A 55,014-nucleotide genomic window follows, 5' to 3' on the forward strand; every position below is an offset into this window, starting at 1 on the left:
CGCTCGCTCCCCCGTCTTCGGGTCGACGGACACCATCAGATCACCGGCTCGAATCCGCCGACCCAGCCCTGCGTCATCGCGACGAGCTGCTCCCACAGCCCGGTGACGAGCAGCACGCCGACGACGACCAGCATGACGCCGCCCACCCGCGTGATCAGCTGCGAGTGCCGGCGTACCGCCTTGAACGTCCGCAGCGCCCTGCTGTACACCAGCCCGGCCGCCACGAACGGCAGGCCGAGGCCGAGCGCGTACGCGAAGGCGAGCAGCGCGCCGCGACCGGCGCTGCCCTCGTTCAGGCCGAGGGTGAGCACGACCGCGAGGGTGGGGCCGATGCAGGGGGTCCAGCCCAGGCCGAACACCAGGCCGAGCAGGGGCGCCCCGGCCAGCCCGGCGGCCGGGAGCCGGTGGATGCGGAAGTCGCGCTGCAGGCCCGGAATAACCCCCATGAAGGCGAGGCCGAGCACGATCGTGAGGGCGCCCAGCACCCGCGTGATGATCCCGGCGTTGCCGAACAGGGCCGCGCCGAGTCCGCCGAAGAGCGCTCCCCCGGCCACGAACACGGAGGCGAAGCCGAGGACGAACAGCACGATGCCCGCGACCATCCGCCCCCGCCTGGGGTCGGCGCTCATGCCGGTCACGTACGACAGGTAGCCGGGGACCAGCGGCAGCACGCACGGCGACAGGAACGACACCAGCCCGGCCGCGACCGCGATCGGCAGCGCGAGCGCCAGCGAGCCACCGGCGACGGTGCCCACGAGGTCGGCGCTCATGACGGCCCCGGCCGTCGCCCGGAGGCGTCAGCGCTCATCGCCGACCTTGGTCACCGCGTCGAGGAGGTCGTTGTACTTGACCGCGCCGAGGGCCCTGGCGGCGATCCGGCCCTGACGGTCGATGATCAGGGTGGAGGGGATCGCCGCGGGCGGGACCGTGCCCTGGAAGGAGAGCGCGACCTTGCCCGGCTGGTCGAAGATGCTCGGGTAACCCGGCTGGTGGCTGCGTTCGAAGGCGAGCGCGTCGGCCTTGCGGTCCTTGAAGTCGACGCCGAGGAACTCCACGCCATCCGCCTTCGTCTTGGCGGAGATGTCCTTGAGCACCGGCGCCTCGGCCCGGCAGGGCGCGCACCAGGAGGCCCAGAAGTTGACCACCACGATCTTGCCCTTGTGCGCCGCGAGGGTCGCGGTGCCCCCGTCGAGGGTCTCCCCCTCGACGGGCGGGGCGACCTTGCGGTCCGCGACCTGGAACAGGGTGATCTTGCCGTCACCCGCCACGAAGCGGGTGTCGCCGGTCTGCGGCTGCGATCCCTGGTTTCCGGCGCATCCGGCCACGGCGATCAGCAGCGCGGCGGCGGCGAAGGATTGTGCGCGCATGGGTGACGGAGGCTCCCTGTACTACAACCGGTAGAGCAATTACTGTACCGGCGGGGTCAGGCGCCCGGCACAGTGGGGCGTTTGACGAGCGCCGCCGCGGGCTCGCTGTATCCGACGCTGATCAGACGGTTTCCCTCGAAGGAGAAACTCGTGAGGCTGGCGAGGCCGCACTGCCTGCGGCGCGGGTCGTGCGGCAGGCGCCTGCCCTCGGCCGCGAGCCTGATGGTCCAGATCGGGAGCTGGTGGCTGACCATGATCGCCTCATGGCCGCGCGCCGCGTCGCGGGCGGCGTCGATCGCGGCCCTCATCCGGCTGACCAGGTGGGTGTAGCGCTCCCCCCAGGAGGGGCGGACCGGGTTCCACAGGTAGCGGTAGAAGCGCGGGTTGCGGAAGAGCGTGTCGCCCCTGCCGAGGGAGAGTCCCTCGAAGATGTTCTCGGCCTCGATGAGGCGCTCGTCGACCGTGACGTCCAGGTGGAAGATCTCGGCGAACGGGGCCGCCGTCTCCTGGGCGCGCTCCAGCGGCGAGGAGAACAGCGCGGTGACGTCCCGTCCGGCGACCGCCTTCGCCACCGTCTCGGCCATCTGGCGGCCGTTGTCGGAGAGGTGGTAGTCGGGAAGCCTGCCGTACAGGACGTTAGCGGGATTGTGCACCTCACCGTGGCGCAGGAGGTGAACGACGGTGGTCTCAGCCATGGTGTCGCCAGCCTACCGACAGGTATGGGTTGGTGGCCGGGCAGGTGGGCCACTCGGGGCGGGTGGGGCGGGATGGAGCAGGATAGGGTCACCGCGTGAGCCCCCTCGCGCTCGCCCTCGTCCTCGCCTCCGCCGTCGCCCACGCCTGCTGGAACCTGATGAGCAAGCAGGCGGCCGAGGCCGACGGCGTCGTCTTCGTCTGGATGGTGGCCGCGGCGTCCACGCTGGTCTGGACCCCGGTCGCGGCGGGCTACCTCCTCCTCGGCGGCGCCGGCCCCTCCTGGGCCGACCTCGGGGTGATCGCCGCGAGCACCACGCTGCACCTGGGCTACTTCATGCTGCTCCAGCGCGGCTACCGGCACGGCGACCTGTCGATGGTCTACCCGATCGCCCGCGGTACCGGGCCGCTGCTGGCCAGCCTGGTCGCCGTGCTGTTCCTGGGCGAGCGGCCGGGCCCGGTCGGTGTCGCGGGGATCCTGCTGGTCGGGACGGGCGTCCTCCTGCTCGGCGCGGCGCGCCGGCCCAGCCGCCGGGACCTGGGCGGGATCGGGTTCGGGCTGGCCACCGGGCTGTTCATCGCGGCGTACACCGTCTGGGACAAGCAGGTCGTGAGCGCCTTCGCGGTCGCGCCGATCCTGCTCAACTACGGCGGCGACCTCGGCCGCACCCTGGTCCTCACCTCGCCGGTGCTCGGCGCCCGCCGCAGGGGCCTGATCCTGCCCGTCTGGCACGAGCACCGGGCGCGGGTGCTGGGCGCGGCGGTGCTGATGCCGCTCTCCTACCTCCTCGCGCTGACCGCGTTCACGTTCTCGCCGATCAGCGTGGTGGCCCCGGTACGGGAGGTCAGCGTGCTCGTGGCGGTGGTGCTCGGCGGCAGGCTGCTGGCCGAGGGCGACCTGACCCGGCGGCTGCTGGCCGCCTGCGTCATCGTCGGCGGCGTGGTGACGATCGCCCTCGGCTGAGCGGAGACGCCGTTATCCGGAGACGACGGGCCCGCTCGGGGAAACCGGGGAAACCGGGGAAACCGCCGCCGGAGCCGTCACCGGCCCGGCGGGCTCGGACACCGGGCCGCGGAAGTCGGCGGAGACGGCCTTCAGCGCCTCGACCGCGGCGCGGATGGCCGGGCGGCGGGCGGCGTCGTTCCGCCAGAGCGCGTAGATCCTGCGCGTCGGGCGCGACCGGATCGGGACGACCCGTGCCCCCGGCGGGACGAAGTCGCGGCCCAGCCGGGGGATGATGGCGCATCCCTGCTCCGCCGCGACGAGGGCCATCTGGGTCGGGTACTCGTCCGCCATGCAGGTGATCTCCGGCTCCAGCTCGGCCGAGCGCAGCGTGTAGACCAGCCAGTCGTGGCAGATCGTGCCGGGTGAGGAGCTGATCCACCCCTCCCCGGACAGTTCGGCGAGCCCGATCTCGGGACGATCCGCCAGCGGGTGGGACGCGGGCAGGATCACGTCGGCGATGTCGTCGAAGAGCGTGGCCCGGGACAGCCCCTCGGGGATCGCCATCGGGCGGTTCATCCAGTCCTGGATCACCGCGAGGTCGAGCTCTCCCCTGGCCACCTCGCGGACCTGCCGCTCCGGCTCGCGCTCCATGAGCTGGAGGCGCAGGTCGGGGTGGCGGGTGCGCAGCAGGGCGAGCGCGGCGGGCATCAGGCCCCGGGCCGCGGTGGGGAAGGCGCCGATGCCCAGCCGCCCCACGACCGCGCCGCGCAGCGCCTCGAAGTCGGCCTCCGCCGTCTCGACCAGCGCGAGGATGCGCTCGGCGTGGTCGGCGAGCAGCCCGGCCGCGTCGGTCAGCCGCACCCCGCGCCCGTTGCGCTCCAGCAGGACCGCGCCCGTCTCCCGCTCCAGCTTGGCCAGCTGCTGGGAGACCGCGGAGGGGGTCACCATGAGCGCCTCGGCCGCGGCGCCCACGGAGCCGTAGACGGAGACCGCGTGCAGGGCCTTGAGCCGGTTGAGATCCAACATGTAAGCAATCCTAAACGCGACCGGCAAGAAAGTCTCACTTGTGCTGAAATATCGCCTAAAACGACGATTGCAGAATGCGGACCCGGCACCTCCTCCTCGCCATCGGCCTCACCGCCCTCTGGGGCTTCAACTTCGTGGTCATGGAAGTGGGGCTCCGGTCCTTTCCGCCCCTGTTCTACGTGGCGCTGCGCTTCCTGCTGGCCGCCTTCCCCGCCGTACTGCTCGTCGGCGGCCCCGGGGTGCCCTGGCGGAAGGTGCTCGTGGCCGGGGCCACGCTCGGCATCGGCCAGTACGCCCTGCTGCTGACGGGCATGCGGGCGGGCATGCCCGCGGGCCTGACCTCGCTCGTCGTCCAGGTCCAGGCGATCTTCACCGCCGTCCTGGCGGTCGTCCTGCTGGGGGAGCGGCTCACCCGGCGGCGGATCACCGGCATGGCGGTCGCGTTCGCCGGTCTGGCACTGATCGCCGCCGACCTCGGCACCGGCGGCCCCATCGGCGCGTTCCTGCTCGTCGTCGGCGCGGCGTTCTTCTGGAGCGCGGGCAACATCGCGGTCAGGAACGCCGCGCCACCCGACTCGTTCCGCTTCATGGTCTGGATCTGCGGGGTCGCGGCCATCCCCATGACGGCCCTGGCCCTGCTGGTCGAGGGGGTTCCCCACCTGGAGTTCTCGGTGGAGGGCGGCCTTTCCGTGCTCTACGTGTCGATGATCGCCACCCTCGGCGGCTTCGGCGTCTGGGGCTTCCTGCTCAAGCGCTACGACGCCTCGGTGGTCGCCCCGTCGGCCCTGCTCGTCCCGGTCTTCGGCATGACCTCGGCCGCCCTGTTCACCGGCGAGTCGCTCTCCCCCGTCAAACTCACCGCCGCCGCCCTGATCATCTCCGGCGTCCTCTACGCCGGCACCCGCGCCCGTCCTTTTTCTTCTTCGGCGTCTACTCCTTCGGTCCTCTCCGAAACGGGAGAGAATGAAAGGAAGGCGACGGAGATGATGTGAATGAACACACCGAGTGACGGAGACGATGTTACGGTGACCGACGTGAGCGCCGCACTCGACTACTGGCCCTCCCCACCCCCATGGGGATGGACCGCCGACGACCTCGACAATCTCCCGGCGGAGGGACCGAACGGCGAGCCCGACTTCTTCAAGCACGTCGAACTCATCGATGGAGCTCTCGTCTTCATGTCCCCCCAGAAACGCTTCCACCAGCGCATGATCCGTCGTCTCACCGAGGCGCTGGACAGTCAGGCCCCGGAACATCTGTCAGCGGTTGACCAGATGGACGTCAAGCTCGGCCACCGGATGCGTCCCTGCCCCGACGTCGTGGTCGTCGACGCGAAGGCCGCCGACGACGACGAGCGGACGTTCTACACCCCGAACGAGGTGCACCTCGCCGTCGAGGTGGTCTCTCCCGAGTCCGAGGATCGCGACCGCAAGACCAAGCCGTCCCGCTACGCCGAGGCGGGCATCACGCACTTCTGGCGGGTGGAGAACAACGGCGGCTCCCCCGTGGTCTATGTCTACGAACTCGACCCCGCCACCCACGCGTACGCTCTCACCGGCATCCACCACGACCGATTGACCGTCCCGGTGCCCTTCCCGATCACCGTCGATCTCGGCGACCTCCCCAGATAGGTGCCCGGATCAGTCCCGGCCGTCGAACCCGCCGCCCGGTTCCCCCCGAACAGGCCCCCGCTACACGGAAGCCTGAGCGGCGGCCTTGGCGGCGGCGGGAAGGGCCTCGGCGATGCGGAAGAGGGCCTCGTCGTCGTGGGCGGAGGACAGGAACCACGCCTCGTACGCCGACGGCGGCAGGTAGATCCCCTGGTCGAGCATCGCGTGGAAGAACGCCCGGTAGGCGGCGGTGTCCTGCTTCTGGGCGGTGGCGAAGTCGGTGACCCGCTCGTCGGTGAAGAAGATGGAGAACAGGCTCCCGGCGCGCTGCAGGCGGTGCGGCACCCCGGCCGCGGCCAGGGCGTCGGCGGCGGCGCGGCCGATGACCAGCGCCGCGGCGTCGACCCGGTCGTAGACCCCCTCGTCGCAGGCGCGCAGGGTGGCCAGACCGGCCGCGCAGGCCAGCGGGTTTCCCGACAGGGTGCCCGCCTGGTAGACCGGCCCCTCCGGCGCGAGGTGGGCCATCACGTCCGCGCGCCCGCCGAACGCGGCGGCGGGCAGGCCGCCGCCCATGACCTTGCCGAAGGTCATGAGGTCGGCGTCGACCGGGTCGAGCCCGTACCAGCCGGACTCCGACACCCGGAAACCGGTGAGCACCTCGTCGACGACGAGCAGCGCGCCGTGCGCGGTGCACAGCTCGCGCAGCGTGGCGTTGAACCCCTCGAGCGGCGGGACGACACCCATGTTGGCCGGGCACGCCTCGGTGATCACACACGCGATGTCGGAGCCGAACGTCCGGAAAGCCTCCGTGACCGCCTCGACCGAGTTGTACGGCAGCACCACGGTGTCGGCGGCGGAGGCGCCGGTCACCCCGGGGGTGTCGGGCAGGCCGAAGGTCACCACGCCGGAACCGGCCGAGGCGAGGAGGGCGTCGACGTGGCCGTGGTAGCAGCCCGCGAACTTCACGATCTTGGACCGGCCGGTGAAGCCCCGGGCCAGCCGCACGGCGGACATGGTGGCCTCGGTACCGGAGCTGACCAGGCGAACCTTCTCCACCGGCCCGACCCGGGCGACGATCTCCTCGGCGAGCTCGACCTCGCCGGGTGTCGCCGTACCGAACGAGGTGCCGTCGCGCAGCGCCTCCCGCAAGGCCTCGATCACGGCGGGGTGCCGGTGGCCGAGGATCATCGGCCCCCACGAGCAGACCAGGTCGACGTAACGGTTGCCGTCGACGTCGGTGATGTAGGGGCCCTGCCCCGAGGTCATGAAGCGCGGCGTCCCGCCGACGGCGCCGAAGGCTCGGACCGGGGAGTTGACGCCCCCCGGGACGATCTCGCGTGCGCGGGCGAACAGGGCCTCGGAGTTCTCAGTACGGCTCACGCCCCCAGCGTAGCCACCGGAGGGCGGACCTCCGCCGCCGCAGGCATTCCCGTCGTACGGCCCGGAGAGCCTCAGAACGGCTCGGGGACGACGACGGGGACGACGGCGGCTACTCGCACGTGTCGGCGAGCCAGTCGAGGACGCGGAGCGGGTCGGGCAGCGGGCGTCCGTCGGGCGGGCGCAGCCACGAGCCGGACCCGCCGGTCGGCAGGAGCGAGGGCGGGGCGAGGACGTAGCTGTCGCGGCAGTGCCAGCGCAGGCCGGGCATCTCCTCGATGGTGGACGGGCCGAAGTCGAGGGCGCAGGTCCACCACTCGTCCTCGTCGTCGGAGGCGTTCCTGGTGGCCACATAGAACAGGGCCCGGTCACCGTTGACGGCGACCGGGCCCGAGGTTGCTCCGGCGGAGTCCATGTTCGCGAGGGTGGTGCGCCCCGCGGCGAGCGGTACGTCGAAGACGTCGAACACCCGCCCCGTGGGGAGGATCACGTTCGCCTCCGGCTCGTACCGCCACCAGGTGGTGAGCAGGGCCGGGTCGGTGGTGGCCTGCATCTGCCAGGCCCGCGAGAGCGGGTGGGCCCCCGGGTCGGGACAGCCGACGCGGTCGCAGGAGCAGGAGCGCGAACCGCCTTTCAGCGGCCTCGCGCCGGGACAGCTCGCCCAGCCCAGGGCGGCGTACTCCAGCACAGAGTTGATCATCTGCTTCGGATGGCCATGCCGTCTACTTCGACGAACCATCGGTACCCCGACCATCGTGTCCTCCGTCGTCCGCGCACCCCGCGTGCCACCCGGATGCGATCGACCTGTCCACACTCTGGTCAGTGGGAACGCCAAATACCCAGGGTTTACGCCACCTGGGACACATCCGCACCGGTTATCGCACTCTAACGCACACGCTTCTCCATCAAGCGACGAACCTCCAGTTCTCGGCACGTGCCGCCGGTCTCATCTCAGCTTCGCGGCCACCTCGGTGGCCCAGTAGGTGAGGATCATGTCGGCCCCGGCCCTGCGGATCGCGACCAGCGACTCCATGATCACCCGGTCCCTGTCGACCCAGCCGTTCGCCGCCGCGGCCTCGACCATGGCGTACTCACCGCTGACCTGGTACGCCGCCACCGGCACGTCCACGGTGTCGCGCACCTGGCGCAGGATGTCGAGGTAGGCCAGCGCGGGCTTGACCATCACGATGTCGGCGCCCTCGTCGAGGTCCAGCCGCACCTCGCGCAGCGCCTCGCCGACCTGCCCCGCCGCGTCCTGCTGGTAGGCGCTGCGGTCGCCGAACCGCGGAGCGCACTCGGCCGCCTCGCGGAACGGGCCGTAGAACGCCGAGGCGTACTTGACCGAGTACGCCATGATCGGAATCTGCTCGAAGCCGTCGCCGTCCAGGGCCGCCCTGATCGCCGCGACCTGGCCGTCCATCATGCCGCTCGGCGCGATGACCTGGGAACCGGCCCGCGCCTGGGCCACCGCCGAGGCCGCGTAGCGCTCCAGGGTGGCGTCGTTGTCGACCTCCCCGTCCGGGGTGAGGATGCCGCAGTGCCCGTGGTCGGTGAACTCGTCCAGACAGGTGTCGGTCATCACGACCAGCGCGTCGCCCACGTCGGCGACCAGGTCGGCGACGGCGCGCTGGACGATCCCCTCCGGGTCGTCGGCCGCCGACCCTCGGCCGTCCTTCACCTCGGGGATGCCGAACAGGATCAGCCCGCCGATCCCCGCCTCGGCGGCCTCGTGGGCGGCCTTGCGCAGCGAGTCGCGGGTGTGCTGGAACACCCCGGGCATCGAGCCGATCGGATTCGGCTCGGTGATGCCCTCCTTCACGAACATCGGCAGCACGAGCTCCGCCGGGTGCAGCCGGGTCCCGGCCACCATCCGGCGCGTCGGTGCCGTACGGCGGAGCCTGCGCGGGCGGGCGACAGGGAATTGGGCCGTCATTGGTGTCTCCCCCTCTCCCCGGCCGGTAGGGGACTGCGGGCCGGAGGAGCTCGGTTGTGTGTTCCTGGCTCGCCGCTCGGCGCGACGTGGTGCCCGACCGGCGCGCACGGCGCCGACCGTGGTGCCGATCGACGCGACGCCGACCGTGGTGCCCAACCGGCGCGACGCGACGCCCGATCGTGGTGCCGACCGCGACACCGGTACCGGGATACCGACATCGGTACCGGGATACCGGCCGCGACGCCGGTCACGGCCCGCGGCGCTCGTCCGGGGCCGTCGAACGCGGCCCGCCCGCCCGTCGTGCGCGGGCGGCGGCCACTTCCAAGGTTACTTCGCGCGGCTTACTTCGCGCGGCGCCGCGCTCCCCGCCGGGTCTGCGAGGGCCTGCGGGGGGTGTCCCCCGCCACGACCGCGGCCTGCCGCTGCCTGGCACCATACTCCGCCAGCGCCGCCGCGAGGGCGGAAGCCGAGGGCTTGTCGGCCATGACGTCGACGCGGAGCCCGAACTCCTCGGCGGTCTTGGCGGTCTGCGGGCCGATCACGGCGATGACCGTGACGTTGTGCGGCTTGCCCGCGATGCCCACGAGGTTGCGGACGGTGCTCGACGAGGTGAACAGCACCGCGTCGAACCCGCCGCCCTTGATGGCCTCGCGGGTCGGGGCGGGCGGCGGCGCGGCGCGGACGGTCCGGTAGGCGGTCACGTCGTCGCACTCCCAGCCGAGCTCGGTCAGCCCGGCCACGAGCGTCTCGGTCGCGATGTCGGCGCGCGGCAGCAGCACCCGGTTGATCGGGTCGAGCATCGAGTCGTACGGGGGCCACTCGGCCAGCAGGCCCTCCGACGACTGCTCGCCGGACGGCGTCAGGTCGGGCTTGACGCCGAAACTCACCAGCGCCCGCGCGGTGCTGTCGCCCACGGCCGCGACCTTGAGCCCGGCGAACGCACGGGCGTCCAGGCCGTACTCCTCGAACTTCTCACGCACGGCCTTGACCGCGTTCGCGCTGGTGAAGGCCACCCACTCGTAGCGTCCGGTGACCAGGCCCTTGATCGCGCGGTCCATCTGCTGCGGGGTGCGCGGCGGCTCGACGGAGATCGTGGGGACCTCCTCGGGCACCGCGCCGTAGGAGCGCAGCTGCTCGACCAGGCTGGCCGACTGCTCCTTGGTCCTGGGCACGAGCACCCGCCAGCCGAACAGCGGCTTGGTCTCGAACCACGACAGCCGGTCGCGCATGCCGACGGCCTCGCCGACAACGATCAGCGCGGGCTCGGCCATCCCCGCGTGCTTGAGGTCGGGCGCGAGCCGGCCCAGCGTGGTCACCACGGTGTGCTGCTCGGTCGTGGTGCCCGCGCCGCTGACCGCCACGGGCGTCGAGTCGGGGCGGCCCGCCGCGACCAGCGCCTTGCCGATCGGGACGGCCTCGGCGACGCCGTTGTAGATCACCAGGGTGCCCGCCCCGGTGGCGTACGCCGACCAGTCGTCGATCTGGGTCGCGTCCACCACCCGGAACTCGGGCACCGAGACCGCGGCGGGGATCCCCGCGTAGGTGAGCACCGCCGTCGCAGGCGGCACGCCGGGCACGATCTCGAAGTCCACCTCCGCCTTGGCGCAGACCGCGACCTCCTCGGTGATCGAGGAGAAGAACATCGGGTCGCCCGCGCACAGCCGTACGACGCCGCTGCCGCCCTTGGCGGCCTTGACGACCTTCAGCGAGACGGCGCCGTCCTCGGCCGCCTCGACGATCTCGACGTCCTCGCGGCAGTGGCGCAACAGCGGGCCGTACGCCTCCCGGTCGAGAATGACGACGTCCGCCCTGGAGAGCAGGTCGGCGCCGCGCAGCGTGAGCAGACCCTCGTCACCGGGACCGGCGCCGACGAAGGCGACGAACCCGGACGGGCGCTCGAAGGTGGTACTTCCGGAGCTCAATGTGCTCGCTCCCCTATCAACGTGCCGGCCCCTTCCGCGATCATCTCGGCCGCGAGGTCGCGACCGAGATCCATGGGCGCGGAAGAGCTTCCGGCGGTGGACTTGCGCACCGCGCGCCCGCCGTCGACGGCGACGACGGCGGCGGTAAGGATCAGGTCGTGCCCGCTCTCGACCGAGTACGCGCCCACCGGGGCGGCGCACCCCGCCTCCAGGGCGTTGAGCACCGCGCGCTCGGCGGTGACCGCGGCGCGGGTGCGCGCGTCGTCGAGCACGCTCAGCAGCTCGACCAGGTCGGCCCGGTCGGAGCGGCACTCCACGGCCAGCGCGCCCTGCCCGGGGGCGGGCAGCATCTCCTCGACCTCGAAGATCTCGGAGATCTCGGCACCTCGGCCCAGCCGGCCGAGTCCGGCGGCGGCGAGCACGACGCCCTGCAGCTCGCCGGAGGTCACCTTGCCGATGCGGGTGTCGGCGTTGCCGCGGATGGGCACGTATTCAAGATCAGGACGAATCATCCGGAGCTGGGCGATCCGGCGCGGGGAGCCCGTGCCGATCGTCGCGCCGGGCGGCAGGTCGGCCAGCTTGGCGACGCTCACCAGGGCGTCCCTGGGGTCGTCGCGCGGCGGGATCGCCGCGATGACCACGCGCGGGTCGGGCGTGGTGGGCAGGTCCTTCAGCGAGTGCACCGCGAAGTCGATCGCGCCCTCGATCAGCTTGTCGCGCAGCGCGCTGACGAAGACCCCGGTGCCGCCGAGCTGCGTGAGGTCGGCCTTGGTCACGTCGCCGAAGGTGGTGACACCGACCAGCTCGACGGGCGTGCCGGTGAGCTCGGTGAGGCGAGCGGCGACCAGACCCGACTGTGTCGTCGCCATGACGCTCCGCCTCGTCCCCAGCCGGAGCGGAGGGGAAACGCTGCTCACAGGCCTGCCTCCTTCTTGCTCGGCTCGGTGTTCTTACCCGGCTCCGCGTCGATCGTCTCGATGCGCCTCACCGCTTCGGGCACCTTCGGGTCAAGATTGAACAGCTCGCGCAGCGCTTCCGCGTAATGATCGCCCGCCGGGGACTCCGCCAGCCGCTTGACACGCACGGTGGGCTCGTGGAGCAGTTTGTCGACCACGCGCCTGACGGTCTGGGTGACCTCGTCCCTGACGCGTCCCTCAAGGTCGGGGACCCGTGCGACGAGCCGTCCGAGCTCCGCCTCGACCACCTGGGCCGCCTTGCTCCGCAGCGCCACCACGGTCGGCGTGACGCGCGCGGCGCGCTCGGCCGACAGGTAGGCGGTGACCTCCTCGGCGACGATGTCGCGCACGGCGATGACCGCCTCCGCGCGACCGCCGTCGTCGGTGCCGGCGTCGGCCTCGCTCTGCTGCATGGACTCCAGGTCGACCAGCGTCACCCCGGGCAGCCGCCGTACGGCGGGGTCGATGTCGTGCGGCAGGGCCAGGTCCAGCAGGAACGTCTCGCGGGGGGTCACCATGTCGGCCGTGATGACCACGTCGGTGGCGCCGGTGCAGGAGATGACCAGGTCGGCCCCCGCCAGCTCGGCCGCCAGGTCGCCGAATCCGGCGGCCCTGCCGCCGACCGTCTGCGCCAGCCGCACCGCGCGGTCGTGGGTCCGGTTGACCACCACGATGTCGGTGACGCCCGCCCGCTGCAGCGTCGCGGCCGACAGGGCGCTCATCGAGCCCGCGCCGACCACCAGGGCCCGCTTCCCCTGGAGGGGGCCGAGGACGCGCTCGGCGAGGGTGAGCCCCACGCCGACGAGGGAGGCGCCCGCCCGGTCGATGCCGGTCTCGGTGTGGGAGCGCTTGCCCACCCGCAGTGACTGCTGGACGAGCTCGTTGAGCGTCGGGCCGAGTGTGCCCTCCTTCTGGGCGAGCCTGAGCGCCGCCCGCACCTGGCCGAGGATCTGTCCCTCTCCCACGACCATCGAGTCGAGGCCGGAGCCGACCGAGAACAGGTGCTCGACGGCGCGGTCCTCGTAGTGCACGTAGAGGTGGGAGGCCAGCTGCTCCATGGGAACGCCGGAGTGGGTGCTGAGCAGCCGGGAGAGCGAGGTCACCGCGGCGTGGAACCGGTCGACCTCGGCGTAGACCTCGACCCTGTTGCACGTTGAGACGATCATGGTCTCGGCGACGTGGACGTCCTGCTGGACGTCCTGGAGCAGCTTCACCAGCGACTCCCCGGAGACGGAGACCCGTTCCAGCAGGGCCACCGGTGCCGTCCGGTGGCTCAGGCCGACGACGAGAACGCTCATCGGCCCTCCCCCGCCTTCCGGTCGCTCCGGGAGACACCGTGTCCGTCGGCTCGTGCGCCGTTCCTCTTCACAGGTCCACCGCCTCGGGCCACTCCTCGGCCATCGCGGGCCCCCCAGTCATCCGATCCGCCTTGCGTTGCTCGTGGAACGCCAAAATCTGGAGTTCAATCGATAGGTCGACTTTACGGATATCCACGCCTTCTGGCACAGAAAGGACGACGGGAGCGAAGTTCAGAATGCTGGTGACCCCTGCGGCGACGACCCGGTCGGCCACCTGCTGGGCCGCCACGGCCGGTGTCGCGAGCACCACGATCGACACTCCCCGCCGTCGTATCACGGCTTCCAGCTCGTCGATGTGCTCCACATTCAATCCCGCGATGTGGTCGCCCACCACTTCGGGGTCCGCGTCGAGCAGCGCCGCGACCCTGAACCCTCGGGAGACGAACCCGCCGTAGTTGGCGAGCGCACGCCCGAGGTTACCCACTCCGACGATGGCGACGGCCCAGTCCTGGGTGAGGCCCAGCTCACGGGAGATCTGGTAGATGAGATATTCGACGTCGTAACCGACCCCGCGGGTCCCGTACGACCCCAGGTGGGAGAGATCCTTGCGAAGCTTGGCCGAGTTGACGCCCGCCGCGACGGCGAGGTCCTCCGAGCTCACGGTCGCCAGGCCACGCTCGGCCATGCCGTTCAGCGCTCGCAGATAGAGCGGCAGCCGGGCGACGGTCGCCTCGGGGATGCCGCGTTCGCGGGCTTGGGACAGACGGCGGATCACGTGCCGGAACTCCAGGGGGACAGGCGACCGGCGCGGCCCGGACGCGACGGATGACGAGGTGAAACCACTGTCATTCAGGTTAGTCCTTTTGTGAACCGATGCACAAAGTGAGTGTTCACAATCTTGGTCGCGTCCCCCTCCGGTCCGCCGTCCGCCCCCTCACCAGGCCCTGGACCTGCGCCTCCGCCGGGCTTTTCCGGCCGCCGGAACGGATCTTCGCCCCGTCGGCGAGGACCGGCGCGGCGTCGTGATTCGGCTACCGTGGCGGTCATGTCACCGCGAGACCATCGCATCACCCTGCTCGGCAAACCCGGTTGCCACCTGTGCGACGACGCGCGGGCGGTGATCGAGCGGGTCGCCACGGAACTCGGCGTCCCGTGGGAGGAACGCGACATCACGGCCTCCGAGGAGGACCAGGCCCGCTACTGGGAGATGATCCCGGTCACCCTCGTCGACGGGGTGCAGCACGACTTCTGGCGCGTCGACGAGAGCCGCCTCCGCGCCGCCCTCGACGCCTGAGGGTCTCGACGTCCAAGGGTCTCGAACGCCTGAGGGTCTCGAACGTCTGAGGGCGAGGAGCGCGCACCCTAGGCCGTTCCCGCGCGTTCCCCGCGCGTCCTCCACGGTGTTCCCGGAGACTTCCGGCGACGCTCGCGGACCATGGCGGGTAGCCGGTCGGCCGTCACCACGGGGACGTGATCGTCTCCGGCGCGCGGACGGCCACCCGCCGGGCCGCCCGCGCCGCGCTCACGACCTGAAGGCCGTCGGGAGCGGCATCACCTTCGCGGCGTTCACGGTGAGCTCGATCACGTTGGTGGCGAGCACCATCACCTGGCGCTCGGTGACGAAACGCTGCGTGTGGGGCTGGCGCTGATGGTCGGTGTAGGCGACCTCGTCACGGTAGAGCTCGTAGACGATGCGCTGGAGAGGCGCCGACTTCACCGAGTGGCAGGTGTAGACGAGCGTGTCCGGCTCGGAGCGGCGCACCGCCTCGACGGTCTCCTCGGCGAGCCGGTCGAACCTCTCGCCGGTGCCGTCGATCAGGGTGAAGACGGTGAGCAGGCCGAAGATGCTCGGTGAGGGACGGTTCGAGCCGCCCGGCAGGTCACCGGCACCGCCCGGCATTCCCGGCCCGCCCGGATACCGGCCACCGGCCGAGGGGGCGGCGCCGAACGCCTGGTCGTAGCCCGGGGAGCCCCCCCGGTCATAGCCCCGGGAGCCTCCGCGCCCCTGCCCGGAGCCCGGGGAGGGCGCACCGCCGAAGGCCTGGTCCGCGGGCATGGGCTGGAGACTGCCCGGCCTGCCGTGGCCGGGCACGCCCGGCATGCCGAACTCACCGGTGCCGGGCCCCACGGGCCTGCCGACCCCACCTGGCCCGCCGAACTCCCCGGCGCCTCCCGGCCTGCCGAACTCTCCCGCGCCTCCCGGCCGGCCGAACTCGCCGGTGCCCGGCCCCGGCTGCCTGCCGGGCCCCGGGGCGCCGTGCCTGCCGAACTCGTGAGCCGGGATGTTGTACTCGCCGGTCGCGGGGCCCGCGGTCGGCATGCCGAACTGGCCGGTGACCGGTGGTGGCGGCTGCCTGCCGGGATCACCGCCGCGCCTGCCGGGGTCACCGCCGGACGGCTGGTCGGCGGACGGCATTCCGTACTCACCCGCCATGAACATCCCCGTGGCGGGGCCGCCGAACCTGTCGTCGCCCGGGGAGGGTTGCTGCCGCATGCGCGCAGCGTAGTCGACGTCCTGCTCGCCCGCCCGGTACTCGGCCACGAGATCACCGAGGCCGGAGCGGCGGGGTGCCTCCTCGGCCAGGGCGCGGGCGGGGGGATTCTCCGGGGTCACGCGGCGGCCGGCGACCTGCACGTCGCGGGGCTGGTACTCGGGGCGGCGGAGCCTCGGGGGGTTGTTCTCCCAGTCGTCGTCCGCGTCGTCCGCGTCCTCGTCGTCCTCGTAGGGCGCGAGCGGGCGGAGCATGGCGTACCAGACCGCGGCGGCGGTGACGAAGAGCAGGAGCGCGGTGAACATCCCGGGCACCGCGAAGCTGACGGCTCCGACGAGGGCGAGCCCGGTGGGGCCGAGCACCAGGAGCGCGTGCATGTTGTCGGCGTCGTAGTCGTCACCGCCGCGCCAGCGGGCGACCGCGAGCAGCAGCCCGCCCAGCAGCACGAGCGCGACGATCACGTGGACGGCCAGGAGCAGGTAGCTCGGGGGCAGGCCCCAGTGCCGGCTGCCCAGCGGGAGGACCTTGGCGAAGTCCTTCTCCAGCAGAACCGGGTCGACCGCCAGGATCACCGTGGAGATGACGGTGAGGGCGATCCCCAGAAGCCAGGAGGAGAACCTGGCCGTGCCCTTGCGAGCCAGCAACTGAATGACCCCGACGGCGAGCCACAGGGGCGCCAGCATGGATCCGGTCAGTTGGTAAATACGGAATGTGCCCGCCCCAAACCCGATCAAGTACCCGGTGGCGATTACTCCGAGTGAGACGGAGAGAGACGCCGTCGTGATGCTCCAGGCGATCAGCCAACCCTTGGGCTCACCGCGGAGGCGACTGACGAGAGCAACGGTGGCGATGGCTGCGAGCAACGCACCGGCGAAGGCGATGACAGCGACGAGGACTTCCATGGTGTCTCCAATGCTGCCGGACATTACCCCCTAACCGGTAGCCGAACCCTAGGTTGGCTCCCGGAGCCGGTCTGAGACGACCGACCCCACACCGTATCCGGCGATTACCCCCAGTCACGACGCTTCAAAGTGGATTGTGGAATTTCCGCTTCATTTCTAGAGTGATCGAGCACGCCGTACCCCCTCCCCTCAGGGATACCGGATGCCTGAAACGTGGCCGCTCGCCGGGCACCTCCCCACGAAAGCCGGGGTAGCCCAGCCCGTCCGCAGTAGTGACCTCACCGTGCGTGAGGATGCCTCCGAAGAACTCCGGAGGCTCGTTTTGCGTGCCAAAACCGGAGACTCGGATGCTTTTGGCACGCTCTATGATCGTTACCTCACCCTGGTGTACCGCTACATCTACTTCCGGGTCGGCTCACACCCGCTGGCCGAGGATCTCACGAGCGAGACCTTTCTCCGCGCGCTCCGCCGGATCACGGACTTCACGTGGCAAGGGCGTGATTTCGGGGCCTGGCTCGTGACCATCGCGAGGAACCTGATCACCGATCACTTCAAGTCCGGCAGGTACCGCCTTGAGGTCACGACGGCCGAGGTGATCGACACACCGCTCGACGGCCCGCACATCCCGGAGAACGCCGTCGTCACCGCGATGATCAGCGACCGGGTGCTCACCGCCGTCCGCGACCTCGGCCCCGAGCAGCAGGAATGCGTGGTGCTGCGCTTCCTGCACGGCATGTCACTGGCCGAGACCGCGCTCATCATGGGCAAGAAGAGCGGCGCCATCAAGGCGCTCCAGTTCCGCGCGATCCGCGCCCTGGCCCGCGCGCTGCCCTCGGACCTCAGCTGACACCGGCTGACACCGGCCCGGTCGGCGCCGCCCCGCACATCCCGGCCCTGGCCGCCACGCCCGGGACGATGTTCCCCATGCCGATGTGGCGCAGCGCGTAACCTGCCGTGCCGAGTCGTCGTTAGGCAAGTGACACCGATGGATCATGAGCTGGGGGCGGCAGGGAGCGTTCATGGGGAAGTGGCTGCCCGGACTCTCACGGAGGTCGCAGGCGCGCATCCAAAAGCGGGTGTCACGGCTGGGAGCCCGCATGACGGCCGGCCCCCGGCCCGAGTTCAACGCCAGGCTCCGTGAGCGGCTCACCCAGTCCCCTCCCGGAGAGGACGTCCCCGAGCGCCCCCCGGCGGGACCCCGCCACTCCCGGCGACGGTCCCGTGTGGGGCTGTTCCCGCAGGTGCTCAGCGTCGCCCTGGTGACCGCGATGGTGGTATCCGGGATGTGGACCTACCGTTCCATGCCCGGGGACACCTTCTACCCGCTCAAGCGCGCCGCCGAGAGAACGTTGTTCCACCTGAGCAGCGACGCCGCCGAGCGGGCCGACCGCTCCTTCGGCTACGCCGAGACCCGCGCCCTGGAGGTGAAGGAGCTCCTGGGCTCCGGCGAGCGCGAGGACGAGCGCGAGGAGGTGATCGGGGAGACCCTCCAGGCCATGGAGGACACCACGCGCTCCGCGGTGACCTCCCTCAGGCAGATACGGCGCCGTGACTCCGCCCGCGCCAAGGAGCTCAAGCGCTTCGTCCAGAAACAGCGCACCCAGATCGCCGGGATGATCCCCAAGATGGGCGCCGAGAACCAGCGCAAGGCCCACGTCTACCTCAACTACATCGAGGGCCTCGCCTCACCCGAATAGCCGCTCCCGGACGGGACCGGCCCCGCCCTCCCGGACCACCGCGGGCGGGAACCCGGCGCCCCTCACCGCGACACCGAACCCCGGAGCCCCGGCCCTGCCGGGCTCGCGCGACGCCGTACGACCGTCGTACGACGCCAAGACGTCACATCGGGCTAACACGGACGCTACCGATCTCACCCCCCTGTCACGGTTAAGCTGAGGTGCTATGAGGCGGCTACTACGACGGCGGGACGAAGCGGGGCCGGACGGGCGGGCGACGGTCGGGGAGATCGCGGCCGGGGAGGTCGCGGCCGCGGCCGCCGTCGCGATGCCGATGGCCGAGCCCGACCCGGTGTCCGCCGCCTTCTTCGACGTCGACAACACCATGATGCGCGGCGCCTCCATCTACCACTTCGCCCGCGGCCTCGCCTCCCGGGGCCTGTTCACCAGCAGGGATCTGTTCAGGTTCGCGCTCGGCCAGATGATCTTCCGGATCCGCGGCGACGAGAACCCCGCTCACATCGAGGAGGCGAGGGAGACCGCGCTGGCGTTCGTGGCGGGCAGCAAGGTCGAGGATATCGTCCGGCTCGGTGAGGAGATCTACGACGAGGTGATGGCTGACCGCATCTGGGCGGGCACCCGCGCCATCGCGCAGGCACACCTCGACGCGGGCCAGCGGGTCTGGCTGGTCACCGCGACCCCGGTGGAGCTGGCCCGCGTGATCGCCCAGCGCCTCGGCCTGACCGGCGCGCTCGGCACCGTCGCGGAGACCGAGAGCGGCGTCTACACCGGCCGCCTGGTCGGCGACCTGCTCCACGGCCCCGCCAAGGCGGAGGCCGTCAGGGCACTGGCCCGCAGGGAGGGCCTCGACCTGTCCCGCTGTTCCGCCTACAGCGACTCCGCCAACGACCTGCCCCTGCTCTCCCTCGTCGGCCGCGCCACCGCGATCAACCCCGACGCCGAGCTGCGCGACTTCGCCCGGCAGAACAACTGGGACATCAAGGACTTCCGTACGGGACGCAAGGCGACCATGATCGGCCTGCCCATCGCGGCGGGCGCGGGGGCCATCGCGGGCGGCATCGCCGCCGCCGTCGCCCTGCGCCGCCACTACCGCTCCGGCCGCTGAGCCTCCCGGAGCCCGGGAGAGCCTCAGAAACCCCAGAAGCCCCAGAACCCTCAGAAGAAGGGCGGGAAGGCGGGGCCGCGCCTGAGCCTGAGCTCGTCGAGCCGCTGCTGGACGGCCTCCCTCACTTGGTCGGTGAGGTTGAAGACCAGCATGGGGTCGTCGGCGTCGGCGGGGTCGAGCTCGTCGGTGCGGATCGGCTCACCGAAGCCGATCATCCACTTGGACGGGAGCGGGACCAGCCCGAGGAGCCCGAACCAGGGGAACAGCGGCGTGACCGGCAGGTAGGGAAGACCGAGCGCCCTGGCCAGGAAGCGCAGATCACCGATCTTGGGGTAGATCTCCTCCGCGCCCACGATGGCGCAGGGCACGATCGGCACGCCCGCGCGGATGGCGGAGGCGACGAAGCCGCCCCGGCCGAAGCGCCGCAGCCGGTAGCGGTCGGAGAACGGCTTGCCGACCCCCTTGAAACCCTCGGGGAAGACACCGACGATCTCGCCCTTGCGGAGCAGCCGGTCGGCGTCCTCGCGGCAGGCGAGGGTGTGGCCGGTCTTGCGGGACAGGTGGCCGAGCACCGGGAGCCGGTAGACCAGGTCGGCCCCCAGGAGGCGGAGCGCGCGACGCTCGGGGTGGTCGTCGTACAGGGCCACCTGGAGCATGAGCCCGTCGAGCGGGAGGGTGCCCGAGTGGTTGGCCACGATCAGGGCTCCCGAGTCACCGGGCACGTTGCGCATGCCGACGGTCTCGGTGCGGAACCAGTGGCGGTACAGCGGGCGGATCAGCTCCAGCAGCACCCTGTCGGTGAGCTCCGCGTCGAACCCGAACTCGTCGACCTCGTACTCCCCGGTCACCCGGCGGCGCAGGAAGGCGAGCGCCTCGGCCAGCCGGTGATCGTCGTCTTCTCCGGCGTCTCCGCCGCTCACCCCGTCACCCGCCGGGACACCATGTCCACCAGGGCGGCGGGGAGGCCACCGGCCAGGTCACGCGCGCGGATGAAATCCTCGAAGGCCGCCGCGGTGGAGACCTTCGGCCTCCAGCCGAGAGCCGTGGACAGCGCGGTGGTGTCGACCACGCGTCCGTGGCACATCAGGCGGAGCTGCTCGGGGGAGAAACCGACCAGTCCCGCGCTCCGGGCGAGCTCGCCCACGAAGCGGAAGACGGGGGAGGGGACGGGCATCGGGAGCAGGCCCGCCCTGCGCGCGCACTGCGACAGCAGCAGCACGCCGTCCCCGGCCACGTTGAACGTCCCCGGGTGGTCTTCCATCGCCATCCGCCGCAACACCTCGACCGCGTCGTCCTCGTGGACGAACTGCAGCCGCGGGTCGAACCCGAACACGGTCGGCAGGACGGGCTGGGCGAAGTAGCGCGTCAGCGGTGAGTCGACGCCGGGTCCCATGAAGTTGGCGAACCTGAGCGTCGACACCGCGACATCGCGCCGCCGCCTGGCGAAGCCCCGGACATAGCCCTCCACCTCGGAGGCGTCCTTGGCGTAGCCACGGCTCGGAGGCTCTCCCGGCTCGGCGTCCTCGGTGAAGACCGCGGGATCGTGCGGGGAGGAACCGTAGACGGCGGTGGTCGAGCGTACGACGACACGGCGAACCGTCGCGGACCGCTGACAGGCACCGAGCAACTGCATGGTGCCGATGACGTTGTGCTCCTTCATGAGCGCCCGGCCGCCGCTCCTGGGAGGAGCGCTCACCAGACTCATGTGAACGACGGTGTCGATGTCGGCGGCCGCGATCACCTGGGCGATGTCGGGGCTGCGCAGGTCGACGCGGACGAACTCCGTCCGGCCGAGAGGTACGCCGCCATCACGTGGGAGTGAGGGCGGCGGCACCGGCGGCACCGTATCCACTCCGATGACCCGGTCGATGTCCGGGTCATCCGCGAGAACGCTCGCCACTCGGGCGCCGATGTGGCGCGAGACCCCGGTGACAAGCACGGTGTGGGTCATCGGCGCCTCGCAGGTCCGCGCTACTTCTTGTTACGCCGCTGGATGCGGGTCTTCTTCAGAAGCTTGCGGTGCTTCTTCTTCGCCATGCGCTTACGGCGCTTCTTGATCACAGAGCCCACGGGACCCCCAGGTAGCTGGTAGCCGAGATTGTCGAACCGGTGCGCGAGAGCACACCGGCACAACAGACTACCGGCGATCCACGGTAGATCGCCCCTGGGGGGACCCCGGGCGCATGAACTCACGACGTGGCGACCACGTCGCTACCCCGATGAGACACGGACCGGCTCTCCAACGGTCATAACCGGAAATCATGCCCCGGTCAGACCGGAAGAAGCAGGACCGTGAGCGGCCCGGCACGCCTGGCTCACCTCACGACCGGATCGTCCCTCCCGGCCGCTCGGCTCGACGCGTCGAGCTCACCCTGTCTCAACCTGCCTCGATGTAGGCATCCCTGAGATAATCGTGCACCGCCTGCTCCGGCACCCGGAAGGATCGACCGACCCGGATGGCCGGCAGCTCGCCCGAATGCACGAGTCGGTACACAGTCATCTTGGACACCCTCATGACAGTGGCCACTTCTGCCACCGTCAGGAACTTCACCTCGCTGAGAGGTCTTTCGCCTGCACCCATCGGACGCCTCTTCCGCACGTGTATCCGGGTTATCCCCACTGGTGCCATTGCTCACGCACGTGTACTGCCGTCAGCGTAAGTCGGGACCCCTGTCACGCAAACCCCCTATTTTCTCAGCCTTCGGAGTCCCACGTCAGCGAAACGCATGAAATCGCTGGCCAGCAGGTGGACCGTGCCCCTCGCATTGATCTTGGAACGGACCAACTGTCTCCCATTAGAGTCGCCCACAATCGCCAAAAAGTTGGCAAACGGTCGGCGAGGTAGGTGGAATGCAGGCGCGAAATGCCCGTATAGGGATGACCTAATTTGCGCATCCCTCGCCTCAGAGAGCTCGCACGACCCTCTCGACCAGGTGATGCGTCAGCGGTGCGTAATACCTGGGTAGCACGTTGTCATCAAGAGGGACGGTGACCGCGATCTTGCCCTCCGCCTCCCCGACGAAGAGGGCCGGGTCGTTGCTGTCGGCGAACCCGACCGTGAGGATGCCCGCCTCCCCCGCCGCCCCGGCCCAGCCGTGGTCGGCGATCACCAGATCGGGACGGTCGGCGTCCAGTTCGGCGATCATGGCGCGCATCGGGGCGGGATCGTGGGTGTGCACGAAGGCGCCCTTGTCGTCGAGCATCGCGACGTCGTCCATGTAGCGGATCTTGCGCCTGCGACCGAACCCGCTGCCCCAGTACGACCAGCCCTCGGCCGGTGACATCAGGGTCACGCCACGCTCCCTGAGCATCCGGCCCAGGGCCATGTGGATGGTGAGCAGGCCGGTGGGGTGCCCGGTGGCGATCAGGATCCTGGGACTCTCCCCCCGGAGCACACCGGCGATCGTGTCGCCCATCTTCTCGACCGCCTCGATCGTACGGTCGGGGTCGATGGTGTCCTGCCCCTCCCGGTGCCCGGGATCCGCCACGACCCCGGCGGACTTGGCCATCAGCTCCAGCACGTCCCGGTAGGACCAGGCGCCGTCCATCGTCAGCCCGAACATGTAGTGCGGATCACGGTTGGACAGCGACCGGTAGTGGTCCAGGTTGTTCTCCCGGCTGGTCGCCACGTCACCGGCGATCCGGGTACGGATCAGATGCTCACGAAGCTCGGCGCGAGTCATCGGCGACGCTTCGCGTCGCGGCTCGGGCGCTGGGACCCGGTGACTTCCCTCGTCACTCATCCGCTCGTTCCTCGCTACTTCGTTCCTCGGTCCAGTTCACCGGCGCACCCTCGCGGGCCACTTCGTTCCTCAGTCCGGTTCACCGGCGGGCCATGGGTCACGGGAGGGGATCAAGCCCGTGGGAGGGGAAGACGGCGTTCCTTGTCGCCATGATGGCCCGATCGATCGGATCTGCTGGATCATAACCAGCGGAGAAATCGCGAAATTCCGGATTTCGGCCATCAGTCAGCGTCAACGGCGCCGTCTGGTTGGTCCGTTCCTTGACGAACGTGCGCCACGCTTCGGGAGTGGCGGTCCGGGGATCGAGGGGGTGGCCCGCCACCTCCGCGATCAGGTGGGTCCACGCCCGGGGCACGACCTGCACCAGCTCGTACCCTCCGCCGCCGGTCACGATCCACCGCCCGCCCGCGGTCTCGTGGGCCAGCTCGTGCAGCGCCGCGTACGCGGCCCGCTGGCCGTCCACGCTGAGCATCAGGTTGGCCAGCGGGTCGAGGGCGTGGCTGTCGCAACCGTGCTGGGTGACCAGGACGTCGGGGGCGAACTCCCGCAGCAGCGGCGGGACCACCGCGTGGAAGGCCCTGAGCCAGCCACTGTCGCCGCATCCGGCGGGCAGGGCCACATTGACCGCGGTGCCCTCCGCGCCACGCTCCTCGGGGAACCCCGTGCCGGGAAAGAGGGTGCGGGGACTCTCGTGCAGGCTGACGGTGAGGACCCTGGGGTCGTCGTAGAACAGCGCCTGCACGCCGTCGCCGTGGTGCACGTCCACATCCACGTAGGCGACCCTGGACGCGCCCTGGGCCAGCAGCCACGCGATCGCCGCGGCCGGGTCGTTGTAGACGCAGAACCCGCTCGCCGCGGCGGCCATCGCGTGGTGCAGGCCGCCCGCGATGTTGACCGCGTGCTCGGCCTCGCCGCTCCACACCGCGCGGGCCGCGGCCAGGCTCGCACCGGTGATCAGGGCGGACGCCTCGTGGACCCCGGCGAAGGCGGGATTGTCCGTGGTGCCGAGCCCGTAGGCCACGTCGGGCCGCCCGGTGGCGGAGACCCGCTTCACGGCCTCGATGTAGTCGCGCTCGTGGACGAGCGCCAGCTCGTCATCGGTGGCGGGCACGCAGCCGCCCATCTCCACCCGATCCAGCACGCCGAGCTCCCGGGCCAGCGCCATGGTCAGCTCGACCCGCACGGGCGCGAGCGGGTGCCCCGGGCCGAAGTCGTACGAGGTGAGCGCATCGTCCCAGACAACCCGCACGGACCGGCTCATGCGCACTCCCTGTCTGGTCGCGACGCCGCGCGTCACGGCTCGATCTTCCTGCTCCCGGCTCGACGTTACCGCACGTATACGGAATGGCGTTTACGCAGCCGCCTCGGAGGACGGACCCGTTTTGTCTGAGCGAAATACTGTGGTTCATCGCTTTTAACGGGCGGGTTCGACACGCCACGCCGGACATCCGGACACTCCGGGATCACCGTGTCCTCCGGCGCGGACCTCAGGTGGCGGAGACCCGGCGCAGTCCCCTGACGGCGGGGACCAGCAGGAGTGAGGCGCACCCGGCGACCGCCACGACCGAAGACACGGCCAGCAGCTGCGGCGCGCCCACCAGCCCGGCCACCGGACCGGCGAGCACCTGGCCAACCGGGACGAACAGGGTCGATCCGGCGACCTCGTACGCGGTGACCCGGTTGAGCGCCTCCGGCGGCACCTGGGTCTGGATGCTCGTGGCCCACATGACCGACCAGAACGCCCATCCCGCGCCGCCGATCACGTGCGCGGCCATGAGGACGGCGGGCGGCGACGCCACGGCGATGGAGAGCGGCTCCAGGGCGAAGCCGAACAGGCCGATCGCACCGGCCATCAGCGGCCGTCCCGGGCGGACCCGCATGGCGACCAGGCCGCCGACGATGGTGCCCGCGCCGGAGGCGGACATGACCAGGCCGTAGGCGGTCTCGCCGAGCCGTTCGCTGATCAGCACCGAGCCCAGCGGGATCATCGGGCCGAACAGGGTGACGCCGAAGACCGCCCAGACCAGGATCACCGACCACATCCAGGTCCTGGACCGGAACTCCTGCCAGCCCCCGCGCAGGTTACGCCACATCGACTGCTCGGCGACCGGACCGGCGACCACGGGCAGGCGCAGGAGGAGCAGGCACACCGCGCTGATGGCGAATCCCACCGCGTCGATCGCGAAGACGACGCCGACCCCGGAGAAGCCGACGATGGCACCGGCGACGCCGGGACCGGCCAGCAGCATGATCGACTCGGAGACGCGCAGGGTGGCGTTGGCCTTCTGCACGTCCCGCGCCACGCGCGGGACCGTGCTGGAGACGCCGGGCTGGTACATCGCGGCGGCGACGCCGTTGATCGCGGAGATGACGAGGATCTGCCAGAGGTCCGGCCTGCCGAAGACGAACAGCGCCGCGCTGGTCCCCTGGCTCACCACCCGGACCGTGTCGGCGCCGATCATCATGCGGCGCGGTGTGAACCGGTCGGCGAAGACCCCGCCGAACAGGATGAGCACCGCGAAGGGCGCCATCCACGCGGCCAGCGCCAGCCCCACCCCGGTGGGGCCGTAGCCGAGCCCGCCCACGCCCACCGCCGTCGCGAACGGGACCATCGCGGCCCCGAGCATGGAGACGGACCTGGCGGTGAAGAAGAGCAGGAAGCTCCGCGTCCATACGGCGGGTCCGGCCTGTTCCCGCCGCTCATCAGCCGATACGGCCTGCCCCACGATCGCCTCGTTCCCCCGGAGTCCCGGGGAAGATGATGCCGTACGTAGGAAAGTTTCCTAATAGAGGGGTGGGCTCAGCCCTCGGCGAGCTGGCGTCCCCGGTCCCGGGCGGCCTCGATGGCGGCCAGGAAGGCGGCACGGACGCTGTGTCGCTCCAGCTCGGCGATGGCCGAGATGGTGGTGCCGCCCGGCGAGGTGACCGCCTCGCGGAGGATCACCGGGTGCTCCCCCGAGTCACGGAGCATGATCGCCGCTCCGACGATCGACTGGGTGACCATGTCGAGGGCGGCGGCGCGGGGCATGCCGAGCAGGATGCCGGCGTCGACCATGGCCTCGACCAGGTAGAAGAAGTAGGCGGGACCGCTGCCCGACAGGGCCGTGGCCGCGTCCTGCTGCGACTCGGGGATGCGCAGCACCTTGCCGACCGGGCTGAACAGGTCCTCGGCGTGCCTGAGGTGCTCCTCGGAGGCGTGCGCGCCCGCCGAGATCACGCTCATCGCCTCGTCGACCAGCACCGGCGTGTTGGACATGACCCGGACCACCGGGATCTCGGCACCGAGCCGCGACTCGACGAACGAGGTCGTGATCCCCGCCGCCGCCGAGATCACCAGGCGGTCGGCCGGGATGTGGCCCGCGATCTCGGCGAGCAGGGACCCCATGTCCTGCGGCTTGACCGCGAGGATGATCGTGTCGGCGTCCTTGGCCGCCTCGGCGTTGGAGGCCACCCGCACGCCGTACCGCTCCGCGAGGGCCTGACCCCGCTCGGCGCGCCGCGCCGTCGCGATCACGTCGCCCGGCTTGAACCCGGCCCTGAGCAGCCCGGACAACAGGGCCTCCCCCATCTTGCCGGTTCCAAGAATCGCGATCATGTGAGCACCTCGAAATCGTGGATCAGGACTCCCCGCAGCCTATCGGTCCCGCCCCCGGCGGAAATCATCCCGCGCAACGATCGGTGGCGATGTATGCTATGTATATACATTACCAACATAGGAGGGGTGAATGAGTGTCACCCAGATCGACCTCGACGACGAGGCCCTCGCCGAGGCGATGCGGATGTTGGGCACCACCACGAAGAAGGACACGGTGAACGCCGCCCTGCGGGAGTACGTGGCGCGCGTCAGGCGCATCGAGGCGCTGGAGGCCCTCTCCGCCCGAGCGGCCCGGGGAGAGTTCGACGACGCGGCGAAGGCGCGCCGGACGGCGAAGCAGGCCCGGGACGACGCCTTCTCGTGATCTCCTACCTGGCGGACACATCCGCCCTGTGGCACCTCTTCCGCACCCCGGAGACGCAGGAGGCGTGGGCCGACCGGATCGCCTCCGGGGCGCTGAGCGTCTGCGAGCCCACGAGAACCGAGTTCCTGTACTCCGCGACCGGCCCGGCTCACCGCGACGAGCTGGAAGCGGAGCTCGGTGACCTCTGCCGCCTGGCGGCCGTCCCCAAGTCCGCGTGGCGCTGGGTGGAGAACGCGCAGTACAAGCTCACCCAGAAGGGCCGACACCGTTCCGCCGGACCGATCGACCTGCTGCTGTGCGCGACCGCCGTACACCATGGACTGACCGTGTTACACGTCGACCAGGACTTCGTCACCGTCTCGGCGGTCATGACCGAGGTCCGGCAGCGCGACATCAGGGTGTCCTGAACCTCTCCCGGCCCCGATCCGTCTTAGGGGTATGCGTATGATCGCGACCTCTATCCTGGCCGGAAGCCTCCTGCTGGTGCCGGGCTGCGGCACCGAACCCAGCGCCACGGTCACCGCCGCCTCCCCCTCACGACCGGTGAGTCAGGCCACCTCCATCCCCGGCGGCCCCTCCGAACCGGCGAGCCACAGCGTGGCTCCCCGGGAGGAGCCCACGAGCGGTGCCCCCAAACCGACGAAACCCGAGGGCCACACCGACAACCCCCGCAAGGTCAGGTGGCTGACGGCCAAGCCGTCCAAGGACGGCCGGAGCCTGCGGGTCACCTGGTGGTCCGGAGTGGAGCCGTGCAACGTGCTCGACCGGGTCACCGTGCGCGAGACCTCCAAGCGGGTGACCGTCACCCTCTGGGAGGGCCCGAGCAGCAAGGCCCAGAACGTCGCCTGCATCGAGATCGCCATCCAGAAGGTGACGACCGTCAAGCTCAAGAAGCCCCTCGGCTCCCGCAAGGTCGTCGACGGCGCCCGCTGACACGGCCCCTCACACAAAGACACCAAAGACACCGGAGTACGCCCATCGCGGGCGGTGGCCGGGCCGTCCTTCCTCGAAGCGAACCTCGACCCGAAAAGGACCGGTGGGCGTCGTACGAGTCCTGTGGGCGGTGACCTGACGGCTCCGGTCACCGCCCGGGAACATTCGCGCTCGTTCCCTCGTCAGAGGGGGTGGCGGGCATCACTTCGTCTCCCTCCGAAACCGGGAATGACTCCGCGCGGCCGAGGGTTGAGCCCAGTAGACTCAAGTCGTTTGACAAACGTCACACGAGGTTCCACTATGAGTCTCATCGACTCAACTTTGACTACAAGGACGTACTCATGGCACGTGCGGTAGGTATCGACCTGGGGACGACCAACTCCGTCGTCTCGATTCTTGAGGGCGGTGAGCCCACCGTCATCGCCAACGCTCAGGGTTCGCGGACCACGCCGTCCGTGGTCGCGTTCGCGAAGAACGGCGAGGTCCTCGTCGGAGAGGTCGCCAAGCGGCAGGCCGTCACCAACGTCGACCGGACGATCCGCTCGGTCAAGCGCGAGATGGGCACCAACTGGTCCGTCGAGATCGACGGCAAGAAGTCCAACCCGCAGCAGATCAGCGCGTTCGTCCTGCAGAAGCTGAAGCAGGACGCCGAAGCCTACCTGGGCGAGAAGATCACCGACGCGGTGATCACCGTTCCCGCCTACTTCAACGACGCCCAGCGCCAGGCCACCCAGGAAGCCGGCACCATCGCCGGTCTGAACGTGCTGCGCATCATCAACGAGCCCACCGCGGCCGCGCTGGCGTACGGCCTGGACAAGGAGAAGGACGAGACCATCCTCGTCTTCGACCTCGGCGGCGGCACCTTCGACGTGTCCCTGCTCGACGTCGGCCAGGAGGACGGCCACGGCTTCGTCGAGGTCAAGGCCACCAGCGGCGACAACCACCTCGGTGGCGACGACTGGGACCAGCGCGTCGTGGACGAGCTGGCCAACCGGTTCAAGAACGCGCACGGCGTCGACCTGACCAAGGACAAGATGGCCCTGCAGCGTCTGCGCGAGGCCGCGGAGAAGGCCAAGATCGAGCTCTCCAGCCAGTCGGAGACCTCCATCAACCTCCCCTACATCACCGCCTCGGCCGAGGGTCCCCTCCACCTGGAGGAGAAGCTCACCCGCGCCGAGTTCCAGCGGATCACCGCCGATCTCCTCGAGCGGTGCAAGGGCCCGTTCAACCAGGTCGTCAAGGACGCCGGGATCAAGGTCTCCGACATCGCCCACGTGGTGCTCGTCGGCGGCTCGACCCGCATGCCCGCCGTGGCCGAGCTCGTCAAGGAGCTGACCGCGGGCCAGGAGCCCAACAAGGGCGTCAACCCGGACGAGGTCGTGGCCATCGGCGCCGCCCTCCAGGCCGGTGTGCTCAAGGGCGAGGTCAAGGACGTCCTGCTGCTCGACGTGACCCCGCTGAGCCTGGGCATCGAGACCAAGGGCGGGATCTTCACCAAGATCATCGAGCGCAACACCACGATCCCGACCAAGCGCTCCGAGGTCTTCACCACGGCCGAGGACAACCAGCCGTCGGTGCAGATCCAGGTCTACCAGGGCGAGCGCGAGATCGCCGCGTACAACAAGAAGCTGGCCACCTTCGAGCTGACCGGCATCGCCCCGGCGCCGCGCGGCATCCCGCAGATCGAGGTCACCTTCGACATCGACGCCAACGGCATCGTCAACGTCTCCGCCAAGGACCTCGGCACCGGCAAGGAGCAGACGATGACGATCACCGGCGGCTCCGCGCTGCCGAAGGACGACATCGAGCGCATGATGCGCGAGGCCGAGTCCTACGCCGAGGAGGACAAGAAGCGTCGTGAGGAGGCCGAGGTCCGCAACAACGCCGACTCCCTCGTCTACCAGACCGAGAAGTTCCTCGGGGAGAACGCCGAGAAGGTCCCCGACGACATCAAGACCGAGGTCAACGAGGCCGTCGCCGAGCTGAAGAAGGCTCTGGAGGGCACCGACTCGTCCGTGATCCGCACCTCCGCGGAGAAGCTCGCCACGGTCAGCCAGAAGATGGGGTCCGCCATCTACGCCCAGGCGCAGGGCTCCGAGGCCCCGGCCGGTGCCGGCGCTCCCGGCGCGGACGCCACCGACGGGCAGAAGGCCGACGACGACGTGGTCGAGGCCGAGATCGTGGACGACGAGCCGAAGCGCGACAACGGCGCCAAGTGACGGTCGGAAAGCCGAGGGGAGCACCAGCGTGAGCACGCGCGAGAACGGTTCCGAGGAGGAGCCGGTGATCCGCGACAACCGGAAGATAGACCCGGAGACGGGGCAGGTACGCGAGGCGAAGCAGGCCGAGACCACCGGCCAGAACGACAAGGAGCAGGCGGCCGACACGTCGTCCTCCCTGGCGTCCGACCTGGCCTCGATCGAGCTGGCCACCCAGCTCGCCGAGCGCACCGCGGACCTGCAGCGCCTTCAGGCCGAGTATTCCAACTATCGCAAGCGGGTCGAGCGGGACCGCGTGGCGGTCAAGGAGCAGGCGGTGGCCGGCGTGCTGGCCGAGTTGCTGCCGGTCCTCGACGACATCGGCCGGGCCCGCGACCACGGGGAGCTGACCGGCGGTTTCGCCAAGGTGAGCGAGTCGCTGGAGGCGGCCACCGGGAAGCTGGGGCTGAGCACCTTCGGCGCCAAGGGTGAGCCGTTCGACCCGACGGTGCACGAGGCCCTGCTGCACAGCTACTCCCCCGACGTCACAGAGCCGACCTGCGTGGAGATCCTGCAGCCCGGTTACCGGATCGGCGAGCGAGTGCTCCGCCCCGCGCGCGTCGCGGTCGCGGAGCCAGAAGAGCCCGCCGCGGACGACAACTGACACCCCCACATCTGATCTCTGAGAAGGAACGTAGATGAGCACCAAGGACTACCTGGAGAAGGACTACTACGCCGTCCTTGGTGTGCCCAAGACCGCTACGGCCGATGAGATCAAGAAGGCGTACCGGAAGCTGGCCAGGCAGTATCACCCGGACGCCAACCCCGGCAGCTCGAAGGCCTCCGAGAGCACCGCCAAGTTCAAGGAGGTCTCGGAGGCGTACGACATCCTTTCCGACACCAAGCGCCGCAAGGAGTACGACGAGGCGCGGACGCTGTTCGGATCGGGCCTCGGCGGCTACGCCGGGGGCGCGGGGGCTCCGCGCTCGGGCGGTTTCCCGTTCGACCTGGGAGACCTGTTCGGGGGGACCGGCCAGCAGCAGAGCGGCACCGGAGAGCGCATCGGCGACATCTTCGGCGGGCTCTTCAACCGGGGCGGCACGAGCCGCCCCGGGGGGACGGCGACCAGGGCGCGGCGCGGCCAGGACATCGAGTCCGAGGTCTCGCTCTCCTTCTCCGAGGCGGTGGAGGGCACCACGGTGTCCCTCCGCCTGACCAGCTCCTCCGCGTGCACCGGATGCGGAGGCACCGGCGCCAAGGCCGGGACCACCCCGAGGGTCTGCCCGACCTGCGAGGGCACCGGGGCGGCGAGCCGCAACCTCGGCAACTTCGCCTTCTCCGAACCGTGCCGCGACTGCAAGGGCCGGGGCCTGCTGGTGGACGACCCGTGCCCGGTGTGCGACGGGAGCGGGCGGGGCAAGAGCACCCGCACGATCCAGGCCCGCATCCCGGCGGGGGTCGGCGACAACCAGCGGATCAAGCTCAAGGCCAAGGGCGCGCCCGGCGAGAACGGCGGTCCCGCCGGTGACCTCTACGTCCAGATCCACGTCAAGCCGCACGCCGTGTTCGGCAGGACGGGAGAGAACCTGACGGTCACCGTCCCGGTGACCTTCACCGAGGCCGCGCTGGGCGCCGAGATCAAGGTGCCGATCCTGAAGGGGCTGCCGGTCACGCTGCGCATCCCCGAGGGCACCCCGAACGGCCGCACCTTCCGGGTGCGCGGCAGGGGTGTGGCGCGCAAGGACGGCACCAAGGGCGACCTGCTCGCCACGATCGAGGTCCTGGTGCCGCAGCAACTGGAGGACAAGGCGAGGGGCGCCCTTGAGGAGTTCCGCGACGCCACCTCGGGTGGTGACCCGCGGGCGGACCTGATCGAACAGGCCAGAAGCGAGTAGCCATGGAAGCCAACTACTTCGATCTGTCGGACGACACACCCGTCTACGTGATCTCGGTGGCCGCCCAGCTGTCGGGTCTGCATCCGCAGACCCTGCGCCAGTACGACCGTCTCGGCCTGGTCAGTCCGGGCCGTACGGCGGGACGCGGACGCCTGTACTCCACCCGCGACATCGTGATGCTCCGCGAGGTCCAGCGGCTCTCCCAGGAGGAGGGCATCAACCTCGCGGGCATCAAGCGAATCCTGGTCCTCGAAACGGAGGCCCTGCGCCTGCGTGACGAGAACCACCGCCTGCGCGCGGAGATGAACATGATCCGCGCGCTCATCCAGTACCAGCTGCCCCCCGCCTGAGACGAGACTCCGTCCCACGCCTTGGGGACGCGCCTGTGACCGGGCCGTGAGAACACGCCGCGGCCGCACAGGGCTCCGTGAGGACGCGCCGGGCCGGCGTCGCCATCGAACACAGCACTTTCGAGTGAGGCCTGACAAGCATGGACTACAAGCTCACCCAGAAGAGCCAGGCGGCGGTCTCCTCCGCCATCAGGCGGGCGGCCGCCGAAGGCAATCCCGAGGTCGCCCCGGCCCACCTGTTCACCGCGCTGCTCACCCAGACCGGCGGCACCGCCGTGCCCCTGCTCGAAGCGGTGGGCGCCGACTGGAAGCAGCTGAGGGTCGAGGCCGAGAAGCAGCTCGCGGCCCTGCCGAAGGCGCAGGGCTCCACGGTCAGCGCCCCGTCGAGCTCCCGGCAGCTGCTCACCGCGATGAACACCGCGGCCCAGCGGGCCCGCGGGCTTGAGGACGACTACGTCTCGACCGAGCACCTGCTGGTCGGTCTCGCCACCGACGGCGGACCCGTCGCCACGCTGCTCAAGGCGAACGGCGCGAGCCCGAACGCGCTGCTCGACGCCTTCGAGAAGGTGCGCGGGCACGCCAGGGTGACCAGCGAGACGCCGGAGGACACCTACCAGGCGCTGGAGAAGTACGGGATCGACCTGACCGAGCGGGCCAGGGCGGGCAAGCTCGACCCGGTGATCGGCCGCGACTCGGAGATCCGGCGCGTCATCCAGGTGCTCAGCCGCCGTACCAAGAACAACCCGGTGCTCATCGGCGAGCCCGGCGTCGGCAAGACCGCCGTGGTGGAGGGGCTGGCCCAGCGGATCGTCGCGGGCGACGTCCCCTCCAGCCTGCGCGACAAGCGCCTGATCGCGCTCGACCTCAGCGCGATGGTCGCCGGCGCCAAGTACCGAGGCGAGTTCGAGGAGCGCCTCAAGGCGGTGCTCGGGGAGATCAAGGAGAGTGACGGCCAGGTCGTCACCTTCATCGACGAGCTGCACACCATGGTCGGCGCGGGTGCCGCCGAGGGCGCGATGGACGCGGGCAACATGCTCAAGCCCATGCTGGCCCGCGGCGAGCTGCGGATGATCGGCGCGACCACGCTGGACGAGTACCGCGAGCGCATCGAGAAGGACCCCGCGCTGGAGCGGCGCTTCCAGCAGGTCTACGTGGGCGAGCCCACCGTCGAGGACACCATCGCCATCCTGCGCGGGCTCAAGGGCCGCTACGAGGCCCACCACCAGGTCCAGATCTCCGACGGCGCGCTCGTGGCCGCCGCCGCGCTCTCCGACCGCTACATCACCTCCCGCTTCCTGCCCGACAAGGCGATCGACCTCGTCGACGAGGCGGCCTCCCGGCTCCGCATGGAGATCGACTCCCGCCCGGTGGAGATCGACCAGCTCCAGCGGAACGTCGACCGGATGAAGATGGAGGAGCTGGCGCTCGCCAAGGAGACCGACGAGAGCAGCCTGCAGCGGCTGGAGCGGCTCCGCGGGGAGCTCGCCGACCGCCAGGAGGACCTCAACGCCCTGGTCGGCCGCTGGGAGCAGGAGAAGGCGGGGCTCAACCGGGTCGGCGACCTGAAGAAGCAGATCGACGAGGTGCGCGGCGCCGCCGAGCGCGCGCAGCGCGACGGCGACTTCGAGGCCGCCTCGCGGCTGATGTACGCCGAGGTGCCCAAGCTGGAGGCCGAGCTCGCCGAGGCCAGTAAGGCCGCCCAGCCCGAGGACCCCATGGTCAAGGAGGAGGTCGGCTCCGACGACATCGCCCAGGTGATCTCCTCGTGGACCGGCATCCCCGCGGGCCGGCTGCTCGAGGGCGAGACCGCCAAGCTGCTCCGCATGGAGGAGGAGCTCGGCAGGCGGCTGATCGGCCAGCGGCAGGCGGTCCAGGCGGTCTCCGACGCCGTACGGCGGGCGCGGGCGGGCATCTCCGACCCGGACCGGCCGACCGGCAGCTTCCTGTTCCTCGGCCCGACGGGTGTCGGCAAGACGGAGCTGGCCAAGGCGCTTGCGGACTTCCTGTTCGACGACGAGCGGGCGATGGTCCGCATCGACATGAGCGAGTACGGCGAGAAGCACAGCGTCGCGCGCCTGGTGGGCGCCCCTCCCGGCTACGTGGGCTACGAGGAGGGCGGCCAGCTCACCGAGGCCGTCCGGCGCAGGCCCTACGGCGTGGTGCTGCTGGACGAGGTCGAGAAGGCCCACCCGGAGGTCTTCGACATCCTGCTCCAGGTGCTCGACGACGGGCGGCTCACCGACGGGCAGGGCCGGACGGTCGACTTCCGCAACGTGATCCTGATCCTCACCTCCAACATCGGCTCGCAGTTCCTCGTGGACCCGGGCATGGAGAAGGAGGCCCAGCGGACCGCCGTGATGGCCGCGGTCAGGAACGCGTTCAAGCCGGAGTTCCTCAACCGGCTCGACGACGTGATCCAGTTCGACGCGCTCGGCACGGAGGAGCTGTCCAGGATCGTGGACCTGCAGGTGGCCCACCTGGCCAGGCGCCTGGCGGACCGGCGGCTCACGCTGACCGTGACCCCGGTGGCACGCGACTGGCTGGCGCTGACGGGCTACGACCCGCTGTACGGCGCGCGTCCGCTCCGCCGCCTCGTCCAGTCCGCGATCGGCGACAAGCTGGCCAAGGAGGTGCTCTCCGGCGAGGTCCAGGACGGCGACGAGGTGCTGGTCGACCTCGACGAGACGAGCGACTCCCTGGTCATCGGCCCGGTGCGGGCCTGACCGCGACCGGACGGGCCCGGTAATGGCTTGACCACCATTGAGCCAAGCGCGCTCCTGGACGAGACCCCCCTGTTACTTTCGGTTTTCATCGGATTACCGAACGCAACAGGGGGATGCGCATGTCGAACTCATCACGGAACATCCGGGGAGTCCTCGCGATGGCGGTGCTCACGGTCGGCGCCGGCTTGACGATGGTCTCTCCGGCGTCGGCGCAGGTCGTGCCCTGCCAGGAGCCGAGCGCCACGGCGGGGGCGCTGGGGGCGCCGGGACCGGTGGAGCCCGCGTGCGAGGAGACCGGGGCCGCCGGGACCGCCGCGACCCCCGCGACTCCCGCGACTCCCGAGGGAGCGCAGGCCGCGAACGGCGCCGAGACGCCGCCGGTCACGGACGGCGCCATGACGCCGCCGGCCGCGAGCACCGGTGAGGCGCAGACGGCGGCGAGCGGCACGACACTGCCCGCGACGGTGAGCGGCGTGGAAACGCCCGCGGCGGCGAGTGGCGCGACGCTGCCCGCGACGGTGAGCGACGCGGCACCGCCCGCGACGGCGAGCGGCGCGGAGGCGCCGGTGCTCGTGGACGGCGCCGGGGCACCGGTGGCCGCGAACGTCGGCGAGACGTCCGTGACCGCGGACCGGCTCGCACGCGTCACCGGCCTGCCCGAGCTCTCCCAGCCCTCCGCCGTGGTCAGCTTCGCCGACGCCGGGGGCGTCGCGGCGGGCACCGGCTTCCACGCCCTGCCCTTCGGGCTGTCGAGCCTTCCCTCTCAGGAGTGGACGAACTCGTGGGTGAGCGTCATGGCCGAGGCGCCGGACCTGCCCGGCCTGCCGGGCGCGCCGGGCGCTCCCAGCGACGGCATCAGCTGGCTGCGGGCCCCGGCACCCCCGGCGCCCGGCGAGCTCGTCGAGGCCCCGGCCGTGCCGGGCGCACCGGACGCACCGGCGGCGGCGGTCGCACCGGTCGCACCGGCTGACGAGCCCGTGCCCCCGGTGTCGGCTCCCGCCCCGGCGGAGACCGGCACCGAGAACCTGCCCCCGGCCGAGATGCCCGCCGCCAGCGTGCCCTCCGCCGACATGCCCCCCGCGGACATGCCCGCGGTGGAGCAGCCTGCCCCCGTACGCCCGGAGGCCCCCGCGCTGCCGGACGCTCCCGCGACCGGCGGAGCCACGATGGAAAGCACCGTGAGCGGAGTCACGACGGAGGGCACCGCGAGCGGAGCCACGACGGAAGCCGCCGCGAGCGGTACCACGATGGAGGGCAGCGCGGCGGTTCCCGCCCTTCCCGCGCTGGAGGGAACGCTCCCGAACCTCAACGCGGAGTAAACGCGAAGTAGGAGGCGGTGGGCCGGCCACCGGTCCGAGGACCGGTGGCCGACCCACCGCCGAACCGTCGCGGGGGAGGGCAGCGCCTCACGGGGCACGGCCCTCCCCCGCCGCGTGTCAGGTCGGCGGGGCCCGGGGGAGCCGTCAGTGCGAGGTGTCCAGGAGGGCGTCGAGCTCGTCCTCGGGGAGGCCGAGGTCGACGCGGATCCGGTAGCGGGTTCTGAGCAGGGCGATGTGCTCGCCGCTGCCCTCCACCGCCCGGTGCGCCCCCTCGGTGGCCCACTGATGGGCCTCCCCCAGGTCGCCGTAGGCGACGAGGGTCTCGGCGACCGTGAGGGCGGTGGCCGCGGTGACGTCACCGACGGCGCGGATCGCCGCGATCACCTCCCTCGCCTCGTCCGGTCGTTCGAGCTCGAAGAGGGTGTCGGCGATCCCGGCCCGGGGATCGACGCTCACCTCGCCGCCGTCGTCCATCGCCCGCTGGAAGCAGTCGAAGGCCCGAGCCGGCTGTCCGGCCTGCCGCCACTCCTCGGCGGCGAGCACGAGGATCGCCGCCCGTGATATGTCGCCGGACGCGTACGCCTCGACCAGGGCTTCGAGTCGCCGGGCCAGGTCTTCGTGATCATCGGCCAGAAGTGCCTGCTCAAGCAATCGATCAAGTTGCTCACGTGTCACATGCGCCACATCGCGAGAGTACCGAGCGACGCTCAACCGCGTACGGCCAACGGCAGGTATTGGCCACGTTACCTTAGGCAAACGAACGACTACGCTGCGCGTTTTTCCCCAGCAAAACGGGCATATGAGCAACGAGTCCTGCCGGAGGAGAGTGTCACGGGGAGGAGCCGCGATGGGCATGTCCAAGCAGACATCGTTCACGTTGATGCTCCTCCTGGCCTTCTCGGTGATCGTTCCGGGGTCCGCCGGATACCTGTCGGTCAAGATGGAGGCGCTCGGGCAGGCCCACCGGGAACTGGTCACCCTGGAGAACCGGATCCGTGACGAGAGGCTCGCCGCCCGGATCAGGAAAGTCGAACGAACCTACCGGGACCGGCGGCTCCAGCCGGTCATCGCGTCCGACGGCGAGCCCTGCGATCCCCCCGAAAGGTCCCGCGACGAGCCGGGGACGCGGTCGTCCGGACCCGAGGCGGTCGTGCCCGTACCGGTGGCGAACGCGGAACGGCCGCGCGAGAAGCGGCTGCGCGCGCGGAGACACGTCGTCCAGAGACACGTCCCGCGGGCACAGGACGCCCGGGAACGGGACGCGCGCGCGCCGGACACGCGGGGGCCGGGAGCGCCGCGGCAGGACGTACGGGAGCCCGCCGAGCAGCGGCTGACGGCGCAGGGGCGCCCCGGGGCCGGGATGGTCGGCGAGGCCGCTCCCCCGGAGCGGTGGTCCCAGCTCGAACGCCGGGGCAGGCGGCATCAGGAGGGGGAGGTGCGGGAGGCGTACGGGTCCACCGCGCCGGACGCGATCGACGTCGAGAGGCCCCCGGAGGGCACCGGCGCCTCCCCCGGCGAGGGTTTCCCTCCCGGTTCTCCCCAGACCGAGACACGGGAGACCGAGACACGGGCGAACTGACGGCTCGGCCCCCGGGACGCCTCAGGCCAAAGCCCGGACGAACCGACGATTCAGCCCCGGGGCGTCTCGGCCGGGACCCGGACGAACGCCTCGGACCGAGACCCGGACGAGCCGACGGCTCGGCCCCCGGGACGGCCTCAGGCCGAGACGCCGGCGAACTGACGGTTCAGGTAGCCGCGGATGAGGCGCTTGGCCTCGGCCACGATCTCCGGGGCACCGTTCGGATCGCGCCGGAAGGCCAGCTTGAGCACGGCGTCCCCGGCCTCCACCGCGACGAGGATGGCCAGGTCGAACTCCTCGCTGTCGGCCAGCCCGTACTCCTGAAGGAGGAGGCCGCGCAACCGTCCGGCGATCACCGTGTTGTTGTCGGACCCGGGGTCGAGCAGGTTGAGGTCGACCACGTCGCCGAAGTGCAGGGACCGGAAACCCGGCACGGTCCTGTGCATCTCCACGTACTCGTCGATGATCGCGTCGACCGCCTCCCACCAGCCCTTGTAGTCCTCCGAGAGGAAGCGCCGGCCGATCCGGGAGACGAACCCCTCCACGTGGCGCCGGATCACCGCCTGGGTGAGGGCCCGCTTGTCGGGGAAGAACTGGTAGACCGAACCGATCGCGACCCCCGCGCGCTCGGCGATCCTCGTGGTGGAGAGCGCGTCGTAGCCGATCTCGTCCAGCAGGTCGGCACACGCGTCGAGCATCCGCTCGACACGTCGCGCGCTCCGTCGTTGGGTGGGTTGACGCCGCAGTGGAGCCTCTCCGGACTCCTCGCAGGACATGGTGGACACCACACCATCTTGCCCCTCTGACACGCCGGGGTCAGCGTTTATTCATCAATCGCGAGATTTCTCCACCCTCGGTGAGCCATACGACCCCAGACGAACTCAGGCGACGCCAGACGAACCCGGCGAGGCGACGCGGGAGCACCGGAGAGGCGGCGTGAGCGCCGACGAGGCGACACGGGGGCGTCAGGGAGGTCGCGGAGACGTCAGGGAGGTCCGCGGGACCGCGAGGGCGTCAGGGGGGCGACACGGGAGCACCGGGGAGGTTCCGCGGGAGCGCGTGGCCGGTCCCGCCCTCCGCGTTCACGGAGTCCCGGCGACGGGCGGGGCTACCCGGACCGGGTGGGCCTGGCGGTCAGGCCGGTGCAGTCGCGCAGTGCCTTCCAGCCCTCGATGGCCTGCTGCCGCCCGGTCCCGGTGATCGGGACCGGCACCCCGCCCTGGATGGTGGCCGGGGTCCACTGGTCCTTGAGCACCCTGCGGCCGTTGATCGTCAGGGTGAGCACGCCGGTCCTGCCGGTGTCCGGGCCCCAGTTGTAGAAGACGAAGTTGCCCAGGCCGTAGCTGACGTAGCTGTTCTTCAGGTATCCGGCGCCGAGCAGGATGTGCGCGTGGCCGCCGACGACGACGTCCGCCCCGGCCTCGACCAGCCGGGGCGCCAGGCCGCGCTGTGCCTCGTTGGGGCACTTCTGCAGCTCGGTCCCCCAGTGCAGGTGGACGATCACGGTGTCGGAGTTCTTGCGCGCCCTGCGCACCTCCTGGATCAGCCGCTCCTCGTCCTTGGCCGAGGCGAGGCCGCCCTGGTCGCCGGAGGCCGTCCACGCCTGGATGAACTCCGCGTCCAGCACCTGGGTCGCGCCGATGATGGCGACGCGGTTGCCGTTCACGGTCGTCCGCCACGGCTTGTACGCCTCGGCCTCGTTCCTGCCCACGCCCACGACGGGGAATTTGGAACGTTTGATGGCGGCGAGGGAGTCCTTCAGCCCGCTCTGCATGTAGTCCATGCCGTGGTTGTTCGCCAGGGAGGCGACATCAACCCCGGACGCCTTCAGCGCGGTGAGCGCCGCCGCCGGGGCCCGGAAGGTGAACTGCTTGCCGGGAGCGGGGGTGCCACCGGTGGTGATCGCGGTCTCCAGGTTGACCATCGCCAGGTCAGAGCGCTTGAGCACCTTGGCGATCGGGCCGAGCGCGGTCGTCGGGTCGGCGTTCAGCCGGGTTCGCAACACGCCCTCGAAGTGCACGTCTCCGCCGAAGGAGATGGTGTACGGTCTGCGCTCGGGCGTGGGGGTGGCCTCGGCCGGTTCGGTGGGCTTCTCCACGACGTCGGGGGTCGGTTCCGGAGCGGCCGACTCGGCCGCGGAGCAGGCCGCGAGAAGCACGGCTGAGGCGGTGACCGTGGCGGCCAGGGCGAGGCGGCGAACTATGTACGTGTCCATCGGTATCCGAGGATGCCACTTCATCCATCGCCTGTGTCAGAACTCGCCCCACCAGATTTGTTTCCTCCAAGCTGGAACTGCTCGCTAACTTGAATCATTCAGATTTGAGTCGTACGGTGTGGTCATGGAGGACGAGGACCGGCTACGGCAGGCGGGCCTGCGGGTGACCGCGGCCCGGCTGGCGATCATGCGGACCGTGCGGGAGGGCGACCACCTCGACGTGGACGCCGTCTATCACGGCGTGCGGGATCGGGTCGGCCAGGTCTCCCTGCAAGCCGTCTACGACTCCCTGCACGCGCTGCACAGGGTCGGGCTCCTCCGGCGGATAGAACCCGCGGGCAGTCCCGCCCGGTACGAGACGCGCATCAATGACAACCACCACCATCTCGTCTGCCGCCGATGCGGGAAGGTCACCGACGTGGACTGCGCCGTCGGCCACGCCCCCTGTCTCGACCCGGTCTCCGACGCCGGATACCTGCTCGACGAGGCGGATGTGATTTTTTGGGGCGTGTGCCCCGGCTGTCGTTCCGAAGACACTCGATGAAGAGAACCCCGGAGGAACCTCTCTATGAGCACCAGGCCCACCACCACCACCGACGCCGGAATCTCCGCGCCGAGTGACGAGCACTCCCAGTCCGTGGGCCCGAACGGGCCCCTGCTGCTGCAGGACCACTACCTGATCCAGAAGATGGCCCACTTCAACCGGGAGCGCGTGCCCGAGCGGGTGGTCCACGCCAAGGGTGGCGGCGCGCACGGCATCCTCCAGATCACCGAGGACGTCAGCCAGTTCACCAAGGCGGGCCTGTTCGCCAAGGGCAAGGAGACCCCGCTCTTCATCCGCTTCTCCTCGGTCGCCGGTGAGCTCGGCAGCCCCGACACCCAGCGCGACCCGCGCGGCTTCGCGCTGAAGTTCTACACCGAGGAGGGCAACTACGACCTCGTCGGCAACAACACGCCCATCTTCTTCATCCGCGACCCGCAGAAGTTCTCCGACTTCATCCACAGCCAGAAGCGCCGCGCCGACACCAACCTGCGCGACCACGACATGCAGTGGGACTTCTGGACGCTCTCGCCGGAGAGCGCCCACCAGGTGACGTTCCTGATGACCGACCGCGGCACCCCGGCGTCCTGGCGCCACATGCACGGCTTCGGCTCGCACACCTTCCTGTGGTACAACGCCGGCGGCGAGAAGTTCTGGGTCAAGTACCACTTCAGGACCGAGCAGGGCATCAAGAACTTCACCGACTCCGAGGCCGGCGCGGTCATCGCGCAGGACGCCGACTTCCACATCCGCGACCTGCACACCGCGATCGCGAGCGGGAACCACCCGTCCTGGACGGTGAACGTCCAGATCATGCCGTTCGAGGCCGCCGCCGACTACCGGTTCAACCCGTTCGACCTGACCAAGGTGTGGCCGCACGCCGACTACCCCGAGATCACGATCGGCAGGTTCGTGCTGAACCGCAACCCGGCGAACTACTTCGCCGAGGTCGAGCAGTCGAGCTTCGAGCCGGCGAACCTGGTGCCCGGCATCGGCCCGTCCCCGGACAAGATGCTCCAGGGCCGGCTGTTCTCCTACCCGGACGCCCACCGCTACCGCATCGGCGTCAACTACCAGCAGTTGCCGATCAACGCGCCGAAGGCTCCCGTCCACAGCTACAACAAGGACGGCCACATGCGCTTCAACAACCCGGGCGACCCGGTCTACGCCCCCAACACCGTCGGCGGTCCCGTGGCCGACCCGGCGCTGTACGCGGGCGAGCAGTACCAGGTGACCGGTGAGATCATCCGCTCCGCCTACACCCTGCACCGCGAGGACGACGACTTCGTCCAGCCCCGCGCCCTGTGGGAGAACGTCCTGTCCGAGACCGACCGCTCCCACCTGGTGAGCAACGTCGTCGGCCACGCCTCCGCCCCGGAGGTCACCGCCGAGACGAAGAAGCGCGTCGTCGAGTACTGGACGAACGTCCACAAGGATCTCGGCCAGGGCGTCGCCCAGGGCCTCGGCGTCACCGCCGAGTAGTCACGTCACCTCTCCTCGTACGGCTCGTGTCTCCCCGAGACGCGGGCCGTACGGCTTTCCTGTCCGTTCCCGAAGAGCCGTCCCCGTCTGTCCCCGGAGAAACCGTCCGTCCCCGGAGAACACGAAAGGGGGCTGTCCCGCCGTTGGGCAGGCCCCCGGTCCTGGAAGGACGGCCACTCAGAGATCGAAGTCTCCGCCCTTCACCGCCGCGACGAACGCGATCCACCCGGGCCCGCCGAAGACCAGCACCGGTCCGCCCCTGTCCTTGCTGTCCCTGACCGCGAATCCCCGCCCGGACAGGTGAGCCACCTCGACACAGTTGCCGTTGGTTCCGCTCTGCTGGCTTTTCCGCCAGATCACTCCGGATGGGTCAATATCAGACACAACTCACCCCTTCTCCCATAAGAGACCATAAGGCACCTTAAGGATGAAGGCGTGATGAAGAAGTTGCAAGGTATTAGGCATGGCTAGATAGGACACCGTATCCTGCACGGTCTCCTGGTGTGCGATGATTTTCCCCTGCTCGACCGGCGGGCCGTCAATCCATCCGGTGGGCAGAAGCGTGAAAACGCGATAAGCACAGCGGGGCGGCTCTTGTTCTCTTGCGTGAGTGCCAGGGCCGCTTCTCGCTACATGTCGAACTCCCCGTCCTTCACCCCCCCGACGAAGGAGTTCCAGGCGCCGGGAGCAAAGGTGAGAACGGGGCCGGACAGGTCCTTGCTGTCACGGACTCCCACACGCCCCCCGGTCAGCCTGGCCACCTCGACACAGTTGCCACTGGCGGCGCTCAGGGCGCTCTTCTTCCAGATCACATCATTGTGATTATTCGCGTTTATCATTTTCCGAAAACTTCCCAAGGATTCCCGGAACCGACGGAATACCGGCGGGCGGCTGCCCGCCGCTACCTGTTCCAGTACTTGATTGTTTTTTTGATCAGTTCCTGCGACGCCACCTCGTCGAGGGCGCATTCCACCAGGTGTCCGAAGGCACGTTCATACGTGTAGACGATTTCCGCATCCTCGACGAACTGTCCGCCGCGGAGAGATTCCTCGTAAACGACATCGGGAAAGTCGGAAAACTCAAGGTGCAGGAACGCGCCGGTGGACACCGGCGGCGGAACGTCCTGGGGAAGGATCCTCATCTCCACGTGCTCCAGCTCCGAGACCTCGATCAGGTGCACGAGCTGGTCCCGCATGACGCGGGCGTCACCGTACTGGTTCTTCAGCACGGATTCGTGGAGCACGCTCACATGGGCCAGCGGATCGGGCACGTGCAGCAGTGTGCGTTGCCGCGCCATCCGTATCTCGACCCGGTCCTGAATCCAGCTCGGCGGAAGCCTGCTGGCGTCCTGGCTCGCATGGAGAACGCCCAGGACGTAATCCTCCGTCTGGAGAAGACCCGGCACGATCTGGGGTTCCCAGTTTCGCGCCTTGGTGGCCTCCGCCTCCGTTCCGATCAGAGTGATGTACTCATCGGGTACGGAATTGCGATATCTCTCCCACCACCCTTTCCGGGCGGCGTCGTGCCGTAGCGCGACCAGGATCCCCCGGAGGGGTTCGTCGACCCCGTAAAGCTCGATGAGCGCCTCGACGTCGGCCTCTTTGGCCAACGTCCTGGCGGTCTCGATGCGGCTCACCTTGGCCGTCGACCACTCCAGGCGGCTGGACACCTCGTCGCCGGTCAGGTCCAGGCTTTCGCGAAGCCTGCGCAACTCCAGACCCAGCCGGCGTCGGCGGAGCGCTGGACTGCCACGCTGCGGCATCACGACCTCCTCACCATGACGGGCGGGCGGGTGTCACGGCCTCAACAGGAACCTGACGAATGATAGTGCAAATTACACGGATGATTGCAGTGCATCTGTGGAAGTTTATTGCTTTTTTCCTTACGGCAAGTCTTGCAGCCAAATCTATGCTGAGCGACTATCAGAACAGGAAGGTTCCCGAAAGATCGGGGGAGCCACCGGTGATCATCCGGAGGGCGTCTTCGAGGACCTTCGTGAGCCGCGCGGCGTGGGACGGACGCGTGGCCGTTCGGCAACGGCGCCGTCTCTGACGAAGCGGAGTTGACGCGGGGAGGCCAGCAGGGGGAGCACGGGAACCGGTCGGCGACGACCCAGAGTCGCACGCGTCACAAGAAGGCGCCCCGATCAGGCGCAAAAAACACCGGGCCGGCGGCCACCGGCCCGGTTGGCACAAGAACTCCGCGTCAAAGCCACGAAGGGAGTCTCCTATGTCCTTCCACCGTACCAACAGAACCCACGGAATCAAGACCTTCATCCTCGACCTGATCTATGTGACCGACCGAGAGCTCTGCATGGACCAGGACGAGTGGGCCTATCGGCTCGGCTGGAACGTGACCAGGACCGGTTTCGGGACCAGGCACTACCGCGAGCCCCGGTTCGACCTCCTCAAGGCCGAGCGGACCGCCGCTCCCGCCCTCGCCCTGGCGCCCGTCCGCGACAAGGGGGTGGGCGGCGATGTCGCGGCGTGACCCCCGCGGCGACCACCACGACCGCTACGGCCGTCACGGCCGATTCGGCGGCAGGCCCCCCAGCCGGGCGGGTCTCCTCGTCCGGCTGTGGCGCTGGCGGACGGAGGTCATCCTGCTCGCCACCGCCTCGCTCCTGACGGTCACCGTGGTCCTCTCACTCAAGGAGGGCGACTGGTGGCCGTTTCTCGTTCTGGTCTGCGCCGTCGGCGTTCCCGCCGCCTCCGGCTTCGGGAGAAGCTGGGTGATCGCACACGTGTGGTGCCTGGTCTCCCGGCACCGCATCCAGAGGACGTGCGCGGAGACCGGGATGCACACCCGTTCCGGCCGGTTGCCGCTGATCCTGTGGATCACCCCCTCCGCCGCCGGGGAGAAGGCTCTCGTCCTCGCCAGGGCCGGAACCTGCGCCGAGGACTTCGACGCCTTCTCCGCCGAGATCGCGTCGGCGTGCTACGCCCGCGACGCCGTGGTCTCCCGGCACCGCAGGTGGGGGAACCTGCTCACGGTCGAGATCATCCGGGGGGACGAGGTTCCCGGCCCCCCGGTGGGTCTCGACCGGCTCTACGGACGGGCCGACTGGGTGAGCCTGCGGGCGGAGCGGGAACCGGACGTCCGCCTCACCACCGTCCCGCTCCCCGAGCTCTCCGAGCTCCTTGAGCCGGACGAACTCCCCTTCCCCGGCAGAGGTCAACAGGCCGCGTGAACCCCCGGCCCGCGTCAACGGGAGGCCCCGGAGTTCGCGCTCCGGGGCCTCCCCCTGTCCCGGAGCGGCGGCCATGACGAGTTCACCCACCTTCACTCGCCGAACTCGGAAGCGCCGATGAGAACGGCCGGACGATTCCGCCGTGGACGTACCCTCGGGAAACGCCGTGTTCAACGGGGTTCCCGTCACCCCCGGCCGGGCGTGATCCCATGATCGCTCGGAAAAGCGGGATCGGCGCGCATTAGGCTTGCGCGCGTGACCACCCCTCCAGCACAGGACCGTCTGCACGCTCAGCTCACCTTCGCCATGGAGATCGACAAGCTCAGACGCATCGTCCGCCGCAACACCCTCATGGACGGGTCGCGGCGCGAGAACGACGCCGAGCACTCCTGGTACGTGGGCATGCTGGCGATGGTCTTGGCCGAGCACGCACCACCGGGCACCGACCTCGACAGGGTCGTCGCGATGCTGCTCGTCCACGACATCGTCGAGATCGACGCGGGAGACACGTTCATCTACGACGCCTCGGCCGTCGAGGCCCAGCTGGGCATCGAGCGCAAGGCCGCCGACCGGATCTTCGGACTGCTCCCCTGTGACCAGGCCGCGCGGTTGCGCGAGCTCTGGGACGAGTTCGAGGAGCGCAAAACACCGGAGGCCAGGTTCGCCAAGGCCCTCGACCGGATCGCGCCCATCATGGCGAACCACCACAACGAGGGCGGCACCTGGTCGCTGTACAAGGTGACGGCCGAGCAGGTGCTGGAGAAGGTGAAGATCATCGAGGAGGGGTCGGCGACACTGGGCGCCTACGCCACCGAAATCATCGCCCTCTCCGTCAGCCGAGGGCATTTGGCGCGTGCATAACGCCGTTCTCGGGTAGGTCCCTATGGTCGAGAAGGGGGCGATGGTGAAGGAAACCGTCAAAACAGGGCGCCGGACCTTCAGACGTCTGGTGCCCGGGGTCGAGTTCACCGATCGGATCGAGCGCTCGCCCAGGGCCGACAGACCGATCCGCGTGCTCGCCAAGGCCGTACGCCGGCGGATCGGTCCCGGACCACTGCGTGACCTGCTCCACGGGGTGCCGATCGGCAAACCGCTCCATCCACCGCTCGCCAACCTCAGTTTGGGTCTCTGGGCGGCGACGGCCGTCCTCGACATGACCCGCACCGATCCCCGGGCGTCGCGGGTGCTGGTCGCCGGTGGTCTCGTCACCGCGATGCCCGCGATGGCGGCGGGCGTCACCGACTGGTCCGCGCTCCACCGCGAGCAGCAGCGGGTGGGGTTCGTGCACGCGATCGCCAACCTGGCCGCCCTCGGGCTCTACACCGGTTCGCTGGTGTTCCGGATGGCCGGGCGCGACCGGACCGGACGGACGCTGTCGTTCGCCGGGCTGGGCGCCGCGAGCCTGGGCGGCTACCTCGGCGGCCACCTGGCCTACCGGCAGGCGGCCGGGGCCAACCACGCCGAGTCCGTCACCCACCTGGTCCCGCTGGGCTGGCACGACCTGTGCGAGATCGGCGACCTGCCGGACGGGCGCCCGGTGACGAGAAGGCTCGGTTACATCGACCTGTTCGTGCTGCGCGTCGGCGTCAACGTCACGGTGCTCGCCGACCAGTGCGCCCACCTGGCCGGTCCGCTGCACCAGGGACGCCTGATCTCGGAGGAGGGGACCGCCTGCGTGGTCTGCCCGTGGCACGGGAGCACCTTCAGGCTCTCCGACGGAGCCGTCGTGCACGGCCCGGCCACCGCGCCCCAGCCGTCCTTCGAGACCCGGGTCCGCCGCGACGGGGTGCTCCAGGTCCGTCCCGCGCAGACATGACGCGGGCATGACGGGCATGACGCGGGCATGACGGAGCCCCGCGGGGACCTCCCCGCGGGGTGAGCCGCGAGCGGGCCGTGTCCGTCCGGTCCGCGCGGACGTGACCGGACCCTGCGGGGACCTCCCCGCAGGCCGTGTCCGCCCGTCCGACGTTGCCCCCACGCCCCGCCCAGGCGTGACGGATGCGTCCCACCCGGGCGTGACGAGAACCGGCCCGATTTACGCCGGCTTGCCGTTGGCCGGGTGTTCGACCAGGGCGAGGATACGGCTGGACATGAAGCGGGCGGTGCGCACGGCCGTTCCGCTCCGGGTGACCTCGCTCACCTCGACAACGCCACCTCGGGCGTTGGCCACCTCAACGCGGCGCCCCGCCCTGGTGGCGCTGACCTCGTAGGTACGGGAACTGTCTCCTGCGTCGATGACAACCTCGACTTTGTCACCTTTCATACCCATATAGGTACCCGGTAGCGGGCAGGTTCACCCGTACACCAGTTTGACTATCGCCACTATTCCGATGCAGACGATGAACCAGCGCAGCACCGGGGCGGGCAGTCTCCTGCCGATCTTCGCGCCGAGGAAACCGCCGATCGCGGCGCCCAGCGCCACCATCAGGGCTGCCAGCCAGTCGACCTCCGCGACCACGACGAACAGCAGCGCGGCGGCCGCGTTGACCAGCAGCGCGAGCACGTTCTTGGTCGCGTTGATCCGCTGCAGGCCGTCGTCGAGGAAGCTGCCCATCAGCCCGATGAGCAGCACGCCCTGGGCCGCGCCGAAGTAGCCGCCGTACACGCCGCACACGAGGACACCGGCCCAGAGCCAGGGGCCGCCGTGCGAGTGGGGGCGCTCCCGCCTGGCGCTCAGCCATCTGTTCAGCCTCGGCTGGATCACCACCAGCACGCACGCCACGCCGATCAGGACGGGCACGACGATGTCGAACGTCTCCGAGGGGAGGTAGAGCAGGAGCACCCCACCGGCCACCGCGCCGGCCACCGAGGGCACCGCCAGCCTGACCAGCCGCCGGAACTGCCCCCTCAGCTCCGCCCGGTAGCCGAGCACGCCGGTCAGCGACCCGGGAACCAGGCCGATGGTGTTGGAGACGTTGGCGACGACCGGCGGCATGCCCAGCGCGACCATCGTCGGGAACGTGATCAGAGACCCGGAGCCGACGACGGCGTTGATGGCCCCGGCCCCGATGCCGGCCACGAAGATCGCGACCGCCTCCCACGGTGTCATGCGTTTCCTCTCACTGGTAAGGCTCGCGCCCATGACAGGTGCACGGCACTCACCGGATGCTAGGGCCTGTTTTGTGGATCTTTTCGCCTACCGCGGTCGCCCAGGCGGCGCCCCGCGGCGTTGTCGTCGTCACCCATAACTCCGTTATGAACTCCTCCTCCGCCTTGCGGAGCATCCACCTGGACGATCCTCGCAACGGCGAAGATCCACAAAAGAGGCCCTAGGAGGAGATCGAGGGTTATCCGTGGCGGGGGTGTCCCTAACGGAAGTGTCCTTGACGATCTCGAGGAGTGCGGGCGAGAGGCTCCGGGCCGGGTCCGCCCTCGCGGACGGCGCGGAAGGGCATGACGATCACGTCGGCCTCCCCCGGCTTCGGCGTCGGCCCGCGCCCTGGGCACGGTGGCCTCAGCCTCAGCCTCCGCCTCGCCGAGGGCCCGCTTTTACCCCCGGCCCTCGGTGGAACCGGCCCGGGGCCGTCTCAGAGCTGGTGCGCCCGTGCGTACCAGCGACCGTCGCGCCCCCGCTCCAGGGTGAGCGGGACGCTGAAGGTGCGCGAGAGGTTCTCCGCGGTCATCACCTGGTCGATCGGCCCCTGGGCCACCACCGAACCGTGCCGGAGCAGCAGCGCGTGGGTGAACCCGCTGGGCACCTCCTCCACGTGGTGGGTGACCAGCACCATGGTCGGCGCCTTCGGGTCGTGCGCGAACATCGCCAACCGGCGTACCAGGTCCTCGCGCCCGCCCAGGTCCAGGCCCGCGGCGGGCTCGTCCAGCAGCAGCAGCTCCGGGTTGGGCATGAGCGCGCGGGCGATCTGGACCCGCTTGCGCTCCCCCTCGGACAGGGTGTTGAACCGGCGCCGGATCAGGTGGGCGCAACCAAACTGGTCGATCAGCTCGACGGCACGCGTGACGTCGTGGGAGTCGTATTCCTCCGTCCAGCGGCCGAGGATCGCGTACGAGGCGGTGAGCACCAGGTCGATGACCTTCTCCTCCGCCGGAACCTTCTCCGCCAGCGCGGCGCTCGCGAGCCCGATGCGGGGCCGCAGTTCGAAGACGTCACTCTGGCCGAGCCGCTCGCCCAGGATCTCGACGACGCCCTCGGTGGGGAACAGCATCGCCCCGACCACCTGCAGCAGCGTCGTCTTCCCCGCACCGTTGGGACCGATGACGACCCACCGCTCGTCCTCGTGAACGGTCCAGTCGATCTCCCGCAGCAGGGCCGCTCCGTCCCTGCGGACGGTGACGTCCTGTAGCCGAAGCACCTGACCGCCCATCCCTTACTCCTCCTTGTGAATCGCTGGAACAAAACCTATTGCAGGACAAGCGCATATCGTGGATCGGTGCACCCTGATTCACCGATCTCGGCAACCCTGGTCTGCTGGGGCAACGCCTGGCTCGCCGGACAGGTCGGCCTCGACGAGGCCGCCGACCGCGTGGAACGGCAGGCAGGCCCCCAACTCGTCGCCGGTGAGACCGGCGACCTCCCCCTCCGCGGGTTCCTCGCCGACCTGCGGATCGAGGGCATGAAGTCGCTGCGACTGGCCCTCCCCATCGCGGGCGATCCACTCGGGCTCACCGGACCGCCCCCCTTCAACTCCGCGGCCATCGAGGCCGGGCAGGCGGTGACGGCCGTGCTCCCCGACAGATGCCTCGGCCTGATTCCGGTAAATGACCGCCGCGGGTCATCGTACGCCGGGGTTCGCTGGACCGTGCTGGAGGCCCGTACCGCGGCCCCCGACCTGCCCTCCCTCGCCGAGGCCGAGCACGAGCTGACCCGCGCGATGCGCGCGGCCACCGACGCCCTGCTCGGCGTGGAGGGCCCGGCCCAGGGTCACCGGCGGCTGGAGATCGTGGACGACGGCCTGGCCCCCGGCTATCCCGCCAGGGCCCACCGGGTCGCCGCCCTCGCCGCCCGCCTCGCCGTGGTGCTCCGCGTCGCCGACGACCGCGGGCTCACCTCGGGCCAGATCGCCGTACGCGGTGAGGCCCTGCGCGAGCTCGACCGCGCGGTACGCCGGGCCCGGGTGGTCGCCCACCACGCCATCACCGAGCTGGTCTGACGCCGGGGCCCGGGGGCGGGCTACCGGACGGAGGCGAGCTTCCAGAGCCTGACGGCACGGTCCCTGCCCGCCGAGACGGCCAGCGTACGATCACCGACGGTCATGAAGCCCACCGAGTAGACCCCGCCCCCGTGGGCCTTGACCGGCTTGCCGAGGGGCCTGCCCTCGGCCGGGTCCCAGAGCCGGACGGTGCCGTCCGTGCTGCCCGACACCAGTACGGTGCGGCCGTCGATCTTGCCGAACGCCAGGGAGTAGACGTTGCCGCCGTGGCCCTTGAGCGGCTTGCCGACGGTCTTGGGCGAGCGGCACGGCGCCCCCGGACGGGGGCTCGACGCGATGCCCCGAGACCTGCTCCGGCGACATGTAGGCGGGGGTGCCGACCACCCCGCTCGTCACGGTCATCGCCGAGTCCAGGGCCCTGGCGATGCCGAAGTCGATCACACGGGGTCCGTCGGGGCCGAGCAGCACGTTGCTGGGCTTGAAGTCGCGGTGCACGATGCCCGCCCGGTGGACGGCGGCCAGCGCGGTCACGGTGCCGACCGCGAGCCGGTGGAGCAGCTTGATCGCGACCATCACACCGTCGGGCCGTAGTGGTCCCGGCCTCCCACCGGGCACCACCGTCAGGCCAGGCCGTTCCGCACCGCGTAGAGAGCGGCCTGGGTCCTGTCCTGCACACCCAGCTTCATCAGCACATTGGAGACGTGGGTCTTCACCGTCTTCTCCGCCACCGCGAGCTGCCTGGCGATCTCCCGGTTGGAGCGGCCCGACGCGATCAGCGCGAGCACCTCGCGCTCCCGGTCGGTCAGTGGCGCCACCTGCCTGCCCTCGTTCCCGCCCTCCCGTGCGGCCTGGACGGGGCCGGGACCGGACAGCATCGCCTCGGCGGCCTCGGGAGCGAGCAGCACCTGGCCGCCGTACACCGCCCGGATCGCCTGCACGAGCGCGGCCGGTTCGACGTCCTTGTAGAGGAAGCCCGCCGCACCCGCCCGCATCGCCGGGGCGACGTCGCCCCTGTCGCTGACCGAGGTCAGCACGAGCACCTTCGGCGACAGCCCCCGCTCCCCCAGCAGGAGCAGCGCGCCGAGCCCGTCGAGGACCGGCATCTTCAGGTCGAGCAGCAGCACGTCGGGGGCGAGAGACCCCACCAGGGCGACCGCCTCGGCGCCGTCGGCGGCCTCGCCGACCACGTCGAGGTCTTCCTGGAGGTCCAGGAACGTACGGAGGCCCTGCCTGACGACCGGGTGGTCGTCGGCGATCAGGACGCGGACCACCCGGTCGCCTCCGCCGGGACTGCGGACGGCTGACCGCGCGGACTCCTCCGGACCACGGGCCCCACGGTCGTCCTCCCCCGCGCCCCCGATCACCCGGTCGTCCCCCTCCGGACCACGGCCGCCCCCCTCCGCGTCCCCGATCACGCGGGCACCTCCATCCGGACGAGCGTGCCCCTCCCCGGCTCCGACCTCACCCGCACGTTCCCGCCGACGGCCTCCGCCCTGTCGCTCATCGAGGCGATGCCCAGCCCCCGCCCCGTCGCGACGGTCACGTCGAACCCGGCCCCGTCGTCGCTCACCTCCAGGACCACGCGCCCGCCCGCGCAGCCCAGCCGGACCCCGACGGCACGCGCCGCCGAGTGCCTGGAGGCGTTGTGCAGCGCCTCCTGGGCCACCCGCAGGACGGCCACCTCGATCGCGGGTTCGAGCTCGCACACCGGGGACTCCTCGAACGAGAACGAGGCCGGGTGGAGCCGGTCGAGCAGGCGGACGTGCTTGCGGAGCGTCTCGGCCAGGCCGTGCCGGTCGAGCTCGGCCGGGCGGAGCTCCACGATCACCGCGCGCAACTCGGCCAGCGCCTCTCCCGCCAGCCGCTCCACCCGGTCGAGCTCCCGCAGTGCCCGCGCGGGATCGGCCACGACCAGCGACGCCGCGGCCTGCGCGGTGAGGCGCAGCGAGAACAGCTTCTGGGTCACCGCGTCGTGCAGCTCCCTGGCCATCCGGGTGCGCTCCTCCACCAGCGTGAGCTCCCGGCCCCGCTCGTACAGGCGGGCGTTGGTGAGGGCGATCGCGGCGTGCGCGGCGAACATGGTGAGCAGCCGCTGGTCGGCCTCGGTGAAGCCTCCGGGGGACCGCTTGTTGGACAGGAAGATGATGCCGAGCACCTCGTCCCCGTCGAGGATCGGCACCCCGAGGAAGTCCTTGAGCACCGGATGGGCGCGCGGCCAGTATTCGAACCTGGGGTCCCTGCGGATGTCGGGCAGCCGGACCGGCGCGCCCTCGCGCAGCATGGCGCCGAGCATGCCGTGCTGGCGGGGCGTCGGCCCGATCTCGTCCCACTGCTCGTCGGAGATGCCCTCGGCGACGAACTCGGCGAACGCCCCCTGGTCGTCGGGCACGCCCAGCGCGGCGTAGCGGGCGTCCAGCAACCGCCGCGCCGAGCGCACGATGACCTGGAGCACCTCCCGGACCGACAGGTGCCTGGTCACCGCGAGGACGGCCGAGCTCACCGCGTGCAGCGCGGCGTCCCGGTCCTCGCTCTCTGAGCTCACGAACCGACTCTAGGCGGCGACGGACACCCGCCGCGTACGCCGTCGGTCCTAGGACCTGTTTTGTGGATCTTCGCCGTAGCGAGGATCGGCCAGATGGATGCCCCGCAAGGCGGAGGAGGAGCTCATAACGGAGTTATGGGCGACGACGACAACGCGGCGGGGTGCCATCTGGGCGACCGCAGTAGGCGGAAAGATCCACAAAACAGGTCCTAGGCCCATCAGCCCACCCTGGGCCAGGTCCGGCGGCCGATGTGCGGCGGGGGCGCGGCTCCTAGCGTCGAGGCATGACGAAGACCGCACTCATCACCGGCGCCTCCCGTGGCCTCGGCCTGGCACTGGCCCGTTCCCTCGCCGCCGACGGCTGGCGGCTCATCCTCACCGCGCGGGGCGAGGACGCGCTGCGATCCGCCGCGGACGAACTCGGCGCCCTCGCCCTGGCCGGAGACGTCGCCGACCCCGCTCACCGGGACCGGCTGGCGGAGGCCGTACGAGAACACGGCGGGCTGGACCTGCTGGTCAACAACGCGTCGGGGCTGGGCGCGGTCCCGCTGCCGCCGCTGGCCGGATACCCGGTCGACACGCTTGAGGAGCTGTTCCTGACCAACGTGCTGGCCCCGCTGGCACTGATCCAGGCGAACCTGCGCGGGCTCAGGGAGCGGCGCGGCGCGATCGTGAACATCTCCTCCGACGCGGCGGTGGAGGCGTACGAGGGCTGGGGCGGGTACGGCGCGACCAAGGCGGCCCTGGAGCAGCTCTCCCGCGTGCTGGCCGTCGAGGAGCCGGACGTCGCGGTCTGGTGGGTCGATCCGGGCGAGATGTCCACCGCGATGCTCGCCGACGCGGTCGGCGCGGGGGAGGCGGCGGAGGCCCCGGGTCCGGAGACCGTCGTGCCCACCCTGCGGCGGCTGATCGCCGACCGCCCGGACAGCGGCCGGGTGAGGCACGGATGAACATACGGATCGTCGAGCGAGGAGAACGCATGAACGGGGAGGGAAGATGAGCGCGCCCGTGGCGGACGCCATGGCCGCGGACTTCGTGCTCCCGCGCGAGCTGGAGGCGCACGAACCTCCGGAGGCCCGGGGGCTCGCCCGTGACGGGGTGCGCCTGCTGGTCTCCGACCGGGTCAGCGGAGAGGTCGGCCACCACGCGTTCGCCGGGCTTCCCGGCCTGCTGGGTCCCGGCGACCTGCTGGTGGTCAACAACTCCGGCACGCTTCCCGCCGCCGTCCGGCTCGACCGGCTCGCGGTGCACTTCTCCACCGAGCGCGAGGACGGGACCTGGCTGGTCGAGCTCCGTCGCCGGGTTCCCGGAGGCCCCGAGGGCGCGGAACCGGCCGGTGAGCCCTACCCGGGCGGTGCGGACGGGGAGTGGCTGCCGCTGCCGGGCGGGGCGACGCTGCGGCTGCTGGGGCGCGAGACGCCGCGCCTGTGGCGGGCGAGCCTGGACCGCGAGGTCACCGGCTACCTCCGCCGGTACGGCGTGCCGATCCGCTACTCGTACGTGGACAGGGACTGGCCGCTGGCCGACTACCAGACCGTGTTCGGGGTGCGGCCGGGCAGCGCGGAGATGCCCAGCGCGGGGCGGCCGTTCACCACCGGGCTGGTGACCTCCCTGGTGTCGCGCGGGGTCGGGATCGCACCGATCACCCTGCACACGGGGGTGGCGTCCCCGGAGAAGGACGAGCCGCCGTATCCGGAGCGGTTCGAGGTGCCCGAGGCCACCGCGCGGCAGGTGGAGCTCGCGCGCGAGTCCGGCGGCCGGGTGATCGCGGTCGGCACGACCGTGGTCAGGGCGCTGGAGACGGCCGCGCTGCCCACCGGCCGGGTCCGGGCCGCGGATGGCTGGACCTCGCACATCGTGACCCCCGAGACCGGGGTGAGGGCGGTGAACGGCCTGCTCACCGGGTTGCACGA

The 55,014-nt window shown here is 70.5% G+C and carries 58 protein-coding genes and 2 pseudogenes (2 of these 60 cut by a window edge); 26 read left to right on the top strand and 34 right to left on the bottom strand.

What is annotated here, in order from left to right; genetic code table 11:
• The 4 genes in view from resB to ABD817_RS02675 are tightly spaced (at most 56 nt apart) and all read right to left on the bottom strand, a layout consistent with a single transcriptional unit that may run on beyond the window.
• Positions 1 to 36: the start of a cytochrome c biogenesis protein ResB gene (gene resB, locus ABD817_RS02660; RefSeq protein WP_344914572.1), read on the bottom strand. The gene continues 1,536 nt to the left of window position 1, outside the view; 36 of the gene's 1,572 nt are visible here — the first part of the coding sequence; the start codon lies at positions 34 to 36; the stop codon falls past the left edge of the window.
• Positions 36 to 770, bottom strand: a complete 735-nt coding sequence (locus tag ABD817_RS02665; RefSeq protein WP_344914574.1) for a cytochrome c biogenesis CcdA family protein — start codon at positions 768 to 770, stop codon at positions 36 to 38. Before ABD817_RS02665 ends, resB begins: the two co-directional genes overlap by 1 nt.
• A 27-nt stretch (positions 771 to 797) precedes the next feature.
• Entirely contained in the window at positions 798 to 1,367 is a 570-nt protein-coding gene (locus ABD817_RS02670; RefSeq protein WP_344914576.1) for a TlpA family protein disulfide reductase, read from the bottom strand.
• Positions 1,368 to 1,423: 56 nt separating this feature from the next.
• Complete coding sequence (locus ABD817_RS02675; RefSeq protein WP_344914578.1) at positions 1,424 to 2,062, bottom strand: histidine phosphatase family protein; 639 nt, start codon at positions 2,060 to 2,062, stop codon at positions 1,424 to 1,426.
• Between the two features lie 95 nt (positions 2,063 to 2,157).
• On the opposite strand from ABD817_RS02675, the gene ABD817_RS02680 reads away from it, so the two are divergent.
• Positions 2,158 to 3,024 (top strand): EamA family transporter, encoded by an 867-nt coding sequence (locus ABD817_RS02680; RefSeq protein ID WP_344914580.1) that lies wholly within the window; start codon positions 2,158 to 2,160, stop codon positions 3,022 to 3,024.
• A gap of 12 nt (positions 3,025 to 3,036) precedes the next feature.
• Here ABD817_RS02680 and ABD817_RS02685 read toward each other — a convergent pair whose 3' ends face one another.
• Positions 3,037 to 4,032 (bottom strand): LysR family transcriptional regulator, encoded by a 996-nt coding sequence (locus ABD817_RS02685; RefSeq protein WP_344914582.1) that lies wholly within the window; start codon positions 4,030 to 4,032, stop codon positions 3,037 to 3,039.
• Between the two features lie 74 nt (positions 4,033 to 4,106).
• Between ABD817_RS02685 and ABD817_RS02690 the strand changes: the two genes are divergently transcribed.
• Together ABD817_RS02690 and ABD817_RS02695 are read left to right on the top strand one after the other, a co-directional pair.
• A complete protein-coding gene (locus ABD817_RS02690; RefSeq protein ID WP_344914584.1) occupies positions 4,107 to 5,024 on the top strand; it encodes an EamA family transporter in 918 nt (305 codons plus the stop codon).
• Positions 5,025 to 5,066: 42 nt separating this feature from the next.
• A complete protein-coding gene (locus ABD817_RS02695; RefSeq protein ID WP_344914586.1) occupies positions 5,067 to 5,663 on the top strand; it encodes a Uma2 family endonuclease in 597 nt (198 codons plus the stop codon).
• Positions 5,664 to 5,723: 60 nt separating this feature from the next.
• On the opposite strand, the gene hemL is transcribed toward ABD817_RS02695, so the two are convergent.
• The 7 genes from hemL to ABD817_RS02730 all read right to left on the bottom strand — a co-directional run bounded on the left by hemL (position 5,724) and on the right by ABD817_RS02730 (position 13,903).
• Positions 5,724 to 7,022, bottom strand: coding sequence for a glutamate-1-semialdehyde 2,1-aminomutase (hemL, locus tag ABD817_RS02700; RefSeq protein ID WP_344914588.1), 1,299 nt, complete (start codon positions 7,020 to 7,022; stop codon positions 5,724 to 5,726).
• Positions 7,023 to 7,131: 109 nt separating this feature from the next.
• Positions 7,132 to 7,773, bottom strand: a complete 642-nt coding sequence (locus ABD817_RS02705; RefSeq protein WP_344914590.1) for a bifunctional DNA primase/polymerase — start codon at positions 7,771 to 7,773, stop codon at positions 7,132 to 7,134.
• 192 nt (positions 7,774 to 7,965) lie between these two features.
• A complete protein-coding gene (hemB, locus tag ABD817_RS02710; RefSeq protein WP_344914591.1) occupies positions 7,966 to 8,952 on the bottom strand; it encodes a porphobilinogen synthase in 987 nt (328 codons plus the stop codon).
• 341 nt (positions 8,953 to 9,293) lie between these two features.
• A complete protein-coding gene (locus tag ABD817_RS02715; RefSeq protein ID WP_344914593.1) occupies positions 9,294 to 10,874 on the bottom strand; it encodes a bifunctional uroporphyrinogen-III C-methyltransferase/uroporphyrinogen-III synthase in 1,581 nt (526 codons plus the stop codon).
• On the bottom strand, positions 10,871 to 11,791 hold the full coding sequence (hemC, locus tag ABD817_RS02720) for a hydroxymethylbilane synthase (protein WP_344914595.1): 921 nt from the start codon (positions 11,789 to 11,791) through the stop codon (positions 10,871 to 10,873). The genes ABD817_RS02715 and hemC overlap by 4 nt, the downstream gene beginning before the upstream one ends.
• A complete protein-coding gene (locus ABD817_RS02725; protein ID WP_344914597.1) occupies positions 11,788 to 13,128 on the bottom strand; it encodes a glutamyl-tRNA reductase in 1,341 nt (446 codons plus the stop codon). The genes hemC and ABD817_RS02725 overlap by 4 nt, the downstream gene beginning before the upstream one ends.
• A 67-nt stretch (positions 13,129 to 13,195) precedes the next feature.
• Entirely contained in the window at positions 13,196 to 13,903 is a 708-nt protein-coding gene (locus ABD817_RS02730; RefSeq protein ID WP_344914599.1) for a redox-sensing transcriptional repressor Rex, read from the bottom strand.
• A gap of 270 nt (positions 13,904 to 14,173) precedes the next feature.
• On the opposite strand from ABD817_RS02730, the gene ABD817_RS02735 reads away from it, so the two are divergent.
• Positions 14,174 to 14,422: a glutaredoxin family protein gene (locus ABD817_RS02735; protein WP_344914601.1), complete on the top strand. Its 249-nt coding sequence runs from the start codon at positions 14,174 to 14,176 to the stop codon at positions 14,420 to 14,422.
• 228 nt (positions 14,423 to 14,650) lie between these two features.
• Here ABD817_RS02735 and ABD817_RS02740 read toward each other — a convergent pair whose 3' ends face one another.
• A complete protein-coding gene (locus ABD817_RS02740) occupies positions 14,651 to 16,303 on the bottom strand; it encodes a putative quinol monooxygenase (RefSeq protein ID WP_344914603.1) in 1,653 nt (550 codons plus the stop codon).
• Positions 16,304 to 16,724: 421 nt separating this feature from the next.
• Between ABD817_RS02740 and ABD817_RS02745 the strand changes: the two genes are divergently transcribed.
• From ABD817_RS02745 to ABD817_RS02755, 3 genes are all read left to right on the top strand, one after another.
• Positions 16,725 to 17,369: a sigma-70 family RNA polymerase sigma factor gene (locus ABD817_RS02745; protein ID WP_344914605.1), complete on the top strand. Its 645-nt coding sequence runs from the start codon at positions 16,725 to 16,727 to the stop codon at positions 17,367 to 17,369.
• A gap of 250 nt (positions 17,370 to 17,619) precedes the next feature.
• Complete coding sequence (locus ABD817_RS02750) at positions 17,620 to 18,219, top strand: DUF5667 domain-containing protein (protein ID WP_344914607.1); 600 nt, start codon at positions 17,620 to 17,622, stop codon at positions 18,217 to 18,219.
• A gap of 205 nt (positions 18,220 to 18,424) precedes the next feature.
• On the top strand, positions 18,425 to 19,324 hold the full coding sequence (locus ABD817_RS02755) for an HAD family hydrolase (RefSeq protein ID WP_344914609.1): 900 nt from the start codon (positions 18,425 to 18,427) through the stop codon (positions 19,322 to 19,324).
• A 50-nt stretch (positions 19,325 to 19,374) separates the two neighbouring features.
• Here the strand turns inward: ABD817_RS02755 and ABD817_RS02760 are convergent, their stop codons facing one another.
• From ABD817_RS02760 to proC, 8 genes are all read right to left on the bottom strand, one after another.
• Complete coding sequence (locus ABD817_RS02760) at positions 19,375 to 20,244, bottom strand: lysophospholipid acyltransferase family protein (RefSeq protein WP_344914610.1); 870 nt, start codon at positions 20,242 to 20,244, stop codon at positions 19,375 to 19,377.
• Complete coding sequence (locus tag ABD817_RS02765; RefSeq protein ID WP_344914612.1) at positions 20,241 to 21,275, bottom strand: NAD-dependent epimerase/dehydratase family protein; 1,035 nt, start codon at positions 21,273 to 21,275, stop codon at positions 20,241 to 20,243. The genes ABD817_RS02760 and ABD817_RS02765 overlap by 4 nt, the downstream gene beginning before the upstream one ends.
• A 20-nt stretch (positions 21,276 to 21,295) precedes the next feature.
• A complete protein-coding gene (locus ABD817_RS02770) occupies positions 21,296 to 21,394 on the bottom strand; it encodes a 30S ribosomal protein bS22 (protein ID WP_018654693.1) in 99 nt (32 codons plus the stop codon).
• 307 nt (positions 21,395 to 21,701) lie between these two features.
• Positions 21,702 to 21,905 carry a helix-turn-helix domain-containing protein gene (locus ABD817_RS02775; RefSeq protein ID WP_012887307.1) on the bottom strand — a complete coding sequence of 68 codons (204 nt, stop codon included), beginning with the start codon at positions 21,903 to 21,905 and terminating at the stop codon, positions 21,702 to 21,704.
• A gap of 322 nt (positions 21,906 to 22,227) precedes the next feature.
• Positions 22,228 to 23,007 (bottom strand): phosphatase, encoded by a 780-nt coding sequence (locus tag ABD817_RS02780; RefSeq protein ID WP_344914614.1) that lies wholly within the window; start codon positions 23,005 to 23,007, stop codon positions 22,228 to 22,230.
• A 157-nt stretch (positions 23,008 to 23,164) separates the two neighbouring features.
• Positions 23,165 to 24,328, bottom strand: coding sequence for an acetoin utilization protein AcuC (locus tag ABD817_RS02785; RefSeq protein WP_344914616.1), 1,164 nt, complete (start codon positions 24,326 to 24,328; stop codon positions 23,165 to 23,167).
• Between the two features lie 226 nt (positions 24,329 to 24,554).
• Complete coding sequence (locus ABD817_RS02790; RefSeq protein ID WP_344914618.1) at positions 24,555 to 25,793, bottom strand: MFS transporter; 1,239 nt, start codon at positions 25,791 to 25,793, stop codon at positions 24,555 to 24,557.
• A gap of 74 nt (positions 25,794 to 25,867) precedes the next feature.
• Positions 25,868 to 26,662: a pyrroline-5-carboxylate reductase gene (gene proC, locus ABD817_RS02795; protein ID WP_344914620.1), complete on the bottom strand. Its 795-nt coding sequence runs from the start codon at positions 26,660 to 26,662 to the stop codon at positions 25,868 to 25,870.
• Positions 26,663 to 26,792: 130 nt separating this feature from the next.
• On the opposite strand from proC, the gene ABD817_RS02800 reads away from it, so the two are divergent.
• From ABD817_RS02800 to ABD817_RS02840, 9 genes and pseudogenes are all read left to right on the top strand, one after another.
• Complete coding sequence (locus ABD817_RS02800; protein ID WP_344914622.1) at positions 26,793 to 27,026, top strand: type II toxin-antitoxin system VapB family antitoxin; 234 nt, start codon at positions 26,793 to 26,795, stop codon at positions 27,024 to 27,026.
• A complete protein-coding gene (locus ABD817_RS02805; protein WP_344914624.1) occupies positions 27,023 to 27,433 on the top strand; it encodes a PIN domain nuclease in 411 nt (136 codons plus the stop codon). The genes ABD817_RS02800 and ABD817_RS02805 overlap by 4 nt, the downstream gene beginning before the upstream one ends.
• Positions 27,434 to 27,470: 37 nt before the next feature.
• Positions 27,471 to 27,959, top strand: coding sequence for a hypothetical protein (locus ABD817_RS02810; RefSeq protein ID WP_344914625.1), 489 nt, complete (start codon positions 27,471 to 27,473; stop codon positions 27,957 to 27,959).
• Between the two features lie 341 nt (positions 27,960 to 28,300).
• Complete coding sequence (gene dnaK, locus ABD817_RS02815; protein ID WP_344914626.1) at positions 28,301 to 30,178, top strand: molecular chaperone DnaK; 1,878 nt, start codon at positions 28,301 to 28,303, stop codon at positions 30,176 to 30,178.
• Between the two features lie 28 nt (positions 30,179 to 30,206).
• On the top strand, positions 30,207 to 30,821 hold the full coding sequence (gene grpE, locus ABD817_RS02820) for a nucleotide exchange factor GrpE (protein ID WP_344914627.1): 615 nt from the start codon (positions 30,207 to 30,209) through the stop codon (positions 30,819 to 30,821).
• A gap of 34 nt (positions 30,822 to 30,855) precedes the next feature.
• Entirely contained in the window at positions 30,856 to 32,052 is a 1,197-nt protein-coding gene (gene dnaJ / locus ABD817_RS02825; RefSeq protein ID WP_344914628.1) for a molecular chaperone DnaJ, read from the top strand.
• Positions 32,053 to 32,054: 2 nt separating this feature from the next.
• A pseudogene (locus tag ABD817_RS02830) lies at positions 32,055 to 32,307 on the top strand (heat shock protein transcriptional repressor HspR); the annotation flags it as partial.
• 235 nt (positions 32,308 to 32,542) lie between these two features.
• Positions 32,543 to 35,125: an ATP-dependent chaperone ClpB gene (gene clpB, locus ABD817_RS02835; RefSeq protein ID WP_344914629.1), complete on the top strand. Its 2,583-nt coding sequence runs from the start codon at positions 32,543 to 32,545 to the stop codon at positions 35,123 to 35,125.
• 119 nt (positions 35,126 to 35,244) lie between these two features.
• A complete protein-coding gene (locus ABD817_RS02840) occupies positions 35,245 to 36,444 on the top strand; it encodes a hypothetical protein (protein WP_344914630.1) in 1,200 nt (399 codons plus the stop codon).
• Between the two features lie 144 nt (positions 36,445 to 36,588).
• Here ABD817_RS02840 and ABD817_RS02845 read toward each other — a convergent pair whose 3' ends face one another.
• Positions 36,589 to 37,128 carry a hypothetical protein gene (locus ABD817_RS02845; protein WP_344914632.1) on the bottom strand — a complete coding sequence of 180 codons (540 nt, stop codon included), beginning with the start codon at positions 37,126 to 37,128 and terminating at the stop codon, positions 36,589 to 36,591.
• A gap of 169 nt (positions 37,129 to 37,297) precedes the next feature.
• Between ABD817_RS02845 and ABD817_RS02850 the strand changes: the two genes are divergently transcribed.
• Positions 37,298 to 38,023 (top strand): hypothetical protein, encoded by a 726-nt coding sequence (locus tag ABD817_RS02850; RefSeq protein WP_344914634.1) that lies wholly within the window; start codon positions 37,298 to 37,300, stop codon positions 38,021 to 38,023.
• Between the two features lie 137 nt (positions 38,024 to 38,160).
• On the opposite strand, the gene ABD817_RS02855 is transcribed toward ABD817_RS02850, so the two are convergent.
• Together ABD817_RS02855 and ABD817_RS02860 are read right to left on the bottom strand one after the other, a co-directional pair.
• Positions 38,161 to 38,799, bottom strand: coding sequence for a TetR/AcrR family transcriptional regulator (locus ABD817_RS02855; protein WP_344915589.1), 639 nt, complete (start codon positions 38,797 to 38,799; stop codon positions 38,161 to 38,163).
• 332 nt (positions 38,800 to 39,131) lie between these two features.
• Entirely contained in the window at positions 39,132 to 40,238 is a 1,107-nt protein-coding gene (locus tag ABD817_RS02860) for a CapA family protein (RefSeq protein ID WP_344914636.1), read from the bottom strand.
• A 124-nt stretch (positions 40,239 to 40,362) separates the two neighbouring features.
• Here ABD817_RS02860 and ABD817_RS02865 point away from each other — a divergent pair, with 124 nt between their 5' ends.
• Both ABD817_RS02865 and ABD817_RS02870 read left to right on the top strand, forming a co-directional pair.
• A complete protein-coding gene (locus ABD817_RS02865; protein WP_344914638.1) occupies positions 40,363 to 40,782 on the top strand; it encodes a Fur family transcriptional regulator in 420 nt (139 codons plus the stop codon).
• 24 nt (positions 40,783 to 40,806) lie between these two features.
• Positions 40,807 to 42,261 (top strand): catalase, encoded by a 1,455-nt coding sequence (locus ABD817_RS02870; RefSeq protein WP_344914640.1) that lies wholly within the window; start codon positions 40,807 to 40,809, stop codon positions 42,259 to 42,261.
• A 177-nt stretch (positions 42,262 to 42,438) separates the two neighbouring features.
• Here the strand turns inward: ABD817_RS02870 and ABD817_RS02875 are convergent, their stop codons facing one another.
• The 3 genes from ABD817_RS02875 to ABD817_RS02885 form a co-directional block, all read right to left on the bottom strand.
• A complete protein-coding gene (locus ABD817_RS02875; protein WP_344914642.1) occupies positions 42,439 to 42,645 on the bottom strand; it encodes a DUF397 domain-containing protein in 207 nt (68 codons plus the stop codon).
• A gap of 245 nt (positions 42,646 to 42,890) precedes the next feature.
• Complete coding sequence (locus ABD817_RS02880; RefSeq protein ID WP_344914644.1) at positions 42,891 to 43,073, bottom strand: DUF397 domain-containing protein; 183 nt, start codon at positions 43,071 to 43,073, stop codon at positions 42,891 to 42,893.
• 89 nt (positions 43,074 to 43,162) lie between these two features.
• Positions 43,163 to 44,023, bottom strand: coding sequence for a helix-turn-helix domain-containing protein (locus ABD817_RS02885; protein WP_344914646.1), 861 nt, complete (start codon positions 44,021 to 44,023; stop codon positions 43,163 to 43,165).
• A 467-nt stretch (positions 44,024 to 44,490) separates the two neighbouring features.
• On the opposite strand from ABD817_RS02885, the gene ABD817_RS02890 reads away from it, so the two are divergent.
• The 4 genes from ABD817_RS02890 to ABD817_RS02905 all read left to right on the top strand — a co-directional run bounded on the left by ABD817_RS02890 (position 44,491) and on the right by ABD817_RS02905 (position 47,267).
• Positions 44,491 to 44,751, top strand: a complete 261-nt coding sequence (locus tag ABD817_RS02890; RefSeq protein WP_344914648.1) for a hypothetical protein — start codon at positions 44,491 to 44,493, stop codon at positions 44,749 to 44,751.
• A complete protein-coding gene (locus ABD817_RS02895) occupies positions 44,738 to 45,451 on the top strand; it encodes a hypothetical protein (protein WP_344914650.1) in 714 nt (237 codons plus the stop codon). The genes ABD817_RS02890 and ABD817_RS02895 overlap by 14 nt, the downstream gene beginning before the upstream one ends.
• A 306-nt stretch (positions 45,452 to 45,757) precedes the next feature.
• A complete protein-coding gene (locus ABD817_RS02900) occupies positions 45,758 to 46,312 on the top strand; it encodes an HD domain-containing protein (protein ID WP_344915591.1) in 555 nt (184 codons plus the stop codon).
• A gap of 40 nt (positions 46,313 to 46,352) precedes the next feature.
• Complete coding sequence (locus tag ABD817_RS02905) at positions 46,353 to 47,267, top strand: Rieske (2Fe-2S) protein (protein WP_344914651.1); 915 nt, start codon at positions 46,353 to 46,355, stop codon at positions 47,265 to 47,267.
• A gap of 219 nt (positions 47,268 to 47,486) precedes the next feature.
• On the opposite strand, the gene ABD817_RS02910 is transcribed toward ABD817_RS02905, so the two are convergent.
• The 3 genes from ABD817_RS02910 to ABD817_RS02920 all read right to left on the bottom strand — a co-directional run bounded on the left by ABD817_RS02910 (position 47,487) and on the right by ABD817_RS02920 (position 49,773).
• Positions 47,487 to 47,714, bottom strand: coding sequence for a hypothetical protein (locus ABD817_RS02910; RefSeq protein ID WP_344914653.1), 228 nt, complete (start codon positions 47,712 to 47,714; stop codon positions 47,487 to 47,489).
• 30 nt (positions 47,715 to 47,744) lie between these two features.
• Positions 47,745 to 48,500, bottom strand: coding sequence for a sulfite exporter TauE/SafE family protein (locus ABD817_RS02915; RefSeq protein ID WP_344914655.1), 756 nt, complete (start codon positions 48,498 to 48,500; stop codon positions 47,745 to 47,747).
• 478 nt (positions 48,501 to 48,978) lie between these two features.
• Positions 48,979 to 49,773, bottom strand: a complete 795-nt coding sequence (locus ABD817_RS02920; RefSeq protein ID WP_344914657.1) for an ABC transporter ATP-binding protein — start codon at positions 49,771 to 49,773, stop codon at positions 48,979 to 48,981.
• A 66-nt stretch (positions 49,774 to 49,839) separates the two neighbouring features.
• Here ABD817_RS02920 and ABD817_RS02925 point away from each other — a divergent pair, with 66 nt between their 5' ends.
• Positions 49,840 to 50,559, top strand: coding sequence for a hypothetical protein (locus ABD817_RS02925; RefSeq protein WP_344914659.1), 720 nt, complete (start codon positions 49,840 to 49,842; stop codon positions 50,557 to 50,559).
• A gap of 20 nt (positions 50,560 to 50,579) precedes the next feature.
• Here ABD817_RS02925 and ABD817_RS02930 read toward each other — a convergent pair whose 3' ends face one another.
• From ABD817_RS02930 to ABD817_RS02945, 4 genes and pseudogenes are all read right to left on the bottom strand, one after another.
• A complete protein-coding gene (locus tag ABD817_RS02930) occupies positions 50,580 to 50,897 on the bottom strand; it encodes a WD40 repeat domain-containing protein (protein ID WP_344915593.1) in 318 nt (105 codons plus the stop codon).
• A gap of 4 nt (positions 50,898 to 50,901) precedes the next feature.
• Positions 50,902 to 51,132 (bottom strand): annotated as a pseudogene (locus ABD817_RS02935) (protein kinase domain-containing protein); the annotation flags it as partial.
• Positions 51,133 to 51,179: 47 nt separating this feature from the next.
• Positions 51,180 to 51,830 (bottom strand): response regulator, encoded by a 651-nt coding sequence (locus tag ABD817_RS02940; RefSeq protein ID WP_344915596.1) that lies wholly within the window; start codon positions 51,828 to 51,830, stop codon positions 51,180 to 51,182.
• Positions 51,831 to 51,970: 140 nt separating this feature from the next.
• Positions 51,971 to 53,101 carry a GAF domain-containing sensor histidine kinase gene (locus tag ABD817_RS02945; RefSeq protein WP_344914661.1) on the bottom strand — a complete coding sequence of 377 codons (1,131 nt, stop codon included), beginning with the start codon at positions 53,099 to 53,101 and terminating at the stop codon, positions 51,971 to 51,973.
• A 284-nt stretch (positions 53,102 to 53,385) separates the two neighbouring features.
• On the opposite strand from ABD817_RS02945, the gene ABD817_RS02950 reads away from it, so the two are divergent.
• Both ABD817_RS02950 and ABD817_RS02955 read left to right on the top strand, forming a co-directional pair.
• Complete coding sequence (locus ABD817_RS02950) at positions 53,386 to 54,051, top strand: SDR family NAD(P)-dependent oxidoreductase (RefSeq protein ID WP_344914663.1); 666 nt, start codon at positions 53,386 to 53,388, stop codon at positions 54,049 to 54,051.
• A 46-nt stretch (positions 54,052 to 54,097) separates the two neighbouring features.
• Positions 54,098 to 55,014: the 5' portion of an S-adenosylmethionine:tRNA ribosyltransferase-isomerase gene (locus ABD817_RS02955; RefSeq protein ID WP_344914665.1), read on the top strand. Its footprint extends 133 nt past the window's final position; the window shows 917 of its 1,050 coding nt (coding positions 1-917); its start codon is at positions 54,098 to 54,100; the stop codon falls past the right edge of the window.

The sequence above is a fragment of the Streptosporangium oxazolinicum genome (genome assembly GCF_039537505.1).
GTDB classification, from domain to species: domain Bacteria; phylum Actinomycetota; class Actinomycetes; order Streptosporangiales; family Streptosporangiaceae; genus Streptosporangium; species Streptosporangium oxazolinicum.

Excerpts from the sequence above, each read along its gene's own strand:
- ABD817_RS02665 (WP_344914574.1), bottom strand. The coding sequence starts at position 770 with ATGAGCGCCGACCTCGTGGGCACCGTCGCCGGTGGCTCGCTGGCGCTC.
- ABD817_RS02670 (WP_344914576.1), bottom strand. The coding sequence starts at position 1,367 with ATGCGCGCACAATCCTTCGCCGCCGCCGCGCTGCTGATCGCCGTGGCC.
- ABD817_RS02675 (WP_344914578.1), bottom strand. The coding sequence starts at position 2,062 with ATGGCTGAGACCACCGTCGTTCACCTCCTGCGCCACGGTGAGGTGCAC.
- ABD817_RS02685 (WP_344914582.1), bottom strand. The coding sequence starts at position 4,032 with ATGTTGGATCTCAACCGGCTCAAGGCCCTGCACGCGGTCTCCGTCTAC.
- ABD817_RS02690 (WP_344914584.1), top strand. The coding sequence starts at position 4,107 with ATGCGGACCCGGCACCTCCTCCTCGCCATCGGCCTCACCGCCCTCTGG.
- ABD817_RS02705 (WP_344914590.1), bottom strand. The coding sequence starts at position 7,773 with ATGGTCGGGGTACCGATGGTTCGTCGAAGTAGACGGCATGGCCATCCG.
- hemB (WP_344914591.1), bottom strand. The coding sequence starts at position 8,952 with ATGACGGCCCAATTCCCTGTCGCCCGCCCGCGCAGGCTCCGCCGTACG.
- ABD817_RS02725 (WP_344914597.1), bottom strand. The coding sequence starts at position 13,128 with ATGAGCGTTCTCGTCGTCGGCCTGAGCCACCGGACGGCACCGGTGGCC.
- ABD817_RS02735 (WP_344914601.1), top strand. The coding sequence starts at position 14,174 with ATGTCACCGCGAGACCATCGCATCACCCTGCTCGGCAAACCCGGTTGC.
- ABD817_RS02740 (WP_344914603.1), bottom strand. The coding sequence starts at position 16,303 with ATGCTGGCGCCCCTGTGGCTCGCCGTCGGGGTCATTCAGTTGCTGGCT.
- ABD817_RS02745 (WP_344914605.1), top strand. The coding sequence starts at position 16,725 with ATGCCTGAAACGTGGCCGCTCGCCGGGCACCTCCCCACGAAAGCCGGG.
- ABD817_RS02750 (WP_344914607.1), top strand. The coding sequence starts at position 17,620 with ATGACGGCCGGCCCCCGGCCCGAGTTCAACGCCAGGCTCCGTGAGCGG.
- ABD817_RS02755 (WP_344914609.1), top strand. The coding sequence starts at position 18,425 with ATGAGGCGGCTACTACGACGGCGGGACGAAGCGGGGCCGGACGGGCGG.
- ABD817_RS02765 (WP_344914612.1), bottom strand. The coding sequence starts at position 21,275 with ATGACCCACACCGTGCTTGTCACCGGGGTCTCGCGCCACATCGGCGCC.
- ABD817_RS02775 (WP_012887307.1), bottom strand. The coding sequence starts at position 21,905 with ATGGGTGCAGGCGAAAGACCTCTCAGCGAGGTGAAGTTCCTGACGGTG.
- ABD817_RS02780 (WP_344914614.1), bottom strand. The coding sequence starts at position 23,007 with ATGACTCGCGCCGAGCTTCGTGAGCATCTGATCCGTACCCGGATCGCC.
- ABD817_RS02785 (WP_344914616.1), bottom strand. The coding sequence starts at position 24,328 with ATGAGCCGGTCCGTGCGGGTTGTCTGGGACGATGCGCTCACCTCGTAC.
- proC (WP_344914620.1), bottom strand. The coding sequence starts at position 26,662 with ATGATCGCGATTCTTGGAACCGGCAAGATGGGGGAGGCCCTGTTGTCC.
- ABD817_RS02800 (WP_344914622.1), top strand. The coding sequence starts at position 26,793 with ATGAGTGTCACCCAGATCGACCTCGACGACGAGGCCCTCGCCGAGGCG.
- ABD817_RS02810 (WP_344914625.1), top strand. The coding sequence starts at position 27,471 with ATGATCGCGACCTCTATCCTGGCCGGAAGCCTCCTGCTGGTGCCGGGC.
- dnaK (WP_344914626.1), top strand. The coding sequence starts at position 28,301 with ATGGCACGTGCGGTAGGTATCGACCTGGGGACGACCAACTCCGTCGTC.
- dnaJ (WP_344914628.1), top strand. The coding sequence starts at position 30,856 with ATGAGCACCAAGGACTACCTGGAGAAGGACTACTACGCCGTCCTTGGT.
- clpB (WP_344914629.1), top strand. The coding sequence starts at position 32,543 with ATGGACTACAAGCTCACCCAGAAGAGCCAGGCGGCGGTCTCCTCCGCC.
- ABD817_RS02840 (WP_344914630.1), top strand. The coding sequence starts at position 35,245 with ATGTCGAACTCATCACGGAACATCCGGGGAGTCCTCGCGATGGCGGTG.
- ABD817_RS02850 (WP_344914634.1), top strand. The coding sequence starts at position 37,298 with ATGTCCAAGCAGACATCGTTCACGTTGATGCTCCTCCTGGCCTTCTCG.
- ABD817_RS02855 (WP_344915589.1), bottom strand. The coding sequence starts at position 38,799 with ATGTCCTGCGAGGAGTCCGGAGAGGCTCCACTGCGGCGTCAACCCACC.
- ABD817_RS02860 (WP_344914636.1), bottom strand. The coding sequence starts at position 40,238 with ATGGACACGTACATAGTTCGCCGCCTCGCCCTGGCCGCCACGGTCACC.
- ABD817_RS02865 (WP_344914638.1), top strand. The coding sequence starts at position 40,363 with ATGGAGGACGAGGACCGGCTACGGCAGGCGGGCCTGCGGGTGACCGCG.
- ABD817_RS02870 (WP_344914640.1), top strand. The coding sequence starts at position 40,807 with ATGAGCACCAGGCCCACCACCACCACCGACGCCGGAATCTCCGCGCCG.
- ABD817_RS02885 (WP_344914646.1), bottom strand. The coding sequence starts at position 44,023 with ATGCCGCAGCGTGGCAGTCCAGCGCTCCGCCGACGCCGGCTGGGTCTG.
- ABD817_RS02890 (WP_344914648.1), top strand. The coding sequence starts at position 44,491 with ATGTCCTTCCACCGTACCAACAGAACCCACGGAATCAAGACCTTCATC.
- ABD817_RS02895 (WP_344914650.1), top strand. The coding sequence starts at position 44,738 with ATGTCGCGGCGTGACCCCCGCGGCGACCACCACGACCGCTACGGCCGT.
- ABD817_RS02900 (WP_344915591.1), top strand. The coding sequence starts at position 45,758 with ATGGAGATCGACAAGCTCAGACGCATCGTCCGCCGCAACACCCTCATG.
- ABD817_RS02905 (WP_344914651.1), top strand. The coding sequence starts at position 46,353 with ATGGTGAAGGAAACCGTCAAAACAGGGCGCCGGACCTTCAGACGTCTG.
- ABD817_RS02910 (WP_344914653.1), bottom strand. The coding sequence starts at position 47,714 with ATGAAAGGTGACAAAGTCGAGGTTGTCATCGACGCAGGAGACAGTTCC.
- ABD817_RS02915 (WP_344914655.1), bottom strand. The coding sequence starts at position 48,500 with ATGACACCGTGGGAGGCGGTCGCGATCTTCGTGGCCGGCATCGGGGCC.
- ABD817_RS02920 (WP_344914657.1), bottom strand. The coding sequence starts at position 49,773 with ATGGGCGGTCAGGTGCTTCGGCTACAGGACGTCACCGTCCGCAGGGAC.
- ABD817_RS02950 (WP_344914663.1), top strand. The coding sequence starts at position 53,386 with ATGACGAAGACCGCACTCATCACCGGCGCCTCCCGTGGCCTCGGCCTG.